The organism is Acuticoccus sediminis (assembly GCF_003258595.1).
In the GTDB taxonomy this organism is placed as follows: Bacteria; Pseudomonadota; Alphaproteobacteria; order Rhizobiales; family Amorphaceae; genus Acuticoccus; species Acuticoccus sediminis.
Genome location: NZ_QHHQ01000010.1, coordinates 111,742 through 169,412 on the forward strand (window position 1 = coordinate 111,742; position 57,671 = coordinate 169,412).

At 70.0% G+C, this 57,671-nt stretch carries 47 protein-coding genes and 1 other RNA gene (2 of these 48 only partly in view); 13 read left to right on the forward strand and 35 right to left on the reverse strand.

Going from position 1 to position 57,671, the window contains the following annotated elements:
• Positions 1-13, forward strand: partial view of an SDR family NAD(P)-dependent oxidoreductase gene (locus tag DLJ53_RS30705; RefSeq protein WP_111352144.1) — the 3' end only. 773 nt of this gene lie to the left of the window's left edge; the window shows 13 of its 786 coding nt (coding positions 774-786); its start codon lies off the left edge, out of view; the stop codon is at positions 11-13.
• Between the two features lie 126 nt (positions 14-139).
• Here DLJ53_RS30705 and DLJ53_RS30710 read toward each other — a convergent pair whose 3' ends face one another.
• Complete coding sequence (locus DLJ53_RS30710) at positions 140-1,699, reverse strand: acyl-CoA synthetase (protein WP_111352145.1); 1,560 nt, start codon at positions 1,697-1,699, stop codon at positions 140-142.
• Positions 1,700-1,951: 252 nt separating this feature from the next.
• Between DLJ53_RS30710 and DLJ53_RS30715 the strand changes: the two genes are divergently transcribed.
• From DLJ53_RS30715 to DLJ53_RS30735, 5 genes are all read left to right on the forward strand, one after another.
• Positions 1,952-2,743, forward strand: a complete 792-nt coding sequence (locus tag DLJ53_RS30715; RefSeq protein WP_111352146.1) for an ABC transporter ATP-binding protein — start codon at positions 1,952-1,954, stop codon at positions 2,741-2,743.
• A complete protein-coding gene (locus tag DLJ53_RS30720) occupies positions 2,740-3,450 on the forward strand; it encodes an ABC transporter ATP-binding protein (RefSeq protein ID WP_111352147.1) in 711 nt (236 codons plus the stop codon). Before DLJ53_RS30715 ends, DLJ53_RS30720 begins: the two co-directional genes overlap by 4 nt.
• Before the next feature lie 132 nt (positions 3,451-3,582).
• Positions 3,583-4,494: a branched-chain amino acid ABC transporter permease gene (locus DLJ53_RS30725; protein ID WP_111352148.1), complete on the forward strand. Its 912-nt coding sequence runs from the start codon at positions 3,583-3,585 to the stop codon at positions 4,492-4,494.
• A 3-nt stretch (positions 4,495-4,497) separates the two neighbouring features.
• The gene (locus DLJ53_RS30730; RefSeq protein ID WP_111352149.1) at positions 4,498-5,562 is read left to right on the forward strand and encodes a branched-chain amino acid ABC transporter permease; all 1,065 of its coding nucleotides are present in this window, start codon (positions 4,498-4,500) and stop codon (positions 5,560-5,562) included.
• Between the two features lie 14 nt (positions 5,563-5,576).
• Positions 5,577-6,785, forward strand: coding sequence for an ABC transporter substrate-binding protein (locus DLJ53_RS30735; protein WP_111352150.1), 1,209 nt, complete (start codon positions 5,577-5,579; stop codon positions 6,783-6,785).
• A 329-nt stretch (positions 6,786-7,114) separates the two neighbouring features.
• On the opposite strand, the gene ligA is transcribed toward DLJ53_RS30735, so the two are convergent.
• From ligA to DLJ53_RS30850, 23 genes are all read right to left on the reverse strand, one after another.
• On the reverse strand, positions 7,115-9,289 hold the full coding sequence (ligA, locus tag DLJ53_RS30740; RefSeq protein WP_111352202.1) for an NAD-dependent DNA ligase LigA: 2,175 nt from the start codon (positions 9,287-9,289) through the stop codon (positions 7,115-7,117).
• A 152-nt stretch (positions 9,290-9,441) separates the two neighbouring features.
• Positions 9,442-10,182 (reverse strand): DNA helicase, encoded by a 741-nt coding sequence (locus tag DLJ53_RS30745; RefSeq protein ID WP_111352151.1) that lies wholly within the window; start codon positions 10,180-10,182, stop codon positions 9,442-9,444.
• A gap of 204 nt (positions 10,183-10,386) precedes the next feature.
• Positions 10,387-12,039, reverse strand: a complete 1,653-nt coding sequence (gene recN, locus DLJ53_RS30750; RefSeq protein ID WP_111352152.1) for a DNA repair protein RecN — start codon at positions 12,037-12,039, stop codon at positions 10,387-10,389.
• Positions 12,040-12,093: 54 nt separating this feature from the next.
• Complete coding sequence (locus tag DLJ53_RS30755) at positions 12,094-12,915, reverse strand: outer membrane protein assembly factor BamD (RefSeq protein WP_111352153.1); 822 nt, start codon at positions 12,913-12,915, stop codon at positions 12,094-12,096.
• Between the two features lie 109 nt (positions 12,916-13,024).
• Complete coding sequence (gene lpxC / locus DLJ53_RS30760; RefSeq protein WP_111352154.1) at positions 13,025-13,876, reverse strand: UDP-3-O-acyl-N-acetylglucosamine deacetylase; 852 nt, start codon at positions 13,874-13,876, stop codon at positions 13,025-13,027.
• 88 nt (positions 13,877-13,964) lie between these two features.
• Positions 13,965-15,593 carry a cell division protein FtsZ gene (gene ftsZ / locus DLJ53_RS30765; protein ID WP_111352155.1) on the reverse strand — a complete coding sequence of 543 codons (1,629 nt, stop codon included), beginning with the start codon at positions 15,591-15,593 and terminating at the stop codon, positions 13,965-13,967.
• 126 nt (positions 15,594-15,719) lie between these two features.
• Positions 15,720-17,015, reverse strand: a complete 1,296-nt coding sequence (ftsA, locus tag DLJ53_RS30770) for a cell division protein FtsA (protein WP_111352203.1) — start codon at positions 17,013-17,015, stop codon at positions 15,720-15,722.
• 11 nt (positions 17,016-17,026) lie between these two features.
• Positions 17,027-17,914: a cell division protein FtsQ/DivIB gene (locus tag DLJ53_RS30775; protein ID WP_111352156.1), complete on the reverse strand. Its 888-nt coding sequence runs from the start codon at positions 17,912-17,914 to the stop codon at positions 17,027-17,029.
• Positions 17,902-18,813: a D-alanine--D-alanine ligase gene (locus DLJ53_RS30780; protein WP_111352157.1), complete on the reverse strand. Its 912-nt coding sequence runs from the start codon at positions 18,811-18,813 to the stop codon at positions 17,902-17,904. The genes DLJ53_RS30775 and DLJ53_RS30780 overlap by 13 nt, the downstream gene beginning before the upstream one ends.
• Positions 18,810-19,772 (reverse strand): UDP-N-acetylmuramate dehydrogenase, encoded by a 963-nt coding sequence (murB, locus tag DLJ53_RS30785; RefSeq protein ID WP_111352158.1) that lies wholly within the window; start codon positions 19,770-19,772, stop codon positions 18,810-18,812. Before murB ends, DLJ53_RS30780 begins: the two co-directional genes overlap by 4 nt.
• Positions 19,769-21,163: a UDP-N-acetylmuramate--L-alanine ligase gene (gene murC, locus DLJ53_RS30790; protein WP_111352204.1), complete on the reverse strand. Its 1,395-nt coding sequence runs from the start codon at positions 21,161-21,163 to the stop codon at positions 19,769-19,771. Before murC ends, murB begins: the two co-directional genes overlap by 4 nt.
• A gap of 8 nt (positions 21,164-21,171) precedes the next feature.
• The gene (gene murG / locus DLJ53_RS30795; RefSeq protein ID WP_111352159.1) at positions 21,172-22,251 is read right to left on the reverse strand and encodes an undecaprenyldiphospho-muramoylpentapeptide beta-N-acetylglucosaminyltransferase; all 1,080 of its coding nucleotides are present in this window, start codon (positions 22,249-22,251) and stop codon (positions 21,172-21,174) included.
• Positions 22,251-23,399, reverse strand: coding sequence for a putative lipid II flippase FtsW (gene ftsW / locus DLJ53_RS30800; RefSeq protein WP_111352160.1), 1,149 nt, complete (start codon positions 23,397-23,399; stop codon positions 22,251-22,253). The genes murG and ftsW overlap by 1 nt, the downstream gene beginning before the upstream one ends.
• Entirely contained in the window at positions 23,399-24,793 is a 1,395-nt protein-coding gene (murD, locus tag DLJ53_RS30805; RefSeq protein ID WP_111352161.1) for a UDP-N-acetylmuramoyl-L-alanine--D-glutamate ligase, read from the reverse strand. Before murD ends, ftsW begins: the two co-directional genes overlap by 1 nt.
• The gene (mraY, locus tag DLJ53_RS30810) at positions 24,790-25,875 is read right to left on the reverse strand and encodes a phospho-N-acetylmuramoyl-pentapeptide-transferase (protein ID WP_111352162.1); all 1,086 of its coding nucleotides are present in this window, start codon (positions 25,873-25,875) and stop codon (positions 24,790-24,792) included. The genes murD and mraY overlap by 4 nt, the downstream gene beginning before the upstream one ends.
• Positions 25,868-27,244 carry a UDP-N-acetylmuramoyl-tripeptide--D-alanyl-D-alanine ligase gene (locus DLJ53_RS30815; RefSeq protein WP_111352163.1) on the reverse strand — a complete coding sequence of 459 codons (1,377 nt, stop codon included), beginning with the start codon at positions 27,242-27,244 and terminating at the stop codon, positions 25,868-25,870. The genes mraY and DLJ53_RS30815 overlap by 8 nt, the downstream gene beginning before the upstream one ends.
• Positions 27,241-28,656, reverse strand: coding sequence for a UDP-N-acetylmuramoyl-L-alanyl-D-glutamate--2,6-diaminopimelate ligase (locus tag DLJ53_RS30820; RefSeq protein WP_111352205.1), 1,416 nt, complete (start codon positions 28,654-28,656; stop codon positions 27,241-27,243). Before DLJ53_RS30820 ends, DLJ53_RS30815 begins: the two co-directional genes overlap by 4 nt.
• A gap of 4 nt (positions 28,657-28,660) precedes the next feature.
• Positions 28,661-30,337, reverse strand: coding sequence for a peptidoglycan D,D-transpeptidase FtsI family protein (locus DLJ53_RS30825; protein ID WP_111352164.1), 1,677 nt, complete (start codon positions 30,335-30,337; stop codon positions 28,661-28,663).
• Positions 30,334-30,663 carry a cell division protein FtsL gene (ftsL, locus tag DLJ53_RS30830; RefSeq protein ID WP_111352165.1) on the reverse strand — a complete coding sequence of 110 codons (330 nt, stop codon included), beginning with the start codon at positions 30,661-30,663 and terminating at the stop codon, positions 30,334-30,336. Before ftsL ends, DLJ53_RS30825 begins: the two co-directional genes overlap by 4 nt.
• Complete coding sequence (gene rsmH / locus DLJ53_RS30835; protein WP_111352166.1) at positions 30,663-31,646, reverse strand: 16S rRNA (cytosine(1402)-N(4))-methyltransferase RsmH; 984 nt, start codon at positions 31,644-31,646, stop codon at positions 30,663-30,665. The genes ftsL and rsmH overlap by 1 nt, the downstream gene beginning before the upstream one ends.
• Entirely contained in the window at positions 31,643-32,176 is a 534-nt protein-coding gene (gene mraZ / locus DLJ53_RS30840) for a division/cell wall cluster transcriptional repressor MraZ (protein WP_111352167.1), read from the reverse strand. Before mraZ ends, rsmH begins: the two co-directional genes overlap by 4 nt.
• Positions 32,177-32,905: 729 nt before the next feature.
• Positions 32,906-33,283: RNase P RNA component class A (rnpB, locus tag DLJ53_RS30845), an RNA gene on the reverse strand.
• A gap of 375 nt (positions 33,284-33,658) precedes the next feature.
• A complete protein-coding gene (locus DLJ53_RS30850) occupies positions 33,659-34,837 on the reverse strand; it encodes a pyridoxal phosphate-dependent aminotransferase (protein ID WP_111352168.1) in 1,179 nt (392 codons plus the stop codon).
• A 320-nt stretch (positions 34,838-35,157) separates the two neighbouring features.
• On the opposite strand from DLJ53_RS30850, the gene DLJ53_RS30855 reads away from it, so the two are divergent.
• From DLJ53_RS30855 to DLJ53_RS30865, 3 genes are read left to right on the forward strand one after another with little or no spacing between them, the layout of a single operon-like run.
• Positions 35,158-36,216 (forward strand): hypothetical protein, encoded by a 1,059-nt coding sequence (locus DLJ53_RS30855; protein ID WP_111352169.1) that lies wholly within the window; start codon positions 35,158-35,160, stop codon positions 36,214-36,216.
• A 52-nt stretch (positions 36,217-36,268) separates the two neighbouring features.
• Positions 36,269-37,204, forward strand: a complete 936-nt coding sequence (locus tag DLJ53_RS30860; RefSeq protein WP_111352170.1) for a sulfite exporter TauE/SafE family protein — start codon at positions 36,269-36,271, stop codon at positions 37,202-37,204.
• Positions 37,201-37,947 carry a TIGR02186 family protein gene (locus DLJ53_RS30865; protein WP_111352171.1) on the forward strand — a complete coding sequence of 249 codons (747 nt, stop codon included), beginning with the start codon at positions 37,201-37,203 and terminating at the stop codon, positions 37,945-37,947. Before DLJ53_RS30860 ends, DLJ53_RS30865 begins: the two co-directional genes overlap by 4 nt.
• Positions 37,948-37,974: 27 nt before the next feature.
• Here the strand turns inward: DLJ53_RS30865 and DLJ53_RS30870 are convergent, their stop codons facing one another.
• From DLJ53_RS30870 to DLJ53_RS30895, 6 genes are all read right to left on the reverse strand, one after another.
• Entirely contained in the window at positions 37,975-39,117 is a 1,143-nt protein-coding gene (locus tag DLJ53_RS30870) for a glycerate kinase (RefSeq protein ID WP_111352172.1), read from the reverse strand.
• Positions 39,118-39,147: 30 nt separating this feature from the next.
• On the reverse strand, positions 39,148-39,531 hold the full coding sequence (locus DLJ53_RS30875) for a hypothetical protein (RefSeq protein ID WP_111352173.1): 384 nt from the start codon (positions 39,529-39,531) through the stop codon (positions 39,148-39,150).
• Between the two features lie 774 nt (positions 39,532-40,305).
• Complete coding sequence (gene dapB / locus DLJ53_RS30880) at positions 40,306-41,109, reverse strand: 4-hydroxy-tetrahydrodipicolinate reductase (protein ID WP_202913445.1); 804 nt, start codon at positions 41,107-41,109, stop codon at positions 40,306-40,308.
• On the reverse strand, positions 41,106-41,414 hold the full coding sequence (locus tag DLJ53_RS30885; protein ID WP_111352174.1) for a DUF1330 domain-containing protein: 309 nt from the start codon (positions 41,412-41,414) through the stop codon (positions 41,106-41,108). Before DLJ53_RS30885 ends, dapB begins: the two co-directional genes overlap by 4 nt.
• Positions 41,414-44,173: a DNA mismatch repair protein MutS gene (mutS, locus tag DLJ53_RS30890; RefSeq protein WP_111352207.1), complete on the reverse strand. Its 2,760-nt coding sequence runs from the start codon at positions 44,171-44,173 to the stop codon at positions 41,414-41,416. Before mutS ends, DLJ53_RS30885 begins: the two co-directional genes overlap by 1 nt.
• A 320-nt stretch (positions 44,174-44,493) precedes the next feature.
• Positions 44,494-46,215, reverse strand: a complete 1,722-nt coding sequence (locus DLJ53_RS30895) for a methyl-accepting chemotaxis protein (protein WP_162409720.1) — start codon at positions 46,213-46,215, stop codon at positions 44,494-44,496.
• A gap of 340 nt (positions 46,216-46,555) precedes the next feature.
• Here DLJ53_RS30895 and DLJ53_RS30900 point away from each other — a divergent pair, with 340 nt between their 5' ends.
• The 4 genes from DLJ53_RS30900 (at position 46,556) to DLJ53_RS30915 (ending at position 52,047) form a co-directional block, all read left to right on the forward strand.
• Complete coding sequence (locus tag DLJ53_RS30900) at positions 46,556-48,835, forward strand: NADP-dependent malic enzyme (RefSeq protein ID WP_111352176.1); 2,280 nt, start codon at positions 46,556-46,558, stop codon at positions 48,833-48,835.
• A gap of 30 nt (positions 48,836-48,865) precedes the next feature.
• Positions 48,866-49,849: an NAD-dependent epimerase/dehydratase family protein gene (locus DLJ53_RS30905; RefSeq protein WP_111352177.1), complete on the forward strand. Its 984-nt coding sequence runs from the start codon at positions 48,866-48,868 to the stop codon at positions 49,847-49,849.
• Positions 49,846-50,841: a glycosyltransferase family 2 protein gene (locus DLJ53_RS30910; protein ID WP_162409722.1), complete on the forward strand. Its 996-nt coding sequence runs from the start codon at positions 49,846-49,848 to the stop codon at positions 50,839-50,841. Before DLJ53_RS30905 ends, DLJ53_RS30910 begins: the two co-directional genes overlap by 4 nt.
• A gap of 81 nt (positions 50,842-50,922) precedes the next feature.
• Positions 50,923-52,047, forward strand: a complete 1,125-nt coding sequence (locus DLJ53_RS30915; RefSeq protein ID WP_202913447.1) for a Gfo/Idh/MocA family protein — start codon at positions 50,923-50,925, stop codon at positions 52,045-52,047.
• A 75-nt stretch (positions 52,048-52,122) separates the two neighbouring features.
• Here DLJ53_RS30915 and DLJ53_RS36570 read toward each other — a convergent pair whose 3' ends face one another.
• The 5 genes from DLJ53_RS36570 to DLJ53_RS30940 all read right to left on the reverse strand — a co-directional run.
• Positions 52,123-53,331 (reverse strand): GNAT family N-acetyltransferase, encoded by a 1,209-nt coding sequence (locus DLJ53_RS36570; RefSeq protein WP_162409724.1) that lies wholly within the window; start codon positions 53,329-53,331, stop codon positions 52,123-52,125.
• Positions 53,303-54,478, reverse strand: a complete 1,176-nt coding sequence (gene metK, locus DLJ53_RS30925) for a methionine adenosyltransferase (RefSeq protein ID WP_111352181.1) — start codon at positions 54,476-54,478, stop codon at positions 53,303-53,305. The genes DLJ53_RS36570 and metK overlap by 29 nt, the downstream gene beginning before the upstream one ends.
• Before the next feature lie 203 nt (positions 54,479-54,681).
• The gene (locus tag DLJ53_RS30930) at positions 54,682-55,107 is read right to left on the reverse strand and encodes a helix-turn-helix domain-containing protein (protein ID WP_111352208.1); all 426 of its coding nucleotides are present in this window, start codon (positions 55,105-55,107) and stop codon (positions 54,682-54,684) included.
• A gap of 200 nt (positions 55,108-55,307) precedes the next feature.
• Positions 55,308-56,792, reverse strand: a complete 1,485-nt coding sequence (gene lnt / locus DLJ53_RS30935) for an apolipoprotein N-acyltransferase (protein WP_162409726.1) — start codon at positions 56,790-56,792, stop codon at positions 55,308-55,310.
• A gap of 113 nt (positions 56,793-56,905) precedes the next feature.
• Positions 56,906-57,671, reverse strand: the 3' portion of a protein-coding gene (locus DLJ53_RS30940; protein WP_202913448.1) for a hemolysin family protein. The gene runs 38 nt beyond the window's last position; 766 of the gene's 804 nt are visible here — the last part of the coding sequence; the start codon falls outside the window, past its right edge — the gene reads right to left on this strand; the stop codon is at positions 56,906-56,908.

Genomic DNA, 57,671 nt, shown 5'->3' on the forward strand with positions numbered 1-57,671 from the left:
GTCGCCCCGCTAGGACCGGCGCGGCCTGCCCGTCCCCGGCCGGGCGTGGGCGAAGCGGCCGGCCCCGCGACGGCACCGGCGGAACGTCGACCGCTTGGGGGAGACCCGCCCGCCGCGCCGAGACCGCGAACCGTCCCGGTCAGGCGAGCGCGCCGGAGGGGGCGCGTGCCGCCGCCTTGTACTCCTCCTTGAGGATGCGCTTCATCAGCTTGCCGGTCGGCGTGCGGGGGAGCTGGTCGCGGAAGTCGATCGAGCGCGGCGCCTTGAGGGAGGAGATGCGGCTGCGCACGTAGGCGATCAGCTCGGCTTCCATGTCCGGCCCCGGGTGGGCGCCGTCCTGGAGCTGCACCACCGCTTTCACCGCCTCGCCTAGGTCCTCGTTGGGCACGCCGAAGACCGCGGCATCCGCCACCGCCGGATGGCAGATGAGGATGTCCTCGGTCTCCTGCGGATAGATGTTCACGCCGCCGGAGATGATCATGTAGTCGGCCCGGTCCGACAGGTAGAGGTAGCCCTCCTCGTCGACACTGCCGATGTCGCCCAGGGTGCCGCAGCCCGGCCGCAGGAAGGCCGCCTCCGTCTTGTCGGCGTCGCCCCGGTAGACGAAGTCGCGGCCGGAGTCGAAGTAGACCCGGCCGATCTGCCCCGGAGGGAGCTCGTGCCCGTCCCCGTCGGCGATGACGATGCTGCCGATCAGGCTGCGCCCGACGGTACCGGGGTGCTTCAGCCACGCCTCGCTGTCCACCACGGTGACGCCGTTCCCCTCGGTCCCGGCGTAGTACTCGAGGATGACCGGCCCCCACCAGGCGATCATTCGCTCCTTGATCTCCACCGGGCAGGGCGCCGCCGCGTGGATCGCGCAGCGCAGACTGGACACGTCCGCCGCCGCGCGCACCTCCTCGGGCAGCTTGAGGAGCCGGACGAACATGGTCGGGACGAGCTGCGTGTGCGTCACGCGGTGCTCCTCGACGAGGCGAAGGAACGCTTCCGGGTCGAACTTCTCCATCACGATGGTGGTGGCGCCGATGTTGGCGGCGGTCCGCGTGAAGCGGAGCGGCGCGGCATGGTAGAGCGGGGCGGGCGAGAGGTAGACCGACGCGGCCGTCATCCCGCCCATCGTCTCGCACAGCAGCGTCAGCAGCGGGTTCACCGTGTCGATCGGTCCGGGCTCGTGCTCGAGGACGATCCCCTTGGGGCGCCCGGTCGTGCCGGACGAATAGAGGAGGTCCGCCCCGCAGCACTCGTCCGCGATCGGCGTCTCCGGCTCGCGGTCGCAGAGCTCGCGCCAGGTCGGGGCTCCCGACGGGTCGTGCGCTCCGGCGATGACGATCGCAACTTCGGGCTGCAGGCGCTCTCTGAGACTCGGGACCAGGTTCGCGTACGCCTCGGACAGAAAGAGGATTTTCGCCCCGCAGTCGTTGACGATATAGCCGGCCTCGTCGGCGCCGAGGTGACGGCTGACGGCGGTGTAGAGGACACCTGAGCGGTGCGCCGCCCACATCACCTCGAAGAACTCGAGCCTGTTCTCCATCAGGATGGCGATGTTCCCGCCGGCGCCAACGCCCATCCGCCGCAACAGGTGAGCGCCCTGATTCGACCGTGATTCCAGTTGCTTGTAGGTCAGGCTCGCACCCGACCCCGCCATCAGATAGGCGACCTTGTCCGGCGTGGTGCGGGCGTGAAACGACGGGTGTTTCAAGGCCACCCCTCCCCTCGGCATCATGATTTTAATCAGAAAATTAACTCAACTTCCCGACCGCGCCAATCGGCCCGATATTAAATTAAACGCATAATGAATTTTTTTTGCGAACCCACGTTCCGCATATTGACAGGCTTACCGGAGCGTGTGGTTATGTCTGCCCTAAGGGGCCGGTTCCAAAGGGATCGGCCGACAAGAGATAGGCTCGCAAAGAGCCAGGACGTTCCGCGAGGGACTTGGGGGCCAGGGAGTATGGGGGACCGAGCGCCCGCTGACGGCGACCCGATCCTGCGTGTCGACGGCGTGACCGTCCGCTTCGGCGGCGTCGTCGCGCTCGACGGCGTCAGCTTCGACCTGAAGCGCGGCGAAGTCCTCGGCCTGATCGGCCCGAACGGGGCGGGCAAGACCACCCTCTTCAACTGCCTCTCGCGCCTCTACACCCCGAAGTCAGGTTCGATCACCTTCGAGGGGATCGACATTCTGGCCCATCCGGCGCACCGCATCGCCCGCTTCGGCATGGGCCGCACGTTCCAGAACGTCGCGGCCTTCTCCACCCTCTCGGTGTTCGACAACATCCGCATCGGCGCCCACTCGCGCGGCGTCTCCGATCCGCTGAGCGACGGGCTGCGCCTCCCCCGCTGCCGGCGCAACGAGGACGCCGTGTTCGAGGCCGCCAGCGACATCGTCGACATTCTCTCGCTGGGGAGCGTCGCCGACCTTCCGATCGCCGGCCTCCCGTTCGGCGTCCAGAAGCGTGTGGAGCTGGCGCGCGCGCTCGCCGCCAGGCCGACCCTGCTGCTGCTGGACGAGCCCGCGGCGGGGCTGAACCACGACGAGATCGGGGAGCTCGCCTCCCTCATCCGCCAGATCCGCGACGACCTCGGCATCACAGTGCTCCTGGTGGAGCATCACATGGGGCTCGTCATGTCGGTGTCGGACACGGTGGTGGTGCTGAACTTCGGCCGCAAGATCGCCGAGGGCGCGCCGGACGCGGTGCAGCAGAACCCGGCCGTGATCGAGGCCTACCTCGGTCACGCGGCATGACCGCCCTCCTCTCCGTCACCGGGCTCGAGGCCACGTACGGGCCGGTGAAGGCGCTCCACGGCATCGACTTCGAGGTGAAGGAGGGCGGCGTGACCGCGCTCCTCGGCGCCAACGGCGCGGGCAAGACGACGACGCTGCGCGCCATCTGCCGCATGGTGAAGACCCGCGGCGACATCCTGTTCGACGGCGCGTCGATCACCCGCAAGGCGACCGAGGACGTCGTGCGGCTGCGCATCGCCCACGTCCCCGAGGGGCGCGGCACGTTCACCACGCTCTCGGTCGAGGAGAACCTCCAGCTCGGCGCTATGACCCGCCCGGCGCCGGGGATCGCGGCCGACATCGAGCGCATCTACGCCTACTTCCCCCGCCTCAGGGAGCGGCGGGCGCAGCAGGCGGGTTCGCTCTCCGGCGGCGAGCAGCAGATGCTGGCGATCGGCCGCGCGCTGATGCTTCGCCCCCGCCTGATGCTGCTCGACGAGCCGTCCTTCGGCCTCGCCCCGCTCATCACGCAGGAGCTCTTCGCCATCCTCGCCACGGTCAAGCGGGAGGAGAACGTCTCCATGCTGGTGGTCGAGCAGAACGCGAACCTCGCGCTCGACATCGCCGACGAGGCCTACCTCTTCGAGACCGGCCGCGTAGTGATGTCCGGTCCCGCCGAGACCATCCGCCAGGACGAGGGGATCCGCCGTGCCTACCTCGGGTTCTAACCCTCCCCGGGCCTGCCCGAGGGGCCGGCGGCCCAAGGCGCGGCACGCCCCCCGCGCCCGGCGCCACACGCGGCAGTGCCGGCCCCGCCGCACGCCGCCGCGCCGGCCGCACGACAAGGATCGGGAGACCTGATGGACCTCTTCGTTGCCCAAGTCCTCGCCGGGATCGCCACGGGCGCGATCTACGCCTGCGTCGCGCTTGCGGTGGTGATGATCTATCAGGCGATCCACCACCTGAACTTCGGTCAGGGGGAGATGGCGATGTTCTCCACCTACATCGCCTGGCAGCTGATGCAGTGGTTCGGCGCCGAATCCGGCGGCACGCTCCTCAGCCTGCCGCTCTACATCCTCGCCTTCGTGCTGACGGTCGCGATCTCCATCGCCGGCGGCTTCCTCGTCGAGCGCACGGTCTTCGCGCCGATCCGAAACGCCCCCGTCCTCTCCCACGTCGCGGTGTTCGTGGCGCTGTTCCTCATCTTCAATTCGCTCGCCGGCGAGATCTGGCAGCACACCATCAAGCCGTTCCCGACCCCGTTCGGCAACGGGCCGCTGACCGAGGGCGGCCTCGTCTCGCGCCACGACGCGGGGATGGTCGCCGTGACACTCGTCGTCCTGCTCGCACTGGCGCTCTTCTTCCAGTTCACGCGGGCGGGGCTCGCCATGCGCGCCTCGGCGGCGAACCCGGTATCGGCACGGCTCGTCGGCATCCGCGTCGGCATGATGACGGCGCTCGGCTGGGGGATGGCGTCCGGCGTCGGCGCGATCGCCGGGATGCTCATCGCCCACAAGGTGTTCCTGGAGCCGAACATGATGCTCTCCATCCTGCTCTACGGCTTCGCCGGGGCGGTGCTCGGCGGGCTCACCTCGCCGGGCGGGGCGGTGCTGGGCGGCTTCCTCGTCGGCATCGTCGAGAACCTCGCGGGGACGTACATCCCCGTCGTCGGCGCGGAGCTTAAGCTGCCCATCGCGCTGGCGCTCATCGTGGTGGTTCTCGTCGTCAAGCCGACCGGCCTCTTCGGCCAGCGCCTCGTGCAGAGGGTCTGAGCGATGGACCAGACCACGTCCCGCCTCACACCCGAGACCGCGGCCGCCTCCACGTCCGCCACGCGCCGTGCCAGGGCACGCCGGCGCAGCCTCGGCGGGATGGCGGCGACCCTCGTCGTCCTCGCGGTCTTCGTCGCCCTGCCGTTCCTGCTCTCGAACTTCGGCGTCTCGACGCTGACGAAGGTGCTGATCTATTCGCTGGCGATCCTCGGCCTCAACCTCCTCACCGGGATCAACGGGCAGTTCTCGCTCGGCCACGGCGCCTTCTTCGCCATCGGCGCCTACACCACCGCCATCCTCATGGTCCACTTCGGCGTCCCCTACCCGCTGACGCTGCCGGTGGCGGCGGTGGTGACGTTCGCCATCGGCGTCGCCTTCGGGCTGCCGGCGCTTCGGCTGGAGAACATCTACCTGGCGCTCGCCACCTTCGCGCTCGCCGTCGCGACCCCGCAGATCCTGAAGCTCTCGCCCCTCGAGGCGTGGACCGGCGGCGTGCAGGGCCTGCAGTACTACGCGATGAAGCCGAAGGTGCCGCTCGGCCTGCCGCTCAGCGCCAACCAGTACATGTACTTCTTCGTGCTCCTCGTGTGCGTCCTCGTCTACTGGTTCGCGCACAACCTCGTGACGAGCCGCACCGGACGCGCCTTCATGGCGATCCGCGACAACCCGATCGCGGCGCGGTCGATGGGCGTCGACGTCTCCAGGTACAAGGCGACCTGCTTCGGGATCTCGGCGATGATCGCCGGGCTCGCGGGGAGCCTCACCGCCATCTACCTGCCGTTCGTGGCGCCCGACAGCTTCACCTTCACGCTCTCCATCGCGCTCTTCGTCGGCATGGTGGTGGGCGGCGTCGGCTGGCTGCCGGGGGCGATCTTCGGCGGGCTCTTCGTGGTCTACGCGCCCAACGTCGCCCAGGAGGTCGCCACCAAGGGCCTCGCCGGCGCCGTCTACGGGCTGATCCTCATCCTTCTCATCTACCTCGCCCCGCAGGGGATCGGCGGTCTCGTCCGCTCCTCGCTGCGGCGGCTCAGGCACCTCAACGACAAAGGCCCCGCGAGCGGGCACTGACTAGGGAGCGAACGATGATCCTGACCCCCACTCGTCGCGGCGTGCTCAAGGGCGGTGCCGCAATCGCTGCGTCCTCGATGCTGCCGCTGCCGGCCATCGCCAAGGGGCAGACGATCAAGATCGGCAACACGATGCCGTATTCGGGACCGGCCTCCGCATACGGGCAGATCGGCATGACCATCGGCCACTACATCGAGAAGCTGAACGCCGACGGCGGGGTGAAGGGCGTCAAGTTCGAGTGGGTCTCCTACGACGACGGCTACAGCCCGCCGAAGACCTTCGAGCAGACCCAGCGCCTGGTGGAGTCGGACGAGGTCCACTTCCTGATGTCGAGCCTCGGCACCCCGACGGTCTCGGCGATCAACGACTACACCAACGCGATGGAGATCCCGCTCCTCTTCGTCTCCTCCGGCGCCTCGAAGTGGGGCCACCCGGAGACGCACCCGTGGACGATGGGCTGGCAGCCGGACTACGTCTCGGAGGGCCGCATCTACGGCCGGTACGTGCTCAGCGAGGCGCCGGGCGGCAAGGTCGGCATCCTCTACCAGAACGACGACTACGGGAAGGACTACGTCAACGGCTTCAAGGAGGCCCTCGGCGACAAGGTCTCGATGATCGTCGCCGAGGAGCCCTACGAGGTCTCCGACCCGACGGTCGACAGCCAGATCATCAAGCTGAAGTCGGCCGGGGCGGACATCTTCCTCAACATCACGACACCGAAGTTCGCGGCGCAGGCGATCCGCAAGGTGGCCGAGCTCGGCTGGAAGCCGCTGCACCTCCTCAACAACGTCTCGCAGTCGGTCGGCGCCGTGCTGAAGCCGGCGGGCCTCGACAACTCGAAGGACATCGTCTCGGCCTCCTACGCGAAGGATCCCACCGATCCGGCGATGAAGGACGACGAGACGATGCTGGCGATGCACGCCTTCCTCGACCAGTACTACCCGGACGCCGACCGCGCCTCCTCCTTCACCGTGTTCGGGTACGGCCACGGCCTCACGCTGGAGCACCTCTTCAACCAGCTCGGCGACGACCTCTCGCGCGAGGCGATCATGAGCGCGGCGGCGAACCTCGACTTCAAGCTCGGCACGCTCCGCCCCGGCGTCACGATCAAGACGAGCGAGACGGATTTCTACCCGATCCAGAGCATGTGGCTGACGCGGTTCGACGGCAACTCGTGGGTGGCCTTCGGCGACGTCCTTTCCGGCGCCGCGCAGGGCTCCTGACCCCGCGCCACCCGGACCCGGGACCCGGCACACGCCGTCCCCGCCGCCATCGTCCGCACCGGCGACGCGACGGGCCGGTGCCGGGTCAAGATGCCGCCCGGAGCCACGCGCAGCGCCCCGCGCGAGCATGGCGAGGACGGCGTCTTGACGCGGTGCCGGGCCGTCCCAGCCTCGGACCAGCCATTCGGGTCAGTCAGCCGCCCCTTCGCGGCTGTCTGATCCGAACGGCTGCCCGCCGGCGAGGCGGGGGAGCGCGAGGGGGAACGCCCTCGCACCGCCGTGCCCGCTCGTCCGGGCGCCCGCGCCGTCGCTCTCCCAGCGCCGCCGGCCTACCCCTCGGCGACGTCCATCCACGCCGCCTCGTCCCAGACAGTGAGGCCGAGGTCCTGCGCCTTGGTGAGCTTCGACCCGGCGCCGGGCCCCGCGACCACGATGTCGGTCTTCTTCGAGATCGAGCCGACGACCCGGGCCCCGAGCGCCTCGGCGCGGGCCTTGGCCTCGTCGCGGGTCATCTGCTCGAGCGATCCGGTGAAGACGATGGACTTGCCGGCGATCGGCGAGTCCACGGCCTTCGCGACGTCGTCCTCGATGGTGAGCTGGGCCGCCAGGTCGTCGACGGCGGCGACGTTGCGGGGTTCCTCGAAGAACGCCTCGAGGGCGTCGACGACCACCTCGCCGATCCCGTCGATCACGGTCAGCTCGTCGCGCAGCTCGTCCGCGGCGAGGGCCTCCTTCGACACGTCCGGCAGGGCCAGCACCTCGGCCGCCGCGTCGGCGCTGCGCTTGCGCTTGCCGGCCGCGCGCAGGATCCGCCGGCGCTCGGCGCGGGCGTCGACGTCCATCGCGAGGCTGCCCATGGCGGCGCGGAAGGCTGCCCAGGACTGGAAGTGGCGGGCGAGGACGCGGGCCGAGACCTCGCCGACGCGGCGGATGCCGAGGGCGTAGATCATGCGGCGGAGCGGAATGGTGCGCCGGCTCTCGATGGAGTCGAAGAGGTTCCGGACGCTCGTCTCGCCATAACCCTCGCGGTCGATGATCCGCTCGCCCTCTTGCCGCCCGGCGTCGCGCGCCTCCAGCGTGAAGATGTCGGCGGGGGTGTCGATCAGCCCCTCGGAGTGGAAGGCGGCGATCTGCTTGGCGCCGAGGCCCTCGATGTCGAACGCGGCGCGGCTCACGAAGTGGCGCAGGCGTTCGTACTGCTGGGCGGGGCAGATGAGGCCGCCGGTGCAGCGGCGCACGACGCCCGGCTGGTTTGTCCCGGGGTTCGTCTCCTGCTCGACCTTCGAGCCGCAGACCGGGCAATGGTCGGGGAACACGTAGGGCGCCGCCCCCTCGGGCCGCTTGTCCTTCAGGACGCGCAGCACCTGGGGGATCACGTCGCCGGCGCGCTGGATCTCGACCGTGTCGCCGATGCGGGCGTCGAGCCGGGCGATCTCGTCGGCGTTGTGGAGGGTGGCGTTGCGCACGACGACGCCGCCGATGGTGATCGGCGCGAGCCGCGCGACGGGGGTCAGCGCGCCGGTGCGGCCGACCTGGATCTCGATGTCCTCCAGCGTGGTGACGGCGCGCTCGGCGGGGAACTTGTGGGCGACGGCCCAGCGTGGGCGCCGTTCCCGCTCGCCGAGGCGCCGCTGCAGGTCCAGCCGGTCGAGCTTGTAGACCATCCCGTCGATGTCATAGGGCAGCTCGGACCGGAGGGCGGCGACGTCGGCGTAGGCGGCCAGCATCTCGTCGAGGCCGTGGCAGATGCGCGTGAGCGGGTTCACCGGCATCCCGTAGGACTTCAGCGCCTCGATCATGCCGTGCTGGGTGTCAGCGGGAAGCGCGGAGACCTCGCCCCAGCCATAGGCGAAGAAGTCGAGCGGCCGGTCGGCGGTCTTGGCCGGGTCCACCTGACGCAGCGACCCGGCGGCGGCGTTGCGCGGGTTGGCGACGGGGTTCTTCCCGTCCTCGGCGAGGCGGGCGTTGAGGGCGTCGAACGCGTCGTGGGTCATATAGACCTCGCCGCGGATCTCGAAGATGTCCGGCGCGTCCTTCGGCAGCGTCTGCGGGATCGCAGCGACGTGGGCGACGTTGGCGGTGACGTTCTCGCCGGTGTGCCCGTCGCCGCGGGTGGCGGCGACGACGAGGCGACGCGCCTCGTAGCGCAGCGAGATGGAGAGGCCGTCGATCTTCGGTTCGGCGGTGGTGGCGGGCGTCTCGTCGGCGGGGAGCTTGAGGAAGCGGCGCACGCGGACGATGAACTCGGACACCTCCTCGTCGGTCAGCGCCTTGTTGAGGGAGAGCATGTCGACCGGATGCTCGACCGTCGCGAAGGCGCCGGACGGGGCGGCACCGATCCCGGCGGTGGAGCCGTCGGCAAGCTCCGGGTGCTCCGTCTCGAGGTCTTCCAGCTCGCGCCGCAGCGCGTCGTATTCGGCGTCCGAGACGGTGGGCGCGTCGTCCTGGAAGTAGCGCTTGTCGTGCTCGGCGATCTCCGCGGCGAGCGCCGCGTGCCGTTCCATCAGGGCCTTGTCCGCCACCCTCGCCTCCGTCCCGATCCAACGCGCAATGTGATGTAACGCGCGGTGGCGGCGTTGTCTCGCCGCGGACTGCCGCCGCGGCCACCGGCGCACAGCTTGGCGGCGGGTCGGCCCGCCGCCGCCGCGGACCGTCGCTACGGAGCGGTGGCCTCGAACAGCGCCCGGCCCGCATGGAGGAAGCACGTCTTGGTGAACCGCGCCGGGTCGAGGCGGTTGGGCAGGCGGATGTCGCCGAGATCCGGCAAGGGCTTGAGCGCCGGATCGTACGAGCGGTCGATCTGGGACAGGAACACCAGGATCACCCCCTCGGCGCGCGCGAACGCATCGAGTGCCTCGACCTGGGCGCCGAGTTCCGGATTGCTCCGCCGCTGGTCGAGGGCCTGCAGGTAGTCGACGACGGCCACGGTGCCGCGCGGCGCGCCGGACAGCTCACGCATGATGACGGCGGCGCTGATGTCGTCGGACGCGACGACGCGCACGCGCTCGCCGCCGTCCCCGCCGCTCTCCCCTGTGCCGTCCCCCGCACCGTCAGCGAGCGCGTGGAGATGGTCGCGGGTCTCCCTCTCGGTGAGCTCCAGCGTGAAGAAGACCGCGTGGCGCCCCTCCCGGACCGCATCGCGCAGGATCTCGAGGCCGAGCACGGTCTTGCCCTGGCGCGGGCGGGCGCCGAGCAGCATCAGGTCGCCCGCTTCCAGCCGGGCGAGGATCGTGCCGGCCGGCGAGGATCGCGCGGTCCTGGCGGCAAGCTCGCTCCAGGCGGCAAAGCCTTCGTCGCGGGCGACGAGGTCGAGGGCCCTGGCGAGGGCGATCCTGCGGTCGCGGGACATCAGCCGGGCGCGGCGCTTCAGGCGATGGATGGGGACGGACAGTTTCATGCAACGAACCTCCAACCCGAGCGGAACCCGCAACCCCTCCTTATGCGAACGCTCGAACGGATGGTTCGATGACCGTCTGCCCCGTATGTCGGATACTTCCCCGGATGGAGGGGGGAGGCGCGGGCCGAGCCTGACCGACCTCTACCCTCGCCCCCGCGCGGCGGCAAGGCGCGACCGCAGTCCGTTCACCGCCGGCCACGGCCGCTACGCCTCGATCAGCTTGGTGGCGGCGGCACGGGCCTCGTCGGTGACGGTCGCGCCGGCGAGCATGCGGGCGATCTCCTCGCGCCGCGCCGCGAGGTCGAGGATCCGCACGGCGGTCGCGGTCTGCGACCCGTTGGAGGACTTTGCGATCAGCAGGTGGTGGTCCGCCCGGGCCGCGACCTGCGGCGCATGGGTGATCGAGACCACCTGCAGATTGTCCGCGAGGCGCGCCATGCGAGAGCCGATGGCGTCGGACACGGCGCCGCCGACGCCGGTGTCGATCTCGTCGAAGATGAGGGTCGAGGCGGAGCCCTTGTCGGCGAGGCAGACCTTGAGCGCCAGGAGGAAGCGCGACAGCTCGCCGCCCGAGGCGACCTTCATGATCGGCCCTTCCGGCGAGCCGGGGTTGGTCTTCACGTGGAAGGCGATCTGGTCGAGCCCCTCGGGGCCGGGGTTCGCGGCCTCGCGGCGCACGATGAAGCGGGCCTTGTCGAGCTTCAGCGGCCCGAGCTCGGCGGCGACGGCGGCCTCCAGCGCCTCGGCGGCGACGGCCCGACGGTCGGAGAGCCCCTCGGCGGCGCTGCGGTAGGCCTTCTCCGCGGTGGTGACGGCCTGGGTGAGGATGTCGCTGCGCGCCTCCCCGGCGTCGAGGTCGGCGAGCTCGTCGGCCATGCGGCTCGCGAGGTCGGCGAGGTCGTCCACCGAGACCTTGTACTTGCGCGACGCGGCGCGAAGCGCGAACAGCCGCTCCTCCAGCTCGACCATCTGCTGCGGGTCGAAGTCGAGCGAGCGCTGCGCGTCGGCTATGGTGCTTCGCGCCTCCTCGAGAGCGTCGAGCGCCGCGGCGAGGGCGTCCATCACCGGGTTGAGCTGATCCTCGGCACCGGCCGCCTTGCGTTCGAGCTTGCGCAGAACGCCGGCGAGCGTCGGGATGGGCGACTTCGAGCCCTCCAGGGAGGACGCCGCCTCCTCGAGGTCGGTCGCGACCTTCTCGGCCGCGCCCATGGCCTGGCGGTGGGACGAGAGCCGCTCCTCCTCACCCGGCTCGGGGTCGAGCTTGCTGAGCTCGTCGACCGAGGCGCGCAGGAAGTCCGCCTCCTCGCGCGCCTTCTCGAGCGCGGCCTCGTGCTCGGCTAGGGCGGCCTCCGCATCCTTCAGCGTCTGCCACAGGACCGAGACGTGCGTCGCCTCGCCGGCGAGCCCGCCGAACGCGTCGAGCAGGCGGCGGTGGGAGGCGGGCGACATCAGCGCGCGGTCGGCGTGCTGGCCGTGCACCTCGACCAGCAGCGGCGCAAGGTCGCGCAGGAGGCCGACGCTCACCGGCTGGTCGTTGACGAAGGCGCGGGCCTTGCCGTCGCTGGACAGGACGCGGCGCACGTTGAGCGTATCGTCGCGCGGAATGCCCAGCTCGTCGAGGATGGCGCAGGCGGGATGGGTGGGCGCGATGGCGAAGCTCGCGGCGACTGAGCCGGAGGTCTCACCCGTGCGCACGAGCTTGCCGTCCGCCTTCGCCCCGAGGGCGAGCGCCAGCGCATCGAGGAGGATGGACTTGCCCGCGCCGGTCTCGCCGGTGAGGACGGTGAAGCCCGCCTCCAGATCGAGATCCAGCGCTTCGATCAGAACGATATTTCGAACGATCAGCCGTGAGAGCACGAGGGTCCTCTTGGCATGAACGCCGCCCGGTGCGGGCGAGCGGTCACCGCCGATTTAAAGAACGTTGAAGCCGTCGAATGCGCGGCTGATCCAGCTCGTCTTGTTCTCGTCCGGCGAGAAGCCGCCGTTCTGGAGAAGCGAATACGCGTCCTTGTACCAGCGGCTGTTCGGGAAGTTGTGGCCCAGCACGGCGGCCGCGGTCTGCGCCTCCTGCGTCACGCCGAGAGCATAGTAGGATTCGGTGAGGCGGAACAGCGCCTCCTCGATCTGGTCCGTCTGCTGGTATTTCTCGACCACCACGCGGAAGCGGTTGATCGCCGCGAGGTTCTCGTTCCGCTCAAGGTAGTAGCGGCCGATCTCCATCTCGTGTCCGGCGAGCTGGTTCTGCGCGGCGCGGTACTTGCGGCGGCCGTCGTCGGTGTATTCGGAGTCGGGATACTTGTCGATCAGGGTCTTGAACGCGTCGAGGGCCCGCTCGGTCCCCTCCTGGTCTCGCGTCACGTCCGGGATTTGCTTGTAGTAGGACATGGCGAGGATGTACTGCGCGTAGGCGGCGTCCTCGCTCCCCGGATGGAGGGCGATGTAGCGCTTGGCGGCGATCGCCGCGTCCGTGTAGCGGCCGCGCGAGTAGCTGGCGAAGGCCTGCATGACCTGCGCCTTGCGACCGAGCTCGGAATAGGGGTGGAGGCGCTCGACCTCCTCGAACTTGAGGGCGGCGGTCTGGTAGTCGCCCTCGTTCATGAGGACGAGGGCTTCGTTGTAGAGCTCGTCCGCAGGACGGTCCTCGAAGTCCAGCTCGGTGACGCGGTTACCGCACGCACCCAGGCCAACGACGAGGATCAGGGCCGCGAGCGGCCGTGCGAAACGCATCACCATCGTAGAACTCCACACCTCTACAGGCCACCTGATACCAACACCGGCCGGCGATGGCCAACATCCTCCCGCAAGCGCTCACAAGCGTGACCATCGTCCTGCGGCATCTGTTTCAATTTGGCAACAATTGAAAGTTTTCCGCTCGCGCGAACAGCTTGTCGAGCAGCGCATAGTTCAGCCGGTGGCCGCCCCGGTGACTGCGGTAGAGCCCCAGGATGGGCGCCTCCGCGAGGGCGAGGTCGCCCACCGCGTCCAGCAGCTTGTGCCGTGCGAACTCGTCGGCGAAGCGCAGCCCTTCCGGGTTCACCACCGTCGCGCCGTCCACCGCGACCGCGTTGTCGAGCGAGGCGCCGCGCCCGAACCCCCGGCGGCGCAGGCGCTTGATGTCCTTCAGCCGACCGAACGTGCGCGCTGGCGCGACCTCGGCGCCGTAGTCCCCCGCGGCGAAGTCGAACAGGGCCCGCTGCTCGCCGATCGCGGCGTCGGCAAAGTCGATCCCGACGTCGAAGCGGCGCGACGGGAACGGCAGGAGCGATGCGAAACCGCGCCCGATGCGCACGGAAACCGGTTGCAGCACCCTGACCGCCCGGCCCCCTTCGACCGGCTCCGACGCATCGGCGAGCGCGGCGAGGAACGGGGCGGCGCTGCCGTCGAGGATCGGCACCTCCGGCCCGTCGATCTCCACCTCGGCGGCCCAGATGCCGAGGGCGGACATCGCGCTCATGAAGTGTTCGACGGTCGCGACCGACGTCTCGTCGCTGCGGATCACGGTCTGGAGCTGCGTCGCGGCGACGTGGCGCCAGCTCGCGGTGACGGTGCCGCCGGTGTCCGTCCGGTGGAAGCGCACGCCGTCCTCACCGGGGTTCACGACGCACGCGACGTCAGCGCCCGTGTGGACGCCGACGCCGCGGAAGGTGACCGGCCGCACGAGGCGGCGGGCCGGAGGTGCATATTCGTCGACCATGCGCCCCTTCTATACGATCGCGCGGCCGGGCCAGAGACCCCGCCGCGCGGTTCACTCATGCGTCCTGCCGGCCTTGCGGCCGACGGGATCAGTTGGCCTGGCGGCGCAGGAAGGCCGGGATCTCGAGCTGGTCCTCGTCCGACGAACGCTGGGCGGGACGCTGGCGGGAGACGGGCTCCTCCTCACGGCGCTGGCGGCGGGCCTGGGCCTCGGGACGCTGGCGCATGCGGCGCTGCTGACGCGGCGCCTCCTCGACCTCGTCCTCGTAGGCGGGCTCGGGCGCCGGCAGGCGGGCGAGTTCCTGGCGCTGGGCGCGAACCTGCTGGCGGCGGCGCTGGGCGCGCGGCTCGACCGGCGCGAACTCGGCGTCCTCGTCATCTTCGCGGCGCGAGCGACCGATCAGGCCCCTCAGGATCCCCATCGGGCGGCGGCTGTCGCCCTCGTGGTACTCGGCCGCGGGCTCCTCGCGGGCGGCGCGGGCCGCCTGGCGCGGCTCAGGCGCGGCGAAGTCGTCCCTGTCGTCCAAAGGGACCTCAAGGTCCTCCTCGTCCTCGAGGACCTCGGCCTTGTCGATCGGCTCGAGGGCGGCCTCGAAGTCGTCGAGCTCGGCCGCCACCGCGGCGATCGCGACCTGGTTGTGGTCGGAGGCTGCGGCCGCGCCGGCCTCGGGCTTCGCACCGCGCACCGCGCGGCCGGCGAAGGAGAGGACGCGGGTGTCGAGCGGGTGGTCGTCTTCTTCCTCGCCCGGCTCCTGGTCGATGCCGGTCGCCACCACCGACACGCGGATGATGCCTTCCAGCGAGTCGTCGAAGGTCGCGCCGAAGATGATGTTGGCGTCGTCGTCCACTTCCTCGCGGATGCGGGTCGTCGCCTCGTCCACCTCGAAGAGGGTGAGGTCCTTGCCGCCGACGACGGAGACCAGAAGGCCGCGGGCGCCCTTCATGGAGGTCTCGTCGAGGAGCGGGTTGGAGATGGCGGCCTCGGCGGCCAGCATCGCGCGGTTGTCGCCCGACGCCTCGCCGGTGCCCATCATCGCCTTGCCCATGTTGCGCATGACGGAGCGCACGTCGGCGAAGTCGAGGTTGATGAGGCCTTCCTTCACCATCAGGTCGGTGATGCAGGCCACGCCCGAGTAGAGCACCTGGTCGGCCATCGCGAAGGCGTCCGCGAAGGTCGTCTGCGCGTTGGCGATGCGGAACAGGTTCTGGTTCGGGATGACGATCAGCGTATCGACGTGCTGCGCGAGTTCTTCAATTCCAGCTTCGGCGAGACGGGCACGGCGCATACCCTCGAACTGGAACGGTCGGGTGACCACGCCAACGGTCAGTATACCCTGGTCGCGCGCCACCCGCGCCACGACCGGAGCTGCACCCGTGCCCGTGCCACCGCCCATGCCGGCGGTGATGAACACCATGTGGGAACCGGACAGGTGGTCGGCGATCTCGTCGATCACCTCCTCCGCCGCGGCACGGCCGACGTCCGGCTGCGAACCGGCGCCGAGGCCCTCGGTCACCGCGATGCCCATCTGGATGACGCGCTCGGACTTGGACAGGTTCAGCGACTGGGCGTCGGTGTTCGCCACGACGAAGTCGCAGCCCGCAAGGCCAGCCTCGATCATGTTGTTGACGGCGTTGCACCCTGCCCCGCCGACGCCGAACACCATGATGCGTGGCTTCAGCTCGGTCAGGTCGGGCGTCTTCAGGTTAATGGACGACATTCATGTCTCCCGTAGTTCGTCCCATGCCCGCACAGGGCGCTTCGTTGTGCCGGCCGGAGGGCCGGATCGATCTCTCGTCGGCCCTTTCGAAGGGCCTTGTTGTTGGCGCGCCCGTGGCCGGGCGCGTCAGAAGCTCTCGCGCAGCCAGCGGCCGAGCCGGGCGATGGTGCCCGACGAGCGGCCCGACGCCTCGAACAAGGCGGCCGGCGCAAGCTGCGGATAGATGAGCAGTCCGATGACGGCGCTGAACGCCGCGCCCCGGGCCGCGATGGGCAGGCCCTTCACGCCGAGCGGACGCCCCATCCGCACCGGCCGGCCGAACACGTGCCGCGCGACGTCGGTGAGGCCCGTGAGCTGGCTCCCGCCACCGGTCATGACGATCCGCCGCCCGATGCGCCCGGAGAAGCCGGACCGCACCAGTCGATCGCGAACCATTTCCAGGATCTCGTCGACGCGGGGGCGAATGATCGCGTTGAGGGTCAGGCGGGGGATTTGGATCGGCGAGGTGCCGTCCTCCTCACCCACCGGATGGATGGTGAGCATGGCACGCTCGTCGATCCCGGAGGCGACGGCCGAGCCGTGCAGCGTCTTCAGCCGCTCCGCCTCTTCCAGGCGGATGGACAGACCCTGCGCAATGTCCATCGTGACGTGGTGCCCGCCGATCGCGACGGCATCGACGTGGACGAGGTTGCCGTCCGCGAAGATCGCGATGGTGGACGTCCCGCCGCCGATGTCGATGCAGACCGCGCCGAGTTCGCCCTCGTCGTCCACCAGGGAGGCGAGCGCCGAGGCGTAGGGGGTCGCAACCATCGCATCGACGTCGAGATGGCAGCGGTTGATCAGGAGGGCGAGGTTGTCCTGCGCCGACCGGTCCGAGGTGACCAGATTGACGTCCACGCCCAGCGTGTCGCCCACCATCCCGCGAGGGTCACGGATCCCGTCCTGTCCGTCGAGGGTGTAGCCGATGGGGAGGGCGTGCAAGGCGATGCGTCCGTCTGGAATTTGGTGGCGCCCCGAGGCGGCGAGCACCCTGCGGATGTCCGCCTCTCGAACCGCGCCCGTGTCGAGGTCCACCTTGGCGCCGAAGTTCTCGGACGAGAGGCGGCCCGCGGTCTGAGCGACGATAAGCGATTCGACAGTCAACCCAGCCATTTGCTCGGCGGAATCCACCGCTCTGCGAATAGCGTGCTCCGCTTTGTCCAAATCGACGATCGCGCCAGACTTAACACCACGCGATTGCTGGTATCCGTAACCGATAACTTCGATCGCATGCGTACGACCGGTGAGGAGATCTTCCTCCGGCGCCGGCTTCAACTTGGCGATGAGGCACGCGACCTTGGTCGACCCCACATCGAGGACGCACACGGTCGACCCGCGCCCGGCGGGCACGTGACAGCGGCTCTGATCGACGCGGCGCGGCATGTCGATGACGTTCATTGCGTCGCCTCCCGGATAGCCGCCGCGAGCGGGTCGTCGGCACGTTTTGCTTCGGCGATCGCGGCGGCCAGGAGGTCGGAGGGCTCCTCGAAGCCCTTCTCTTGCTCCGGCGCGATGTAGAGTTCGTTCGCATCCGTCGGATGCAGCTCGACGACGGTGCGGTCGGCGAGGCGCATGTCGACGATGACCGGCTCCATCGTGATCGAGCCATTCATCTCGAGGTCGGCGAGACGGTCGAGCGCGGCGGACGGGTTGTCCTCCGGCAGCATCACCGTGGCGCCGGTATCCAGCACGAGGTCCCAGCGCCGCTCGCCGACGCGGACGGCCGCACGGGTGCGGATCTGGAACAGCGGGTTGGCGTCGAGCAGCGCCACCGCCTCCTCCGCCTTGGTGTTCGCGGACTGCCCGGCGACCAGCGGCAGGTCGAGATAGCGCGGCTCGACCGAGTCGGAGAGGACCATGCCGTCGCGGGCGATGAGCTTCACGCCGCCCTCGGTCCGCCAGCGGGCGAACGGTTCGGCTTCCTCGATCTCGAGCTTGACCGTCCCCGGCAGGACCTTGCGCACGGTGGCGCGCTGCACCCACGGCAGCGCCTCGACACGCTTGCGCATATCCTCGGCGTTAACCGTGAACATGGTCGCGCCCGGCGCGAGGCTGGCGGTGGCGACGATCGAGCTGATAGATGTCTCGTGCTGGCCGCTGAGGGAAATGTCGCGCACCTCGAACCCGCTGACGCGGCCGACCGCGTCGATGGCGTGGCTCGGGTCCTGCGAATAGGCGAGGCCCGCGCCGCAGGAGCCGACCAGCACGGCAGCGGTCAGAACTCGCGTCGGCCACGGCCCCGTCATGCGGGGACGAGAAGCGCGCGGCGCTACCGCTGGCATGATGCGTCCTCCACCATTGCGGCCACGAGGGCCTCGAAGCTCATGCCCGCATGCGCGGCCATTTCCGGAACCAGGCTAGTTTCCGTCATTCCAGGCTGCGTATTGACTTCGAGGCACACGAGTTCGTCTTTGTCCGGATCATATCGGAAGTCCGCGCGAGAGACTCCGCGGCACCCCAAGGCTCGATGAGCCAACAGAGTGAACTTTTGTATATCCTGGTAAATATTTGGTTTAAGACGAGCCGGCAAAATGTGCTCGGATCCGCCAGGACTGTACTTGGCGTCGTAGCCGTAGAAGCTTTCGCTCTTCGGGACGATGTCAATGATGCCCCAGACCTTATCCCCAAAAACGCCGCACGTGAGCTCGCGCCCCGCGACGTAATGCTCGGCCATCACCTCGTCGCCGTAGACCCAGTCCGGCATGGTTAATTCCGCGGGCGGCCGGTTGGCGCCTTCCGGCACGATCAGGATCCCGAACGAGGACCCCTCGTTGACCGGCTTCACCACGTAGGGCGGCGCCATCACGTGCTGCTTCGCCGCCTCGAAGCGCGAGGTGACGATGTGCTCGGCCACCGGCACGCCCGCGCGCGCGATCACCGCCTTCGCGCGGTCCTTGTTGAGCGCCAGCGCCGAGGCGAGCACACCCGAGTGGGTGTAGGGAATCCTGTGGAATTCCAGGATGCCCTGGATCACGCCGTCCTCGCCCATCGGGCCGTGCAGCGCGTTGAAGGCGACGTCCGGCTTCAGCGCCAGGAGCTGCGCCACCACGTCCATGCCGACGTCGACGCGCGTCACCCTGAAGCCGCCCCGCTCCAGCGCGGCCGCGCAGGCTTCGCCCGACTTCAGGCTCACCGGACGCTCGGCGGACATTCCGCCCATCAGGACCGCAACGTGCGTCATGCCGCCTCTCCCGTGTCCGCACCCATGAACGCCGGGACCGCATCGCCCGCCGGCACGCCGATGCGCTTGATCTCCCACTCCAGCGCGATGCCCGTCGCCGCCAGCACACGGCCGCGCACGGTCTCGCCGAGCCGCTCCAGATCGTCCGCCGTCGCCTCGCCGAGGTTCAGCATGAAGTTGGCGTGCAGCTCGGACATCTGCGCCCCGCCGACGACGAGCCCGCGGCAGCCGGCCCGGTCGACGAGCTGCCAGGCCTTCTCGCCCGGCGGGTTCTTGAAGGTCGAGCCGCCGGTGCGCGACTTGATCGGCTGCGTCTCCTCGCGGCGGGAGGTGATTCCGTCCATCTCGGCGAGGATCGCGTCGCGGTCGCCGGGCGTGCCCTCGAAGGTCGCCTCGGTGAAGATGAAGTCGTCCGGCAGGCCGGAGTGACGGTACGAAAAGCCGAAGTCGGCGTTCGTCAGGACGTGGATCGTCCCGGCGCGGTCCACGGCGCGCGCCGCGATCAGCACGTCCTTCGTCTCCCCGCCATAGGCGCCGGCGTTCATGCGCAGCGCCCCGCCGAGCGCGCCCGGAATGCCGCGGAAGAACGCAAGGCCGGCGATCGACGCGTCCGCTGCCGCGCGCGCCAGCTTCACGTCCGGCAGCGCGGTACCGGCGGTGACGCGCATGCCGCTGACGTTGACCTCGCCGAAGGCCCGCCCGCCGAGCCGGATCACCACGCCCGGCACGCCGCCGTCCCGCACCAGGGTGTTGGAGGCGAGACCCAGGACGTGAACCGGCACGTCCTTCGGCAGCGCCTTCATGAACGCGGCGAGGTCGGCCTCGTCGGCCGGCGAGAAGAGGAGCTGCGCCGGGCCGCCGACGCGGAACCACGTGACGTCCGCAAGCGGCCGGTTCGGCTCCAGTCGCCCCCTGATACCGGCGCCCTCGAAGAGCGGGGTGAGGTCGGGAAACGTCACTCGGCGAGCTCCTTGGGGAGGCTCGCCGCCCACTGCGTGATGGAGCCGGCGCCGAGGCACACGACCATGTCGCCCGGCCGGGCGCGCTCGCGAATCACGCCGGCGAGCGCCTCGCGCGACTCGAGCGCCACGACGTCGCGGTGACCGCGCGCGGCGAGACCGGCCGCGAGGCCGTCCTTGTCCGCCCCCTCGATGGGTGATTCGCCCGCCGCGTAGACGTCGGCGACGACCACGACATCGGCATCGTTGAAGGCGACGCAGAAGTCGTCGAACAGCGACTTGAGGCGGGTATATCGGTGCGGCTGAACGACGGCGATGACCTTGCCGGACGCCGCCTCGCGCGCGGCGGCGAGGACGGCGCGGATCTCGACCGGGTGGTGGCCGTAGTCGTCGTAGATGGCGACCCCGTTCCACTCGCCGACGAAGGTGAAGCGCCTTTTCACGCCGCGGAAGTTCTCGAGCCCCTGACGAATCGCATCCGCGTCGATGCCGAGCCGGTCCGCGACCGCCACCGCGGCGGCCGCGTTGGCAACGTTGTGGATCCCCGGCATCGGCAGGGAGAGGCCCTCGATGAGGCCGACGCTGCCGGTGACGCGGTCGGTGATCCTGACGTCGAACACCGTGCGCGGGCCCGGGCGGACGTTCATGAAGCGCACGTCGGCCTGCGGATTGGCGCCGTAGGTGATGATGCGGCGGTCCTCGATGCGGCCGACCATCGCCTGTACTTCCGGGTGGTCGATGCACATCACCGCGAAGCCGTAGAACGGCACGTTCTCGACGAACTGGCGGAACGCGGCGCGCACGCCTTCGAAGTCGCCATAGTGGTCGAGGTGCTCGGGGTCGATGTTGGTGACGATGGCGATGTCGGCCGGCAGCTTGACGAAGGTGCCGTCGCTCTCGTCCGCCTCGGCGACCAGCCAGTCCCCCGCGCCGAGGCGCGCGTTGGTGCCGTAGGCGTTGATGATGCCGCCGTTGATGACGGTGGGGTCGAGCCCGCCCGCCTCGAGGAGCGTCGCCACGAGCGAGGTCGTCGTCGTCTTGCCGTGCGTGCCGCCGACGGCGATCGCCTGCTTCAGGCGCATCAGCTCGGCCAGCATCTCCGCACGGCGCACCACCGGCAGGAGCCGCGCCCGGGCGGCCATCAGCTCCGGATTGTCCCGCTTCACCGCCGAGGAGACGACGATCACCGTCGCCTCGCCGAGGTTCTCGGCGGCATGGCCGATGGCGACCGGAATCCCCTTCTCGCGCAGGCGCTGGACGTTGGCGCTCTCCGCGATGTCCGACCCCTGGACCTTGTAGCCGAGGTTGTGCAGCACCTCGGCGATCCCCGACATGCCGATGCCGCCGATGCCCACGAAATGGACCGGCCCGATGGCCGTGGTCATCTTCAGGGGGGCAATCATGCGTCGTCTCCTGCGGCGATGCGCTCGGCGAGGTCCGCGAGGCGCTCGGCCGCGTCCGGTCTGGCGAGGCCCTTGGCATGCTCGGCCATCAGCGCGAGGCGAACGGGATCGCCGATGAGGGTGTTGAGCTCCTTCGCCAGAACCTCAGGCGTGAGCGCCTTCTGGTCGAGCCGCCGGGCCCCGCCGAGCGCCTCGAGGGCGGCGGCGTTGTGGGCCTGGTCCTGGTCGAGCGCGCCCGGAAGCGGCACCAGCAAGCCCGGCCGCCCTATGATCGAAAGTTCGGCCACCGTCGAGGCGCCCGACCGCGCGATCACGAGGTGCGCCCCGGCGATGCGCTTCGGCAGGTCCTTGAAGAACGGCGCGATCTCGGCGGCGACGCCCAGCTCGCGATAGGCGGCGCGGACGCGCTCGACGTCCTCAGGCCTGGCCTGCTGCACGATCTGGAGCCGCGCGCGCATCTCCTTCGGGAGGATCGCGATCGACGGCGGCACCATGTCGGAGAAGGCCCGCGCGCCCTGGCTGCCACCGAAGACGAGAAGGTTGAAGTGCTCGGCCGGCGGCTCGTACGGCGCCACGGCCTTCAGGACGGCTTCGCGCACCGGGATGCCGACGTGCGTCGCGGCCTGCGCGGCGGGGAGCCCCTCCACCGTGGGAAAGCTCGTCGCGACGTGCGCATGGCGGGCGAGGCTCTTGTTGGCACGGCCGATGACGGCGTTCGCCTCGTGCACGATCGCCGGCACCTTGAGGAGGCGCGCAGCCGTCAGCGGCGGCAGCGTCGGATAGCCGCCGAAGCCGACCGCGACGTCCGGCTGGAAGCGGCGCATCGCCTGGAGCGAGCGGACGAGACCGGCCGCGTTGGCGACCGCCATCTTCGCCATCGCGACGGGGCTCTTGCCCGCCAGCGTGGCGGCCTCGATGAAGTGCACCTCGTCGGCCGGGAACGTCGCGACGAGGGTCGTGGCGCGGCGATCGGTGACGAGTTCGACCTCGTGACCGCGCCGCTCCAGCACGCTCGCCAGCGCTTCGGCCGGGAAGAGATGCCCCCCGGTCCCGCCTGCGGCCAGTAGCGCCCGCATCACGCGAACGCCTCGCTGAGGCGCCGCGTCTCGGTGAAGCGGACCCGGCCCGGGCGACGCCGCGACAGGGCGAGCGCGAAGCCCATGCCGATGGCGACCGCCACCAGCGACGAACCGCCGTAGGAGACGAACGGCAGGGTCATGCCCTTGGCCGGCATCAGGTGGAGGTTCACCGCCATGTTGATGAACGCCTGTCCGCCGAAGAGGATGATGAGGCCGGCGAGCGACAGGCGAACGAACTCGTCCTCCTCCCGCAGCGCGCGCGACAGGCCCTTCAGCACCACCGCCGCGAACAGCGTGACGATGACGAAGCACATGACGATGCCGAACTCCTCGGCCGTCACCGCGAAGACGAAGTCGGTGTGGCTGTCCGGCAGCGAGCGCTTGACGATGCCCTCGCCCGGCCCGACGCCGAACCAGCCGCCGCGCAGGAAGCTCTCGATGGAGCGGTCCACCTGGTAGTTGTCCGACGCGTCGGGGTTGAGGAACGCGTTCACGCGCGCGGTCACGTGCGGCAGGTAGAGGTAGGCCGACACGATGCCGCCGACGCCCGCGCCGCCGAGCGCGAACACCCAGCGCCACTGCAGTCCGGCGAGGAAGATCATCGCGCTCCAGGTGATGGAGATCAGCATCGCCTGGCCGAAGTCCGGCTGGGCGACCAGCGGCGCGATGACCACCGCCAGCAGGAAGACCGCGAGGAGCCGGCCCGGCAGGTCCGGCCGCCGCGCCCCCTCCGACAGCAGGAAGGCGGTGATCACCACGAAGGCCGGCTTGATGAACTCGGCCGGCTGCACCGTGAGGCCGCCGAACCCGATCCAGCGCCGCGCGCCCTTCACCTCGACGCCGATGAAGAGCGTCAGGATGATGAGGACCAGCGCGCCGGCGAAGAGGACGAGCGACGTCCGCCGCACCTGCCGCGGCGTGAAGAAGGACAGGAAGATCAGCGTGAAGACCGCCGGCACCGCGAAGATGAAGTGGCGCACCACGAAGTGGTAGGTGCCGTAGCCGTTGCGTTCGGCCACCGGCGGCGAGGCCGCGAAGGAGAGCATCAGCCCGAGCGCGATCAGCGCCAGGAGCGCGAACAGGAGCGTCTTGTCGATGGTCCACCACCAGCGGGCAAATTCGCTGGTTTCCGCTCGGCTCACCATCAGGCCGTCTCCTTCGACAGGCGGGCCCTCACGAGGTCCCGGAACACGTCGCCGCGGTGCTCGAACGAACGGAACTGATCGAACGAGGCCGACGCCGGCGACAACAACACGACACCGCCATCCGATTTTGCCGCGCGGGCCGCGACGTCGAGAGCCGTCTCCAGCGTGCGGCAGCGCACGGTGGGGACGTGATGGCGGAGCTGACGCTCGAAGAGCTCTGTGGACTGGCCGATGAGGTACGCGGCCGCGATCTTCGGCGCGAACGAGGTGAGGCTCTCGACACCGCCCTCCTTCGCGACGCCGCCGACGATCCAGTGGATCCTGTCGAAGGCGGCAAGGGCCTGCGCGGAGGAGACCGCGTTGGTCGCCTTGGAATCGTTGACGAAGATCACCGCCCCGTCGCGCCCGACCTCTTCCATCCGGTGCGCGAGGCCCGGGAAGGTGGCGAGGTGGCGGGCCGCCTCCTCCGGCGCGAAGCCAAGCGCCATCGCCATCGCCATCGCGGCGGCGGCGTTCTCGGCATTGTGGCGGCCGCGCAGCGAGGGAATCCCCTCCAGCGAGGCGACCTCGCGGGTCGCGCCGTTCCGGACGACGTAGAGGCTCGTGCCGATGGCGCCGACGCCCGACGGCGCCAGGCGCTGCAACTCGCTCTTGTGATCGAAGACGCCCACCCGGTGGACCGGCTTGCCGCCGGCGGCCAGCGTCTCGGCGATCCGCGCCGACGTCGGATCGTCGACGCCGATCACCGCCTGCCCGCTCGCCGCGACGAGGCGCGTCTTCACGTCCGCGTAGTGCTCGAAGGTGCCGTGCCGGTCGATGTGGTCGGGCGACAGGTTGAGGAGCGCGCCCACGTCCGGCGCGAGGCTGGGCGCCAGGTCGATCTGGTAGGAGGAGCACTCCACGACCGCCGTCCCCGCGACCGGGTCGAGGTCGAGGACCGGGCGGCCGATGTTGCCGCCGACCTGCGCCGCCTCGCCCATCGCCGACAGCAGATGGCCGAGCAGCGCGGTCGTCGTCGACTTGCCGTTGGTGCCGGTGATCGCCGCGAGCCTCAGGCCGGCAATCCGCGCCCGACGCTCGTTGTCGAACAACTCGATGTCGCCGATGACGGGGATGCCGGCACCGTGTGCCAGCTCGACCGACCAGTGCGGTTTCGGATGCGTCAGCGGGACGCCTGGGGCGAGCACCAGCGCTGCGAATTCGCCGAAGTCCGCGCCGCGCAGATCGCCGGTCGCAAGGCCGTCCTCGACTGCGGCGGCGACCTTCTCGGCCTTGTCGTCGAAGGCGAGGACGTCCGCCCCGCCTGCGGCGAGGGCGCGGGCCGTCGCCAGCCCGGACCCGCCCAGCCCGAAGACCGCGACGCGGCTGCCGTCGTATGCGCTGACCGGGATCATCGCAGCTTCAACGTGGAGAGGCCGATCAGCGCCAGGACGAAGGCGATGATCCAGAAGCGGATGACGACCTGCGGTTCTGTCCAGCCGAGCTGCTCGAAGTGGTGGTGGATGGGCGCCATCTTGAAGACGCGCTTGCCGGTCAGCTTGAACGACGCGACCTGGATGATCACCGAGACCGCCTCCAGCACGAAGAGGCCGCCGATGATGGCGAGCACGATCTCGTGCTTGGTGGCGACGGCGATGGCGCCGATCATGCCGCCCAGCGCCAGCGAGCCGGTGTCGCCCATGAAGATCGCAGCGGGCGGCGCGTTGAACCACAGGAAGCCGAGCCCCGCGCCGATCACCGCGCCCGCCACCACCGCGATCTCGCCGACGCCGACGACGTTGTGGATCTGCAGGTAGTCCGCGAAGACCGCGTTACCGGAGAGGTAGGCGATGACGCCGAAGGAGCCGGCGGCGATCATCACCGGCACGATGGCGAGGCCGTCGAGCCCGTCGGTGAGGTTCACCGCGTTGCCGGAGCCGACGATCACGAACGCCGCGAAGACGGGGAAGAACACGCCGAGGTTGAGGATGAGACCCTTGAAGAAGGGGAAGGTCAGCGCCGATTCCAGCGCCGGAGTCTCGAGGTACATCATGATCGTCGCGGCGCTGCCGGCGATCAGGAATTCGATGGCGAGACGCACCCGGCCGGAGAAGCCCTTGTGCGAGGCTTTCGAGACCTTGAGGTAGTCGTCGTAGAAGCCGATCGCGCCGAAGCCGAGGGTCACGTAGAGGATGACCCAGACATATTTGTTGGCAAGATCCGCCCACAGCACCGTCGAGATGACGAGGCCCATGAGGATCATGAGCCCGCCCATGGTCGGCGTGCCGCGCTTCGTCAGCAGGTGGCTCGCGGGCCCGTCCTCGCGGATAGGCTGGCCTTTTCCCTGCCGCAGGCGCAGCGTGCGGATCATCCGCGGGCCGAACAGGAAGGTGACGATAAGGCTCGTCACCAGCGCGCCGCCGGTCCGGAACGTGATGTACCGGAACACGTTCACCGGCGGGAACTGGTCGGAGAGATTGGAAAGAAGCTCAAACATCGGTCAGCCCGTAGCGTTCCTCGATCGCCTCGACGACAGCTCCGAGACCGATGGCCTTCGAGCCTTTCACGAGCACCGCATCGCCCGGTTCGACCTCCGGAAGCTGGCCGACCAGCTCCCCGGCGGTGGCGGCATGGACGCCGCGCAGTTCGAAGGGCAGTGCGTCACGCAAATGTTTTGTCATCTCTCCGACTGTGTGGACGATTCGGACGTCCGCATCGACCAGAAGTGGCGCCAGTCCACGGTGAAGGTCGTCCGCGGTCGGCCCGAGCTCGCGCATGTCGCCGAGGATGGCGATGCGCCGTTGCGCGGGGACGCGGCCGAGGGTGGCGATCGCCGCGCCCATCGAGGACGGGTTGGCGTTGAACCAGTCGTCGAGCAGCACCGCCTCGCCGCCGGCCGGGCGCAGGCGCACCCGCCTCCCCCGCCCCTGCGGCGCCGACCAGGCCTTCAGCGCGGCCGCCCCGGCCTCGATGTCCCAGCCAGCGACCGACAGCGCCGCGAGGACCGCGAGTGCGTTGTTGGCGACGTGCGGCGCGGGGTCCGACAGTTCGAAGTAGACGGTCTCGCCGAAGACGTCCGCGACGGCGTCGCCGCCCGCGTCCAGCGAGACCAGCGAGACGTCGCCGCCCTTGCCGAAGAGGACCACCTCGGCGCCGGCGGCGCGCGCGGCGGCCGCCATGCGCTCGGTGTGGTCGTTGTCGGCCGGGATGATCGCGACCCCGCCGTCCTCGAGGCCGGCGAAGATCTCGGCCTTGGCGTCGGCGATCGCCGCGACGCTGTCGAAGAACTCGAGGTGGACGGCGGCGACCTGGGTGATGATGGCGATCGTCGGCCGCACCATCCGGGTCAGCGGCGTGATCTCGCCGGCGTGGTTCATGCCGATCTCGAAGATCGCCGCGTCGACGTCCGCCGGCATCCGCGCAAGGGACAGCGGCACACCCCAGTGATTGTTGTAGGACGCGGCCGAGGCGTGCACCGGGCCGCCGCTCTCGAAGGCGAGGCGCAGCATCTCCTTGGTGCCGGTCTTGCCGACCGAGCCGGTGACGGCGACGACGGGCGTCCCGCCAGCGAGCCGGGCGCGTGCCGCGACGCCGACGCGACCGAGCGCCGCCAGCACGTCGTCGACGACGACCGCCCGCTCCGCCTCGCCGTGGGAGACGACGGCGGCGCAGGCACCTGCCTCCAGCGCTGCGGGGACGAACCTGTGGGCGTCCATCGACACGCCGACGATCGCGAAGAACGCGTCGCCCGGCTGCAGCGTGCGGGTGTCGATGGAGATGCCCGAAACGGGGGTGTCGCGCGGGACGCCGAGGAGGCGGCCCTGCGCGGCGTCGGCGAGTTCACCGAGGGTCCAGATCGCGGTCATAGGGCTGCGATCGCCGCCTTGACGGCTGAATGGTCGCTGAACGGGATGACCCGGTCACCGACGTACTGGCCCTCTTCGTGCCCCTTGCCCGCGACGACCAGCGCATCGCCCTCGCGCAGCATCGCGACGGCGGTGGCGATCGCCTCGCCGCGGTCGGCGATCTCGGTGGCATCCGGCGCCCCGGCGAGGACCGCCGCGCGGATCCGCGCGGGGTCCTCCGTCCGGGGATTGTCGTCGGTCACGATCACGACGTCGGCAATCGCCGCCGCCGCAGCGCCCATCAGGGGTCGCTTCCCGGGGTCACGGTCCCCGCCCGCCCCGACGACAATGACAAGCCGTCCCGGTACGTCAGATCTTAGCGCAGCCAGCGCCGCGGAGATGGCGTCAGGCTTGTGTGCGTAGTCGACGAAGACCGGCGCCCCGTGCGCGCGGCCGACGAGCTCGAGCCGCCCCGGCGCGCCCTTCAGCGACGCAAGCGCCGCGACAGCCTCGGCCGCCGGAACGCCGGAGACGATGGCGAGACCCGCCGCCACCAGTGCGTTGTCGATCTGGAAGTCGCCGATCAGCGGCAGGTCCACCTCGTGGCGTCCCTCGCCCTCGAGCACGAGACGCGCCCCGCCCGGGTGCCGCTCCGTTGAGACGAGCGTCAGCCCCGTCCCATGCCGGCCCACCGTGAATGCACCGGGCGCCGCCGCGAGGACGGCCCCGGCGCCCGGGGCGTCCGGGTTCACGACCGTCCGGGCCGCGTCGGGCTGCAGAGTCTCGAAGAGGCGCAGCTTGGCCTTCAGGTAGGCCTCGGGCGTCGCGTGATAGTCGAGGTGGTCGCGGCCGATGTTGGTGAATGCGGCGGCCGTCAGGCGCACGCCGTCGAGGCGGCGCTGGTCGATCCCGTGGCTCGACGCCTCGAGCGCGACGTGCGTCACGCCCGCCCCGGCGAGGTCGGCGAGCTCCTTCGCGAGCGCGACCGGGTCCGGCGTCGTGAGGCCGCCCGGAACGTCGACCGCGCCGCGGATCCCGATGGTGCCGATCGACACCGCCGTGTGTCCCGCCGCGGCGAAGATCTGGCGCGTGAACTCGGCGACCGACGTCTTGCCGGCCGTCCCCGTCACCGCGACGATCACCTCCGGCTGCGACCCGGCGAGGGCGGCGGCCATCAGCGCCAGGCGGCGGCGCGGGTCGGGGTCGCGCAGCACCGGGACAGCGACGTCGATCCCGGCATCCTCGGCGGCGAGGATCGCGACGGCTCCGGCGGCGACCGCGTCGGCGGCAAAGCGCGTGCCGTCGAACTTCGCGCCCTTCAGCGCGGCGAACAGCATCCCCGGCGCCACCTGGCGCGAGTCCGCCGTCACGCCGACGATGTCGAGCGACGGGTCGGCCCCCCTGAGATCCGGCGCGATGTCGCCGAGGCGCATCATCCTACTCCTGGTACGCGACCGTGATCGCCCGCTCGATGGCATCGTCACCCGGGAAGCGCGGCGCGACGTGCAGCATCGGGCCGACACGGGAGATGACGTTGGCCACCGTCGGCGCGGCGTTCCAGCCGGCGGTCGCATAGTGCTTGCCCGGCTCCGGCTTCGGCTCGTCGATCGTCACGAGGACCACATACTGCGGGTCGTCGATCGGGAACGCGGCGAGGAAGGAGTTGAGGCGCTTGTTCTTCGCGTAGCCGCCCTTCACCGCCTTCTCGGCCGTACCGGTCTTGCCGCCGACATTATACCCCGGAACGCGCGCGTTCTTGCCGGACCCTTCGACGCCGTTGAGGAGGAAGAGGTCGCGCATCTGCTTGGAGGCCTGCGGCGAGATCACCCGGCGGCCGATCTTCATCATCTCCGCCTCGGAGCGGGGGAAGAAGGTCGGCGGCGCGTAGATGCCGCCGTTGATCATCGCGGCGCCGGCGACGGCGGTGTGCATCGGCGTCACCGAGATGCCGTGGCCGAAGGAGACGGTCGCCTGGGTGATCCTGGGCCAGCTCGACGGCACCAGCGGCTGCGCCGCCTCCGGGAGTTCGGTGTCGATCCGGTCGAAGAAGCCGAAGGACTTCAGGTACTCCTTCTGGCGCTCGGCGCCGAGCGCCAGCGCGATGCGCGACGAACCGATGTTGGAGGAGTACTTGAAGACCTCGGAGGCCGTCAGCACGCGGTTCTCGCCGTGGAAGTCGCCGATCGCGTACTTGCCGATCTGCAGCTTGCCGCGGGCGTCGAGCAGGGAGTTCGGCGTGATCGTGCCGGAGTCGAGGCCCATGGCGAGGGTGAAGGTCTTGAAGACCGAGCCCATCTCGTAGACGCCCGCCATGGCGCGGTTCATGCGCACCTGCTCGAGCGCCTGCTCGGGCTGGTTCGGGTCGTAGTCCGGCAGCGACACCATGGAGACGACTTCCATGGTCTTCGCGTTGAGGATGATGCCGACCGCGGCGACCGCCTGGTAGCGCTCGATGGCACGCGAGAGCTCGTCGCGCACGGCGTGCTGCACGCGAAGGTCGACCGACAGGCGCACCGGCGCGAGGTCGCGCCCCTTGCGGGCGAGGCCCACCGACTGGAGCGCCGAGAGGCCGCCGGAGTCGATGGTCTTCTCGAGGCCCGCGATGCCGGCGTTGTCGATGTTGGTGTGGCCGACGATATGACCCACCGTCGAGCCGCCCGGATAGAAGCGGGTGGTCTCCGTCAGGAAGCCGATGCCGGGGATGCCGAGGTTGTGCACCGCCTCGCGCTTGCGGCCGGACACCTCGCGCTTCAGCCAGACGAAGCCGCGCTCGGTCGAGAGGTCCTTGCGCAGCTTCTCCGGGTCGAGCTCGGGCAGCTCCTGGGTGAGGAGATACACCGCCTCGTCGACGTCGGTGATGTTGCGCGGCTCGGCGTAGAGCGAGGCCGTGGCGAGGTCGGTCGCCAGAACCTCGCCGTTGCGGTCGACGATGTCCGGGCGCGCGGCCTGGACGTCATCCTGCGGCGAGGTGGCGTAGATCGAGGCGGCGACCGTCGGCGCGTTGGCAAGCGCGACGAGGCGGGCGCTGATGACGCCGAAGATCGCGACGCAGCCGGCGAGCAGCAGCGCGATGCGGCCGCGGCTTCCGTCGTTGCGAACCGATTTGCGCCTCATTTCTCGCCCTCCTTCCGATGTTGCCGAATGGCCGCGGCGACGTCGCGGACCGTTGCGATCTGGTGTCCGTCGATCGGCTGGAGACGCAGGACCGCGGCGTGCCGATCGACGAGGGCCTGCAACCGCTGCGGATTGTCGAGTGCGCCCCACTCGGCTCTAAGTTCGCTGATTCTTTGACGCTCCGCGGCAATCTTTCGATTGAGTTCACGGATTGCGAATGCGTCGCGCTCAGCCTCCTTTTTCATGACGAAGACGGCGGTGGCGCTGACGGTCGCAGTGGAGATCGCGAGGACCAGTGCGGCGAAGCGGATGGGACGCTTGATCATCAGATCCCTTTCAGCCGGACGTGGGGGACAAGGGCGGCGAGGTCGAGCGGCTGGGCCGGCGCGTCGGTGCGCGTAGCGGCCCTCAGCTTCGCCGAGCGGGCGCGCGGGTTCGCTGCCGCCTCCTCCTCGCTCGCGGCGAGCGCGCGCTTGGCGGAGGCGATGAAGGTCGCGGGCGGGGCGGAGACGACCGGCATGTGGCGCGAGCCGCCCGCCGCGCCCGAGCGCTCGGCGAGGAAGCGCTTCACGATGCGGTCCTCCAGCGAATGGAAGGCGACGACGACGAGCCGGCCGCCGGCGCGCAGGATCTGCTCGGCCGCGGCGAGACCGCGCGCGAGCTCGCCCAGCTCGTCGTTCACGGCGATGCGCAGCGCCTGGAAGGTGCGCGTCGCGGGATGGATGCCGGGGCCGGCCTTCAGCGCGCGCTCGCACACCGCGGCGAGCGCGGCTGTGGTCGTCAGCGGGCGCGCCGCGACGATGGCCCGCGCGACGCGGCCGGCATGGCGCTCCTCGCCGAAGGTGCGCAGGAGGTGGGCGAGGTCCGAGACGTCGGCGTGATTGCAGATGTCGGCCGCGGTCGGCCCGTCACCGCCCATGCGCATGTCGAGCGGGCCGTCGGAGCGGAAGGAGAAGCCCCGCTCGGCCTGGTCGAGCTGGTAGGACGAGACGCCGACATCGAGGACGACGCCGTCGACCGCGCCGATGCCGAGGCGGGCGACGTGCTCGTCCATGGCGCCGAACGTGCCCTCGACCATGGTGAACTTGGGATCGCCGAGCGCGCGGCCGCGGGCGACCGCCGCCGGGTCGCGGTCGATGCCGACGACGGACGCGCCGGCGGCGAGGATCGCCCGTGTGTAGCCGCCGCCGCCGAACGTGCCGTCGACGATGGTCTCGCCCGCCTTGGGGGCGAGTTCGGCGAGCACTTCGTTCAGCATGACGGGGATGTGGCCCGGCGCCTCGGGAGGGTGTCCCTCGCCGAGGGTCATTCGTCGCCACCGAGGGGGCCGGCGGGCCGCTGCCCCATCATCTCGGTGAGGCTGAGGCCGCCGCCACCGGCCCGGGCGCCGCTTCGGCGCCCGCCGGCCTGCCGCATGACTTCGAGCGCGCGCTGCTGGTTGGCCCTGCGTTGTTCTTCGTAGGCCACGGGATTCCAGATCTGAAACTTATAATTCAGACCCACGAACACCACTTCCTTATCGATACCCGCATGTTCACGGATCGTATCGGTAAAGACGACGCGGCCCTCGCCGTCGATCTTCAGCGTCTCGGAGGCGCCGTAGAAGGTCATGGCCAAGGCTTCGTGTTCTTCGGTCATGGGATCGAAGTCTGCCAGTCGCGATTCGAGGACGTTCAACAATTGAAAACCTCCCGCGTCGACTGTGGGAGCGTTGAAGGAGCGGAAGCAGTAGAGGCCCTCGAACCCGTCACGAGCCAAGACCGATCGAAAGGGCGCGGGGATAGATACGCGCCCCTTGGCGTCGAGCTTGTTCGTGTAATTCGAGACGAACCCGGCCACCCCAGCTCCCACGCTGGCGGCGTGTCACCGCCCGTCAGACTTGCCCGTACGCTCCGTCACGGGATGATTTGGGATATCATGGGCCCCCATGGGCGTCAACGAAACGATTTACCAAACCGGTTGCATTCGAACGACCTGGTTTAGGTGTTGCCGAAGCGCAACGGTCGCAAAGACCGCAGTGTAACTGCCCGGTTTTTGGCAAATTATGCGTTAAAGCGTTGGCTTGGCGGCGCCATTCGGCGGCCGAAACGGCCAGCCCAAACCGTCCCAACGAGCGGACGACAGCCGTCGCCCAGTGCGCCGCACGCCCCCTGCACTGCAACGCCGGCGCCGGAACCGGCCTCGCTGAAGGGCGCGATTCGCCCGGCGGTCCGGCGAATAGGCGGCCGGCACCCCGACCGGTCGCATCACGGGTGCGGAAACCCATGGCGTCCCACATTCGGATCCCACGCTGGCCCATGACCGGATCCCAAAGGATCCCAGGCCGGCCGCCCAGGCGATCCCACGCCCGCACGACGCCCCGCTTACCGGGGCCGGACGCCCGTCACCGTATCCGGAGAAGCGCCTGACAGCGCCGCGAGCGGTGCACGGTCGACGCGGGCCGCGCACACGAAGCGGCACGCCCGGCCGCCCCCGACGAAGGGCGGGCGCGCGGATTGGCATCCGGGCGACGACGCCCGAGGGCGCCTGCGCGGCGAGGCCCACGGGGGCCCATGCGGCGAGGGAGGGAATGCCAGTCGGTCTGTAAGCCGGGTTCTGTATGGCGAGGGCGAACCCCCGCGTGACGACCATTCATCTGGGACGTCCGTTGCCGAACGCCTCATGCGACCCACCCGGGTGGTTGAGGCCGGAAACGCGCCACCACCCCTATGCGGTCTTGCTCCCGGCGGGGTTTGCCGTGCCGGAGACGTTGCCGCCTCCGCGGTGGGCTCTTACCCCACCGTTTCACCCTTACCCCCGGGCACGCCCGGTGGCGGTCTGATTTCTGTGGCACTTTCCCTGGGGTCACCCCCGCCGGGTGTTACCCGGCGCCGTGTTTCCGTGGAGCCCGGACTTTCCTCCCCGACGGTCTTTCGACCTTGCCGGAGCGGCCGTCCGACCGACTGGCCGAGGGGATATGACAAGCCCGCCGCACAATGGCAATCGCCTGCGCGCGATCCACACCGGTCCGGACCCGATTTCGCCACCCGATCCGCCCGTCCCGCTCGCGCAGCAACGCGTCTCGCGGGCCCGGTTGTCTCACGCGGGGCGGACGATGCGGCGGAGACGTCGTCCCGGGGCGCCCAGCATAACGGGGCCCCAGAAAGGAAAATGGGGTCCGACCCGTGGCCGAACCCCTAGTTGAGGGAGGAGCGAGAACACTCTCGCACAAATCATGCCGGACGGGGATAACTGAGAAATCATTTTCGTGCGGCGCAGCAAGCTTCGCGCAAGCCTCGCCGCCAGATTCGCCCAGCTTCGGCCCAGTCCGGCGCCTTCGACTTAGCCTAAAGTCTCAAGATATTTGACGATTCCCTGCATCGCTTCGGTCAGGCTGTCCTTGCTGCGCAAAAAGCACACTCGGACATATCCTTCCCCGATATCCCCGAAGGCCGTGCCGGGGGCCGTGCCGACCGACGCCTCATCAATGAGGGCGAACGCTGCCTGCTGGGATGATTCGAGCCCCGCGACCTTGAAGAAGGCATAGAATGCCCCGTCCGGCGGCGCGAAGGTGACGCGGTTGCGACCCGACAGCGCCTCGGTGACGATGTCCCGCCCGATCCGCGCCCGCTCGATCATCGACTTCACGAACCACTCGCCCTCGGTCAGCGCGACGACGCCCGCGCGCTGCATGAAGACCGCGGTGCCGGAGGTCGAGTACTGGATGAGGTTCTCCAGCGTCTGCCTCAGCGCCAGCGGGGCGTGGATCCAGCCCATCCGCCAGCCCGTCATCGCCCAGTTCTTGGAGAAGGTGCCGACCCACAGGATGCGGTCGTCCGGCTCGGCGATGTCGAGGAAGGACGGCGCGCGCTCGGCCCCGGTCCAGATGAAGCGCGAGTAGATCTCGTCGGCGATGATCCAGAGCTCGTTGGCGCGGGCGAAGGCGAGGATCGCCTCCATCTCCTCCTGCGTCGCCGTCCACCCGGTCGGGTTGGCGGGCGAGTTGACGAAGATGGCGCGCGTCTTGGGCGTCATCGCCCGCTCGAGGTCTTCCACGGTGAGCACCCAGCGCCCGTCCGCCTCGCGCATCGGCACGGCGACGGGGTTGGCGCCGATCACCGTCGAGGCGCCGGTGGCGTTCGGCCAGGACGGGGACGGGATGAGGATCTCCTCGTCGTGGCCGACGGTCATCGCGACGCAGAGCTGGATCGCCTGCATGCCCGAGCCGGTCACGAAGAAGGTATCGGGATCGAACGGGCGGCCGAACTGGGTCTCGTAGTAGCCGGCGAGCGCTTCGCGCAGCTCGGGGATACCACGCGAGTGCGTGTAGAAGGTCTCGCCGTCGTAGAGCGCCTTGGCGGCGGCCTCGGCGATGAAGCGCGGGGTCGGCAGATCGCCCTCGCCGGCCCACAGCGGGATGATGCCCGGGCCCTTGGCGCGCCCGTAGTTGGCCGTCCTGATGATGCCCGAAATCGGCGTCCGCTGTGCCGCTGGCCGAACGGCCGCCAAAAGATCGCCCATGCGCGTTACTCCTAGTGATATCGCGAGGTGCCACGCAGCGCTGGAGCCGTCAAATGAGATTGTTCAGCAAATTTTCAGGCGAGACCCGCGAACGTTCATTGGCTCTCAAACAGTCTCGCGTAGAGAGCACGGGATGGCTCCGCTCGGCCCTTCGGGTGGCCGAGCGGCACCGTCATCGCTCCGGCGGCGGTCCGAAGCGGTAAACCATTGAATACGAGGTTTGAGTCCGTCCCCCCTCGCCCTCGAGGGAGAGTGTGTTAGGCTAGGGGCGAGGTGCTGTCCGGCAGCCTCGACCCCTGTTGACCAAAGACAGTCGAGCGATGCGCATTTTCCCCGCCGCCACGGTCTTGTCGATCGGCACAGTCGCCTTCCTGGCGCTGGCCGCCCCCCGACTCTACACCGGCTTCGAGGAGCGGGAAATTCGTCGCGAGCTTCAGGCCGCGACGCCGGGCGACACGCTGGACGGGAAGGTCCGCGCCGCCCTCGACGAGGACGACATCGCCGGCGCCGTCCAGTACGCCGAGATCGCGGCCGACCTCGGCAAGCCCATTTCCGCCGAGACTGCGACCGCGCTCGCCGACGCGCAGGGCACCATGGCGACGGTGCTGCGCAATGCCGGCGCCTTCGCCGGCGCCTACATCACCGGCCATGCCGACTCCGCCGCGGGCCTCGCCGGCGCCGTCGTCTCCGACCTCACCGTCGTCGGCGACGTGCGCGACATCATCTCCGAAGGCGGCAAGGCCGCGATGGGCGAGGACTACTCGGAGTTCCTGCTGGCGCTCGCCGCCGTCGGCATCGCCGTCGAGGGCGTGACGATCGCGTCCGGCGGCTCCTCGCTGGTGGTCAAGGCGGCGGTCTCGGTGCTGAAGGTCGCGAAGCGGACCGGCAACCTCACCGCCTCCTTCGCCAGCCGCCTCGTGCGCCTCGCCCGCGCCGCCGGGCGCAAGGCGGACGCCCCGGCCGCCGCCACCGGTCCGGTGGTCGTCGTCACCCGCCGCTCGGCCGACGACATCCCGCAGGCGGTCGCCCGGGCGGAGCTGAAGGCGACGCTCGGCGCGGTCGGCACCGTGGCGCGCAACGCCGGCCCGGCCGAAGCGGTCCGCCTGATGAAATACGTCAAGACCACCGACGACGCGCGCGAGCTCGCCAGCTTCACCAGCCGCTTCGGCCGCCACAGCCGTGCCGTCGCGGAGCTCACCGGCAAGTTCACGCTGCGCGCCTTCCGCGTTGCCATGCGGGGCCTGCGCCTCATAATCAGCTTCCTGTACAGTTTCGTGGCCTGGGTTGTCGGTCTTGTCGCCTTCCGCTTCGTCAAGGGCGTCCTTCGCGGGACACTCGCATTGTTCCGCGGTGCATTCGTCGCCGTCGCCTATCCCTGACGGCCCCCCGGACCTCCGGGGCCGTGCGCCGCACGAGCGAGGGTGATCGTCCGTGACACTCTATCTTCCGATCGCGGAGATGCCGGTCAGCATTCTGCTGGTGCTCGCCATGGGGGCGGCGGTCGGGCTGATCTCGGGCCTCTTCGGCGTCGGCGGCGGCTTCCTGATGACGCCGCTCCTCATCTTCTCCGGCATCCCGCCCGCCGTCGCCGTCGCCTCGGTCACGCCGCAGATCGTCGCGAGCTCCACCTCGGGCGCCCTCTCCTACTGGCGGCGCGGGCAGGTCGACTTCAAGCTCGCCTTCCTGCTGATCGCCGCCGGCTCGATAGGCGCGCTCGCGGGTGCCAAGCTCTTCGCCGCGCTCGGCAGCCTCGGCCAGCTCACCCTCGTGATCGCCATCAGCTACACGATCTTCCTCGGGGCCATCGGCGGGCTGATGGTGAACGAGAGCGTGCGGGCGATGCTGCGGGCGCGCGCCGCCCGCCGGCGCGGCGAGGCGTTGCAGCCGATGCGCCGCTCGGCGACCCGCGGCTGGATTCACCGCCTGCCGCTCAAGATCCGCTTCCGCCGCTCCAAGCTCTACATCTCGGTGCTGCCGGTGTTCGCGCTCGGCGCGTCGATCTCCTTCCTCGGCACGCTGCTAGGTATCGGCGGCGGCTTCATCATGGTGCCGGCGCTCATCTACCTCCTGAAGGTGCCGACCTCGGTCGTCGTGGGCACCTCGCTGGTGCAGATCGTCGGCGTGATGGCGATCGCCACCGTCAGCCACGCGCTGGCCTCCCAGTCGGTCGACATTATCCTCGCCTTCATCCTCATGCTGGGGGGCGTGATGGGGGCGCAGATCGGCGCCTCGATGGGACAGGCGCTGCGGGGCGAACACCTGCGCGCCCTCCTCGGACTCCTCGTACTCATCGTCGGGGTGCGCTTCGCGCTCAACCTCGTCCTGCCGCCCGAAACCCTCTTCTCCATCACGACGCTGGCCCCGTGAGCGGCATCGTGCGGTGGCTCGCCCTCGCCCTCTGCCTCGCCGCGTCGCCCACGCACGCCGAGACGCTGAGCGTCGCGCTGTCGCGCGACGAGATCGCCATCGGCTCGAGCTTCACCGGGACGCGCCTTTCGCTCTTCGGCGTGGTGGAGCGGGACGAGAACACCGTCGCGCGGCCCGGCGCCTACGAGGTCATCGTCGCGGTGCGGGGACCGGACAAGCAGGTCCTCGTGCAGGAGCGCATGCGCCGCTTCGGCATCTGGGTGAACGACGCGGGCGAGCTCTTCGACAAGATGCCGTCCTACTACGGCCTCTTCTCCACGCCCGGCGCCCGCGCCCTGATCGAGGACGACAACGGCGTCGCAAGGCGCCTGTCGCTGGCGATGCTCGGCGACGGTGACGGAGCGCGCGAGCGGCACCGCGCGGCGCTCGCCGAGCAGCACCGCGCGCACGGCCTCTACGTGGAGGAGCTCGACGGCGTCGAGAAGCTTAGCCGCACCTTCTTCCGCACCGAGATCCCGCTGCCGCCGCTGCTGGCGGACGGACCGTACCGGGTCTTCGTGTTCCTCTACGCGGGCGACACCTCGGTCGCCCAGACGGAGCTTCAGTTCAAGGTGCACAAGACCGGGTTCGAGCAGCGCGTCTACGAGTGGAGCCGCACGACGCCGCTGTTCTACGGCCTCGGCGCGGTGGCGCTGGCGCTCTTCACCGGATACGTCGGCGGGGTCGTCTTCCGCCGCGGCTGACCCCCGGGCCGCCGCGGCGAGGACCGGTCAGGCGAGACGCTGACCGGCCGCGACGCTGTCGAAGGCGGCGCGCGCGGTGGCCGCGAGCGAGGCCCTGGCGTGCTTCAGCGCCTCCTCCAGCGTGGCCGGGCCGCGGCCGATGGCGAAGGCGGCGGTGATCCCCTGCGCGGCGAGCTCGTCCGGCGAGACGGCGATGCGGCCGGCGAAGGCCAGCACCGGCTTGCCCATGGCCGACGCCGCCCGCGCGACCGCCACCGGACCCTTGCCCGAGAGCGACTGTCCGTCGAGCGAGCCCTCCCCGGTGACCACGAGGTCCGCCGCGTCGATCCGCTCGTTGAGGCGGTGATGCTCGAAGATCAGCGAGAAGCCGTCCACGGCGCTGGTCGGCGCCGCCGCGGAGAGGCCGACCATCATGCCGCCCGCCGCGCCGGCGAACGGCGTGTCGGCCAGCACGCCGCTGCCCCTCGCCGTCGCGAGGTGGCGGTCGAAGTGGGCGAGAGCGAGGTCGAAGGCGTCGATGTCGTCCACCGGGACGCCCTTCTGCGGGCCGAAGACGCGCGCGGCGCCGTTCTGGCCCACGAGCGGGTTGTCGACGTCGGCGGCGAGGATGATGCGCGCCTCGGCGAGACGCGGATCGAGGCCGGAGAGGTCCACCGTCTCAACCGTGCGCAGGGCGCGCCCGGCAGGCAGGACGACGGGCTCCTCGTCGGCGCCGAAGTAGCGGGCGCCGAGCGCTTCGAGCGCCCCTGCCCCGCCGTCCACCGTGATGGAGCCGCCGACCGCGACGATGATCTCGCGCGCGCCCGCGTCGAGCGCGGCGCGGATGAGGTCGCCGATGCCGGCGCTGGTGGCGCGGTCGGGATCGTAGCCGCCGGTGGCGGCCGCATGACCCGCCGCGCGGGCCATCTCGATGACGGCCCGTCCGGCGGCGCGGTCGAAGCCCCAGGGGGCGTCGATCGTTCCGTTGAACGGACCTTTCACCGGAGAGGTTCGCAACGCGAGAGAAGCGCCGGCGAGTGCGTCGAGCGTGCCCTCGCCTCCGTCGGCGATGGCAACGTCGGTGCCGTTGGCGTTGAGGGCGCTCGAGGCCAGCGCCTCGAGGATGGTGGCGTTCGCTTCGCGGGCCGTGAGGCTACCGCGAAACTTGTCGCAGGCGACGAGGATGTTCACGGGGTGGGTCGGTTCGTTCGTCCTGGCCCGTCAGACTGCCGGAGCGGGGTGAACGGGCATCTGCCAGCCCTGCGCGATGTCGTCCATGACGCGGGCGCGCTCACGGCCGGTCTCGGCCAGCAGGTGAACATGCACCTCCGTCGCGCCGGACTTTATGGCCCGCAAAAGAGCCTCGCCATGATACGCGAAGAGGTCGTCGCTCACGTTCTCGCAGGCGCCGACCATGAGAGGAGTGCAGGTCCCGTTCGGTTCGCGCCGGACCAGCACGAACGTGCCCGGCTCGTTGCAGCAGAACCCTTTGATGTCGAACACCGACGTGACGTACCAGGCGCTGCTCCAACCCTGCCACCAGAACAGGGGCACTGCCTCGGGTGACCGACCAGCCGTCTCCGAAGTGAATCCATTGATGAGCATGGAGCCTCCTTGCCAACTCTCGCGTTGCGCGAACTTGACACTGGGGACCTTACCGCATCGTGAAAGGACGAACGAACGTGGAACGTTACATCCCCCACTATACACAGACTGTGGAAAACTTATGGGGTTTCTTGCTAAACCGTCAACGAGAGGGCGCCAGAACCTGAAATCCACAACTAGCGGCCATTTCCGGATTTGGCAAGCGATGGATCCAGGCCTCTGGAATCCCTGGTTAATCCCACCTTACCCGACACATTCATGACATAGCCGGCTTGGAAAGCCCTCGCGCCCAAATGATTCGCGGCCCATCACTATTTCCCGGCCCCGTGACATTAAAATTTTTTCAGCTGACATCTCTCAAAGGGTGCCACCTCCCGCTTCGACAGATCACGCATCCGTCAACCCGTGCGGGCAGAATAAACTTTGTGGATAAATCGTTAAGAAGGGAACCTAAAGGTCGGTCATCAACGGCTGCACCCATTGGTCACGATTATGGCTGGTTGTGACGCGGAATTTCCGAGACGCGATCCCAAATAATTTCAACAAGGCTTCCTTATTTTGCCGCATAAGTAATAACGCCTTATGCAGGCAGCCGAATTCGCGCCGCACGTCGGAACGGCGGTTCGCAGGGCGCCCCATGCGCGACGCCATTGCGTCGAATGTCAGGAAAGTCGTCCGAATGGGTTCCGGGCCCGTCGCGCCCGGCAGGCGCCGCCGTCCGATCGGCCCGAAGGGCGGCGAACGGGCGGCCGCCGGGGCGGCCCGCCCGGTGTGTCAGCCCTCGTTGAGGCCGAGCACGTCGCGCATGGAGTAGAGGCCGGCCGGCTGCTTCACCGCCCAGAGCGCCGCCGCGACGGCACCGTGCGCGAAGACCCCCCGGTCCTCCGCGATGTGGCTCAGCACCACCCGCTCGGAATCGAGAGCGAGGATCACGTCATGCTCGCCGATCACCGAACCGCCGCGCAGCGTCGCGAAGCCGATCGTCCCCGCCTCGCGCGGTCCGGTATGCCCCTCGCGGGACATGACGGACTGGGACTTGAGGTCGATGCCCCTCCCCCGCGCGGCCGCGTCGCCGAGGAGGAGCGCCGTGCCGGACGGCGCGTCCACCTTGCGGCGGTGGTGCATCTCCAGCACCTCGATGTCGGCCTGCGGGAGCGCGGCGGCGGCCCGCTCCACCAGCACCGACAGGAGGTTCACGCCGAGCGACATGTTGCCGGACTTCACGATCGGGATGTGCCTGCTCGCGGCGTGGATCACCGTCTCGTCCGCCTCGGTGAAGCCGGTCGTGCCGATGACGTGCGCCGTGCCGAGGCCGGCGAGGCTGCTGGACAGCTCCGCCGAGGCGCCCGGGGACGTGAAGTCGAGGACCGCGTCGCAGTCGCCGAACACGGTCGGGTCCACGGACACGATGACGCCGGACTCGCCGACGCCCGCGATGACACCCGCGTCCTTGCCGGCTTCGCCCGCGCCACGCCGCTCGGTCGCCGCGGCGAGGGTCGTCCCCTCGGTCTCGACCACCGCGCGGACCAGCGCCCGCCCCATCCGGCCAGCGACGCCGGCTACACCGATCTTGATCATTGTCCCGGCTGGGGCCCTTCGTACCCCTCGATGATGACCTGTTCGCTGACCGAGCAGCGCTGCCGCACCTCGAGCGCCTTCTGGTAGCCCTCGGAATAGAAGCAGTCGACCGCCGCCTGATACGACGGGAACTCGATCACGACGTTGCGCTGGCGTGCCTCGCCGACGACCGCCTCGAACGGGCCGCCGCGGACCAGGAACTTCCCGCCGTACTCGGCGATCGGCGCCGCGTTCAGCGCGACATATTCCTTGTAACCCTCGAGATCGTGCACGTCGACGCGTGCCATCCAGTAACCCTTGGCCATCAATCCCCCTCCGTTTCTGCGCGCCGTGCGGCCTTGAGAGCGTACAGTGCATCGAGCGCTTCACGCGGGGATAGGGCGTCAGGGTCGATCTCGTCCAGCGTTTCCAGCGTGGCGGACCGCGAAGGCCCACCGGACGCGGCGTTTTCCGCCGGTTCCGCGCCCGCCGCGAACAGCGGCAGGTCGGCGGCGAGGGCGGCCCGCGCGGCGCCGCGGTCGGACTCCTCCAGCCGGGCGAGCACGTCGCGCGCGCGGCGCACCACCGTCGCCGGAAGCCCCGCGAGCCGCGCCACCTGCACGCCGTAGGAGCGGTCCGCCGCGCCCGCCTCGACCTGATGCAGGAAGACGATGTCGCCGCGGAACTCCTTGACGCGCATGGTCGCGTTGCCGATCCGCGAGCGCCGCTCCGACAGGGTCGTGATCTCGTGATAGTGCGTCGCGAAGAGCGTGCGGCAGCCGACCTCGTTCAGCCTCTCCAGCGCCGCCCAGGCGATGGAAAGCCCGTCGAAGGTCGCCGTCCCGCGGCCGATCTCGTCGAGAATGACCAGCGCGCCCGGCCCCGCCTGGTTCAGGATCGCGGCGAGCTCGACCATCTCCACCATGAAGGTGGAGCGCCCGGCGGCCAGGTCGTCGGACGCGCCGATGCGCGAGAACAGCCGGTCGACGATGCCGATCCGCGCGCGCTTGGCCGGCACGAACGAGCCGGCCTGGGCGAGCACCGCGATCAGCGCGTTCTGGCGCAGATAGGTCGACTTGCCGCCCATGTTGGGGCCGGTGAGGATCACCGCGCGGGCGAGCCCGTCGTCGTCCGGCGGCGAGAGCACGCAGTCGTTCGGCACGAAGCGGGAGCGGTCGCCGAGGGCGGCCTCGACCACCGGGTGGCGGCCCGCGTCGATCTCGAACGCGAGACCGTCCTCGATCGTCGGCCGGACCCAGCGCGAGACGGCGGCCCGCTCGGCGAGCGCCGAGGCGACGTCCATCTCCGCCATCTGACGCGCCACCTCCGACAGCCACGGCCGGGCCTCGACGATCGCGGCGACCAGGTCGGCGAAGATCGCCTGCTCGGCGGTGCGCGCGTCCTCGGACGCGGCGAGGATGCGGGACTCGAGGTCCCGCAGCGTGTTCGTGGTGAAGCGGACCGCCGACGCGAGGCTCTGGCGGTGCGAGAAGGTCTCGTGGGAGTGCAGCGTGTCGGCGTGGCCGGCGGGCACCTCGATGAACCAGCCGAGCACCGCGTTGTGCTTGATCTTCAGCGAGCGGACGCCGGTCTCTTTCTGGTAGTCCGCCTGGAGGCCGGCGACGAACCGGCGGCTCTCGTCGCGCAGGGTGCGCGCCTCGTCGAGCGCGGCGTCGACGCCGTGGGCAATGTACCCGTCCGGCTGGTTGCCGCTCGCGGCGCGCTCGTCGAGCGTCGCGGCAAGGCGCTCGCCGAGCGCCCCCGGCGCGGCCGTCAGCACCGCAGCCGCGGCCTCGATCAGCGCCGGCCGTTCCGACGGCAGCGCGGCTGCGGCGTCAGACGCGGCGTGGAGCGCACGGCAGACCGCGAGCGCGTCGCGGGGCTGGCCCCGCCCGGCGGCGAGGCGGCCGGCGGCGCGCAGCAGGTCCGGCACGGCCTTCAGCGCGGAACGCACGGCGCTGCGGGCGACCGGGTCCGCCTCGAACGCGGCGACGGAGTCGTGCCGGTCGGAGATCTCCTCACGCACCAGCGACGGGCTCGACAGGCGGTCGGACAGGAGTTGCGCGCCGATGCCGGAGACCGTGCAGTCGATCGCCGACAGGAGCGTCGGCCCGTCGGGCCGCGAGGGGCGAGTCAGCTCCAGGCTCGCCCGGGTGGCGGCGTCGATCGCCATGACGCGGTCGGGCGCGTCCTTGCGCGGCGGGTCGAGCGGCGGCGCGTTCGCGAGCTGGGTCTCGGCGAGGTAGTTGACGAGCGCCAGGCCCGCCGCCGCCTCGGCGTCGGAGAAGGTGCCGAACGCGGCGAGGTCGGCGACGCCGAAGTTCGCCGCGAGCCGGGCCGGCGCACCGGCGGCGCGGAACTCGGACGGCACGCGCCGGGCGACCGTCACCCGGACCGGCATCGGCGGCAGATCGGCGCCTTCCGGCGCGATCAGCTCCACCGGGTCGAGCCGCGCGATCTCGGCGGCGAACGTCTCGGGCGTCGCGGCGGTCAGGATGAAGCGGCCGGCGGCGACGTCGGCGGCGGCGATGCCGACCTCGGTCTTGCCCGGTGCGACGGCGACCAGCAGGGAGGCGCGGTCGGGCGCCAGCAGCCGCTCCTCGGTGATGGTGCCGGGCGTGACGATGCGCACCACCGCCCGCGCCACGACGGACTTGGCGCCGCGCTTCTTGGCCTCGGCGGGATCCTCGGTCTGCTCGGCGATCACGACGCGGAAGTTCTGCGCGATCAGGCGCGCGAGGTACTCCTCGGCCGCGTGGACCGGGACGCCGGCCATCTTGATCGGCTCGCCGAGGTGGGTGCCGCGGGTGGTGCAGTGGATGGAGAGCGCCTTGGCGGCAACCTCGGCGTCCTCGAAGAACAGCTCGTAGAAGTCGCCCATCCGATAGAAGAGCAGCCCCTCCGGGTTCTGGGCCTTGATGGTGAGGTACTGGGCCATCATCGGCGTCGCGCCGGCGGCGATGACGGCTTCGACGTCGTCCGGATCCGGCTTCGGCCCCGAGCCGCGGGGCCGGGAGCCGGTCAGCTCACCGATGTCGGAGGCCGATGCGAGACGCCCGGCGTTCTCATCCGCATCGCGGCTCATCGCCTCCATCCGTCCCCCCTCACCTCGACCGTCGAGTGGGCGGGGATCGTGCCCCGGCGGTGCAGGCGGGAACAAGGGGCGCGGCGCCCTCTCCACAGGCACGCGGAGAAACCCACAGGAACGGCGGCCCGGGACCCTCCGCAGATCGGCGAGACGGCTGCGACGCGGCGCTCCGGCCGGAGCGCCGCGTCGTCATTGTCATCTCCCGGCCCCACACGGGGAGGTCGCCGGTGAGACAGGGGCGGCGGCTGCCGGACGCGAGCGCCGTGCGCGGCGCGGTCCCGCTGGCGGGGGCTCCGCCGGCGGGCGCCCGCCGACTGTCAGGCCGAGGCGCGCACGTCCGCCTCGCTCGACGCCCGCAGGCCCCTGATGAACTCGGAGATCGTGGACTTGAGGCCGGAGCTGCCGGTGTCGATGCCCGTGGTCGTCTTTAGGACGACCTCGGCGGCGTCGTTGGTGGTCTCGGCGCGGGTGCGCACGCGGCCCATGTTGGTGCTGACCGCGTCGGTGGAGCGGGCGGCCTGGGCGATGCTCTCGGTCACCTCGCGGATCGCCACCCCCTGCTCCTCCAGCGCCGCCGCCATCGCGGTCGTGTTGGCCGACACCTCGCCGATCACGGCGACGATGGAATCGATGGTGGAGACCGAGGCCGTCGCGGCGCTGTGCATCGCCTCGATGTGGCGCTCGATCTCGGAGGTCGCCTTCGCCGTCTGCTCGGCGAGCGCCTTCACCTCCTGGGCGACGACGGTGAAGCCCTTGCCGCTCTCGCCGGCACGCGCCGCCTCGATGGTGGCGTTGAGGGCGAGGAGGTTGGTCTTCTCGGCGATGTCGTTGATGAGCTTCGTCGCCTCGGAGATGTCGGAGCTCGTCTTGGCGAGGACGCGCAGCGTCTCGGCGGCCTTTTCCGCCTCGGTGACGGCGGATCGGGCGCGGCCCGCGGCGGCGTCCACCTGCTCGCCGATCTCGGACGAGCTGGCGCTCAGCTCCTCGGCCGCGGCGGCGACGGTCTGGACGCTGGCGTTGCCGTCCTGGCAGGCGGAGAGGATGTCGGAGGCGTCGTCGGTCATCTCCTTGGCGAGTGCGCGCAGGCTCTCGGCCTGGGCGGTCATCTTGCCGACGTCGCCGCGCATCGAGTCGACCACGTTGGCGACCTTCGCGTCGAGGTCGTCGGCGGTGCGGCGCACGGCGGCGGCCCGCTCGGCCTTCATCTTCGCCTCGGCCTCGGCCTGCGCCCGCTGCAGCTCCTCACGCTCCATGACCATGGTGCGCAGCCGGCCGACGGACCGGGCGATGGAGCCGATCGCGTCGGCCCGCCCGGCATACTCGCTCTCCGGCACCATCTCGCCGTTCGCGAGACTGTCGACCCGGCTGGCGAGGTCGCGGGCCGGGCCGGAGAGGTCGCGCGCGGTAAGCCAGTTGACGAAGAGGACGATGATGGACGCACCGACGGTGAAGGCGATGCACAGCCACTGCAGGCTGGCGAACTGCGCATCCACACGGGCGAGGTAGATGCCGGTGCCGACGAACGTGTCCCATCCCGGCACCGGGAGGGCGTAGGAGATCTTCTTGATCGGCTCGGTCCCGCCCTTCGGGACGTTGAAGTACTCGTACGTTCCCCCGCCCGCCTTGGCGATCTCGATCAGCGCCGCGTTGATCCGCGCCGAATCGGGATTGGACGGATCGAGGCCGTTGTCGCCGACCGTCTCCGGCTTTGCGCCGTGGGCGACGCGGATGCCGTCGTACCGCGTGGCGAAGACGTACTCCTTGCCGTTGGAGTAGAGCATGTTGTTGACGAGCTGGCCCCACTGCGCGAGCGCCTCGTCCTGGGTCATCTCCCCTCGGGCGACGGCGTCCTGGTAGGTCTTGGCAGACCCCGCCGCGGTCTCGGCGATGGACCGGGCCTTGGCGATCTCGCGCTGAATCGCCTCCTCCTTCGCCTGCGGCAGCACGAGGAACATCAGCGCCACGAGCGTGAACACGTTGATCGCTCCGAGCAGCCACAATTTTCCGGCAATCGAGAAGCGGCGATAGAGATTGAGCATGACAAGTGGGTCCCCTCTTCCGTCGTCCGAGCCATAGCGGGACTGGATTGCGCGCAGCTTGCGCGGACCGGCGGCCGGGCCGCACTTTCGCGGCTCGCCGTGCCGCCGGGACGCCGAGCGGGCCCCGGACCGAACGCGGCGGGGCATGGCCCGACGGGTCGGCCCGACGGGATGGCGGAGGACTTCCCTTGCGCGCTCCGAACCCGGGAGCGTCCGGGCTCAGATCAGCATTCTTCAAATATGCGTCTCTGCAGACACCAGATTGTGCGGCGCAAGATGGACGAAGGTGCACCTAACAGCGTACGTGTCTGAGCAAAAGTCGCTTTTGGGGAGTGCGCACGTGGATGCAGCAGAGCGCGGCCGGCGGGGACGGCCAGCGATTACCGATCAGGAGGCGCTGACCTTCCATAGCCGCGGACGACCCGGCAAGCTGGAAGTGACGCCCACCAAGCCGATGGCGACGCAGCGCGACCTGTCGCTCGCCTACTCCCCGGGCGTCGCCGTCCCGGTGCGCGCGATCGCCGAGGATCCGGACCGCGCGTTCGACTACACCACCCGCGGCAACGTCGTCGCCGTCATCTCGAACGGCTCGGCGATCCTCGGGCTCGGCAACCTCGGCGCCCTCGCGTCCAAGCCGGTGATGGAGGGCAAGGCCGTCCTCTTCAAGCGCTTCGCGGACATCGACGGCATCGACATCGAGGTCGACACGCAGGACGTCGAGTCCTTCATCAACTCGGTGAAGTACCTCGGCCCCTCCTTCGGCGGCATCAACCTCGAGGACATCAAGGCCCCGGACTGCTTCATCATCGAGAGCCAGCTGAAAGAGCTCATGGACATCCCGGTGTTCCATGACGACCAGCACGGCACCGCGATCATCGCCGCCGCCGGCCTCATCAATTCCGCCTACCTCACCGGGCGCAAGCTCGAGGACCTGCGCATCGTCTGCAACGGCGCGGGCGCGGCGGGCATCGCCTGCGTCGAGCTGGTGAAGTCGATGGGCGTGCCGGCGGACAACGTCCTCCTTTGCGACACCAAGGGCGTCATCTACGTCGGCCGCGAAGAGGGCATGAACCAGTGGAAGTCCGCCCACGCCGCGCGGACCGACCGGCGCACCCTCGCCGAGGCGATGGACGGGGCCGACGTCTTCCTCGGCGTGTCGGTGAAGGGCGCGGTGACGCGCGACATGGTCGCCTCGATGGCGCCGAACCCGATCATCTTCGCGATGGCCAACCCCGACCCGGAGGTCACGCCCGAGGAGGTCGCCGACATCCGCGACGACGCGATCGTCGCCACCGGCCGCTCGGACTACCCGAACCAGGTCAACAACGTCCTCGGCTTCCCCTACATCTTCCGCGGCGCGCTCGACGTGCGGGCGACCGCCATCAACGAGGACATGAAGGTCGCCGCCGCCGAGGCGCTCGCCGCCCTGGCGCGCGAGGACGTGCCGGACGACGTGGCCGCCGCCTACCAGGGCAACCGCCCGCGCTTCGGCCGCGAGTACATCATCCCGGTGCCGTTCGACCCGCGGCTCATCTCGGTGGTGCCGCCGGCGGTGGCGAAGGCGGCGATGGCGAGCGGCGTCGCCCGTCGCCCGATCGTCGACATCGAGCGCTACGCCGAGGAGCTGTCGGCGCGGCGCGACCCCGTCGCCGGCTCGCTGTCGCGCATCTACGCCAAGGTGCGCCAGCAGCCCCGCCGCGTGGTGTTCGCCGAAGGCGAGGAGGAGGCGGTGATCCGCGCCGCATCCTCGTTCGTCAGCCAGGAACTTGGCACCGCGGTGCTGATCGGCCGCGAGGAGACGGTGCGCGAGCAGGCCTTCCAGGCCGGCATCGAGCTGCGCCCGGGCCTCGAGATCGCCAACGCGCGGCTCTCCAAGCGCAACACCGAGTACGTGCAGTTCCTGTACGCCAAGCTGCAGCGCAAGGGGCACCTGATCCGCGACTGCCAGCGGATGATCAACCAGGACCGCAACTTCTTCGGCGCCTGCATGGTGGCGCTCGGCGACGCGGACGCGATGGTGACGGGCGTGACCCGCAACTACGCGGTCGCGCTCGACGCGATGCGCCTCGCCATCGACGCCAAGCCGGGCCACAAGATCATCGGCGTCTCGCTGGTGCTGGCGCGCGGGCGCTCGGTGATCGTCGCCGACACGGCCGTCAACGAGGAGCCGTCGGCGGAGGATCTCGCCGACATCGCGGTCGAGACCGCCCGCGTGGCGCGCCGCCTCGGCTACGAGCCGCGCATCGCGATGCTGGCGTCCGCCAACTTCGGCAATCCGCCGGGCGAGCATGCCCTGCGCGTCGAGGAGGCGGTGCGCATCCTTGCCAAGCGCCGGGTGGACTTCGAGGTCGACGGCGAGATGGCGGCGGACGTCGCCCTCAACCCGCAGTTGATGCAGGCCTACCCGTTCTGCCGCCTGTCGGGTCCGGCGAACGTCCTGTTGATGCCGACCCTCGACAGCGCGTCGATCGCGACCAAGATGCTGCAGGAGCTCGGCGGCTCTACGGTGCTCGGCCCGATCCTTGTCGGCATGGACAAGCCGGTCCAGATCGTCCCGATGGGCGCGCGTGACACGGACATCGTCAACATGGCCGCGATCGCAAGCTTCGGCGTGAACTGAGGCACCTCGGACGGGGTGAGGCGTTAAGGCTTGACTGAGGTCGTACTCGTCACCGGCGCGGCCGGGTTCATCGGCCGCGCACTGGTGCGGGCCTTCGCGGCGGAGGGGCATCGCGTCCTCGCCGCGATCCACCGCACGCCCCTCCCCGACGAACTCGTCGCCGACCCGGCGGTGACGCCGGTCGCGATCAACCTGATCGACCGGGAGCCGCGCGTCGTCCCCAAGGGCGGCGCGGAGGCGCCGGCGCCCACGGTCGTCGTCCACGCCGCCTACGGCGCGGCGAGCGGACCGTCCGGCGACGTCCCGCCGGTCCTCGCCGCGGCCGACGCGCTCGGCGTGCGGCGGGTCGTCTACTTCAGCTCAATCGCCTACTACGGCGCCCGAACCGGCGAGGTGACCGAGACGACCCCGCCGGAGGGCGAGGCCGGCGCCTACGGGCGGCAGAAGCAGGCCGGCGAGGCCGCGCTGGCGGCCTGGGCGGCAACGCCGGGGCGCTCCGGCGTCGCGCTGCGGCCGGGCGCGGTCTACGGCCCGGACAGCACGTTCTGGACGGTCAAGCTGCTCCGGCGGATCGCCTCGGGCAACTGGGGGCGGTTCGGATCGCTCGGCAGCGGCCCCTGCCCGCTCGTCCACGTCACCGAGGTCGCGAGCGCGACCGTCGCCGCAGCCGGCGCGCCGGACGGCTTCCAGGCCTTCAACATCGTCGCCGACGACAGCCTGACCTGGAACGACTACTTCACCCGCCTCGCGGACGCCGCCGGGCTGCCGCTGCGCGACCTCTCCCCCACCGAGGCGAGGCTGCGCGTCGCCGCCTCGATCCCGGCGAAGGTCTGGCGCAAGCTCGGCGGGCCGGGCTTCGAGGCGCTCGCCCTCGCCCCGACCGCCGGCGAGCTCGCCACCTTCGCCCGCCCGGCGCACTACGTCTCGACCGCCGCGCGCGAGACGCTCGGCTGGACGCCGGACCGTGACGTCGACGCCGCCATCGCCGAGGCCGTCCGGGAGACGCGCTGGTGAGCGAGAGCGCCGCGCCCAAGCCGCTCACCATCGACATCGTCATCTGCACCTTTCACCGCGAGGCGCTGCTCAGGCGGCTCCTCGACTCGCTGGAGGCGATGGATCCGGCCCCGGCAACCACGTTCCGCGTCATCGTCGCCGACAACTCCGACGAGGCGTCCGCCCGGGCGGCCGTACAGGAGGCGGCGGCCACCCTCACCTTCGACGTCGTCTACCTCGAAGCGCATCCGCCCAACATCTCGGTGGCGCGCAATGCCGCCGTCGCGCGGGCGACCGCCCCCTTCGTCGCCTTCCTCGACGACGACCAGGAGGTGACGCCGGGCTGGCTCGCCACGGTCGCGGCGGCGCTCCGCCGGCACCGCCACGACGTCTATTTCGGCCCGTTCGAGCCGGTGTTCGCGGCCCCCGACAACGCCGGACTCGTGGCCCGGCAGATGTTCACGCGGGCCTCGACGCTGCCCGACGGGGCGGAGGTCGCGCCGGGCCGCGCGGCGCGGCTTCGCCAGGGCTTCGTCCTCGCCACCTCCAACACCGTCTTCCGCCGCGAGACGATGCTGGCCGAGGACGCGCCATTCGACTTCTACCTCGGTGCCAACGGCGGCGAGGACCTTCTGCTGATGGCGCGCATGCACCGCGCCGGCCGCCGCTTCGGCTGGATGTCCGGCGCGAAGGTCTTCGACGACATCCCCGCGAGCCGCTGCGAGATCGGCTACCTCGCCCGGCGCGCGGTGGCGGGCGGGCAGTCGTTCGCCATCGTCACGATCCTCACCAGCCCCCGCCCACGGCTGACGGCGCTCACCGTGCCGCTGGTGGCCATCGCCCAGCTCGCGGCCGGGCTCCTGCCCTACGCGAAGGCGCTCGTCGCGGGCGACCTCGACGAGCGGCAGGCGCAGCGCATCGCGATGGCCGGCCGCTGGGGCAAGCTCACCTATCGATCCCGCCGCCTGCCGCTCTATCGTTGGGAAGACGCCAGCCGCCGTTCGCCCGCCTGACCGCCGTTCCGGCCCCGCCGCTCTCGCCAGGCCATGCGCCGGCGGGCAGACGGGGGCCTCCAAGCCGCCGAGAGTGTTGCCTTGCCCAATGTCGCCATCATCGGCTGCGGTTTCGTCGCCGACCTCTACATGCGCTCCCTCTCGCTCTATCCGGAGGTGACGGTCGTCGGCGCCTTCGACATCCGGGGAGAGCGGCTCAAGGCGTTCACCGACCACTGGAAGATCCCCCTCTTCCCGTCCCGCGAGGCGCTCTTCGAGGCGCTCCCGGCGGATGGCCTCGTCCTGAACCTGACGAACCCGACCGCCCACTTCGAGGTGAGCCGGGCCGCCCTCGAGGCCGGCCGCCACGTCTACAGCGAGAAGCCGCTGGCGATGACGATGGAGGACGCGCACGCCCTCGCCGCGCTTGCGCGGTCGCGCGGGCTCCGCATCGGCGCCGCCCCCTGCAACCAGCTTGGGGAAAGCGCGCAGCTTCTGGCCGCGGCGGTGCGCGAGAACGTCGCCGGCCCCGTCCGCCTCGCCTACGCGGAGATGGACGACGGCTTCATCCGCCAGGCCCCGACCGACAGGTGGCTCAGCGAGAGCGGCGCCCCCTGGCCGGCCGCCGACGAGTACGCCACCGGCTGCACCCTGGAGCACGCGGGCTATCACCTCGGCTGGATGATGCAGGCGTTCGGCTCGGTCCGGACGGTAGTCGCCGCCTCGGCCCGCCTCGCCGGGAGCGAGGGCGAGGCGCCGGACTTCGCCGCCGGGCTCCTGGCATTCGAGAGCGGCGTGATCGCGCGCCTCACCTGCTCGATCCTCGCGCCGCACAACCACGAGATCATGCTGGTGGGCGAGCGGGGCGTGCTGAAACAGGAGAAGGCGTGGGCGAACGGGGCGCCGGTGCGCTTCCACAAGCGCGTCACCGTGCGGCGGCGGATCCTCGAGCTGCCCGTCGGCCGGCGGCTGAGCTTCTCCGGCGAGACGCACCGCAAGCAGGGCCGCTGGGGCGCGGCGAGCATGAACTTCGCCCTCGGCCCGGTCGAGCTCCTCGAGGCGATTGCGAGCGGCCGCCCGGCGCGCATGTCGCCCGAGCTCGCCCTCCATGTGACCGAAGTGACGCTGGCGCTGCAGAACGCCGGCCTGACGCAGGGCGCGCAGACGATGGCGACCCGGATCGGCTCCATCGAGCCGATGCCCTTCGCCGCCCGCCTCAAGACCTAGCCTGGAGCCCGGCGAGGGAGTCGGAGCGCCGGGCGGGGAAAGCCCGCCCGGATCGAACCGAACCGGGCGAGCGCGTCAGCGGCGGACGAGTGTGAGGTAGCGAGGGACACGGCCCTCGCGGTAGGCCTTCGCCTCGTAGCGCGTGCCGGGCCAGTCCTGCCACGGCTCGGCAAGGTCCGCCTCGAGCGTGAACTCGGGATGGGTGGCGACGTGCGCCCGCGTCCAGTCCACGTAGTGCGGAATGTCCGAGGCGAAGCGGACCACACCGCCGGAGCGCACGGTCCGGGCCAGACGGTCGAGCCCGTCCGCCGAGATGAACCGGCGCTTCCAGTGGCGCTGCTTGTGCCACGGATCGGGGTAGAGGACGTCCACCCGGTCGAGCGAGGCGTCCGGCAGCCAGTCCAGCACCTGTCGCGCGTCGCCCATGTAGAGGCGCACGTTGGCGAGGCCCTCGGCCTGGATGGCGGCGGCCGTGCGCATCATCCCGGTCTCGAACGGCTCGACGCCGATGAGGCCGATGCCGGGCGTCGTCCGGGCGTGATGCAGGAGATGCTCGCCACCGCCGAAGCCGACTTCCAGCCGCACCGGGCGGTCCCCGAAGAGCGCCGCCAGATCGGCGGGCCGCGCGAGGTCCAGCGCGAGGCTGTCGTAGGCCGCATCGACCTTGTGCCCGTGGACGCGGCGGCGGCCGTAGAGGCCCTCCACCGGCGCCTTCTGCACCCGGCCGATCAGCGTTTTCTCGAAGTGGATGCGCTCGAACGTCGACATGCCGCTGCGCCGCGCCTCGCGGAAGCCGAGCTGGCGATAGAACTCGTGGTTCCGGGGAACGCGGGCGGTCGTGTAGAGCGTCAGCATGCGCGCGCCCGACCGGCGGGCATGCCGCTCGATCCGGCGCATCATCGCCTGACCGACGCCGCGGCCCGAGAAGGCCTTGGCGACGGCGACGACCTCGACGTCGATCACCCCGTCCCCCTCCGCATGCGCGACGAGGACGCCGCCCGGCTCCCCGCCGATGCTGGCGATGAGCACGGTGCGGGTGGCGATGGCGTCCGCGACGTCGAGCGACAGCGGCTCGGGGGGGCGACCGATGACGGCCTCCCGCCCCTCGAACGCGTCGACGATGATCGCGCGAACGGTCGCGCGATCACTCGGCTCGGCAGTGCGGATGTCGATGTCGGCCGATGGGGGCCGGGCGTCCGGAGACGCTGCCGGCCCGCCGGGGCCCCGCGCATGGTCTGCGAGGCCGAGCGCCATGTCAGGCGTTGCCGCGAAGAGCCTCGACAAGGTCGGTCCGCTCCCAGGAGAACCCGCCATCGGCTTCCGGCTCGCGGCCGAAGTGACCGTACGCGGCCGAACGGGCGTAGATCGGGCGGTTGAGCTGCAGCGTCTCACGGATGCCGCGGGGCGACAGGTCCATGGACTTCGCGATCGACCGCTCGATGGCTTCGTCGGTGAGGCCGTTCTTGGTGGTGCCGTGGGTGTCGACGTAGATCGACAGCGGCTGCGACACGCCGATGGCGTAGGCCAGCTGGATCGTGCAGCGGTCGGCCATGTCGGCGGCCACCACGTTCTTGGCGAGGTAGCGCGCGGCGTAGGCCGCCGAGCGGTCCACCTTCGTCGGATCCTTGCCGGAGAACGCGCCGCCGCCGTGCGGGGCCGCACCGCCGTAGGTGTCGACGATGATCTTCCGGCCCGTCAGGCCGCAGTCGCCGTCCGGCCCGCCGATGACGAACTTGCCGGTCGGGTTGATGTACCAGATCGTGTCGTCGGTCAGCCACTCGGTCGGCATCACCTCGCGGATGTACGGCTCGACGATGCCGCGCACGTCCTCGGAGGTGAGGTCCTCGTCGAGGTGCTGGGTCGAGAGGACGATCGAGGAGCAGGCCACGGGCTTGCCGTTCTCGAACTTCAGCGTGACCTGGCTCTTGGCGTCCGGGCCGAGCTTGGGCTCGGTGCCGTCGTGACGAACTTCGGCGAGACGCTTGAGGATCTGGTGGGAGTAGTAGATCGCCGCCGGCATGAGGACCGGCGTGTCGTTGCAGGCATAGCCGAACATGATGCCCTGATCGCCCGCGCCTTCGTCCTTGTTGCCGGAGGCGTCGACGCCCTGGGCAATGTGAGCGGACTGGGCGTGCAGGTGAACGGCCACGTCCGCCGTCTTCCAGTGGAAGCCGTCCTGCTCGTAGCCGATATCGCGGATCGCGTTGCGCGCGACTTCCTCGATCTTTTCAGGCGTAATGGAGTCCGGACCGCGGGTTTCGCCGGCGATGACAACGCGATTGGTGGTCGCGAGGGTCTCACATGCGACGCGCGCCTCGGGCATTTCTCCGAGGAAGAGATCGACGACCGCGTCGCTGATCCGATCGCACACCTTGTCGGGGTGCCCTTCCGAGACGGACTCACTCGAGAACAAGTAGGATTGCCGCGCCAATTGAGTATCTTTCCGGGTTTTGGGGCTCCGCCGCCCTGGGGACACACGCGCTGGCGAAAAACGCACAACGCACCGCTCCGCGAAAGGGGTCCATCGCGGGCGGCGCAACCATCAATCAGATCGCCATGTCTACGTCAACAGAGCGATGTAATTTCAACCCATTGAGCAGGTTGCATAACAGACGTGACTGAACCCTCAGTGGGTTACGGACGTTGTCCGTCAGCCAGAGTCTCCACAAGATCGATGATCCGGCGACGAATTCGCGCGTCCGAAATCCGGCTGAACGCCCGTGCCAGGGCGTGTGCTTCGCCACTCGGAACCTGTGGTAAGTCGAACGAGGCCGTCATATCCTCGGCGAAACCGTATTCCATATTCCGGTCCGGCTCGGGAGCATTGTCCTTCGCGTCTTCGAAGAAGTAGGCGACGGGGACGGAAAGAATTCGGGCGATCTCCTGGAGCCGGCTTGCGCCGATCCGGTTCGCACCCTTCTCGTATTTCTGGACTTGCTGGAAGGTCACACCAAGCTGGTCGCCCAGCTTTTCTTGCGTCATTCCGACCATCGTTCGGCGCAACTTCAGACGACTACCGACGTGAATATCGATCGGATTCGGCTGTTTGCGCGGCGCCATGACCTCAACCCGTTTCATATTCCCCTCAAACACGATGCGCTCCAACACAGTATCGAAGCGTTGCCGACCCGAAGGTCGCCTCGGGTTGCGGGAGACGAACAACCTTTACCCTACCTGGTTGCGTCGCCTCAAGTTAAAAGTGTTATCCGTGAAGTGCGGCGGGCTTGTCCCGTCCACACATTTATACGAATTGCCTTATGTCAGCCCGCGAACCGCCGTCTCGACGCAACCCACGCGAGTAGTAGGGCGACGATCAGGAAGAACGGCCCGTTACCCACACGCGAGTACAGCGTCGAGACACTTTCACTTAGCGAAATGTCACGAAAAGCCAACTGGTTTAGCAAAATTTCATTCATTACGCGTCCGTAGGGATCGATCAGGCCCGACAGGCCCGTATTCGCGACACGGACGGTGGGAAGCCCGGACTCGATCGCGCGCAGCCTGACAAGACGCAAGTGTTGGTACGGCCCCGGCGTGTCCCCGAACCAGGCATCATTTGTCAGGTTGACGATCCACTTCGGTCGATTACCACCCGACGGTTGCGCGAAAATCGCCTCGTAGCAAATAAGCGGACGAGCGTCGGGCAGACCCGGGACCTGCAAGATATCGCGGGGGTCCCCGGAGGCGAACTCGCTCGACCCTGCCGCGAGCGCATCCAGCCCCAGCCAGGACAACACGCCCGAAAAGGGCAAATACTCTCCGAACGGGACCAGGTGCGCCTTGTCGTACCGGTCGATACGTTCGCCGTCTTCGTTGATGACAAATATGCTATTGGTGGCGCGCTCGCCCGCGTCCGTGCGCTCCAGCTCCACCGCGCCGGTGATCAGCGTGCGGCCCGGCCCGAGCGCCCGCGCCAGGTCGTATTGTTCCAGGCTGGGCGTGCGGTAGATGAACGGCAGCGCCGTCTCCGGCCATACCACGACCGGCGGACGGGTCCCGTCCTCGCCCGGCTCCGCGGTGAGGTCGAGCAGCCTTGTCCAAATGTCCGCCCGGCTCGACGCCCGCCACTTTTCGTTCTGCGGAATGGACGGTTGCACGATGCGTACTCGCGCGCCGTCGAGCGGTTGTGCCTCCTGGGTGAGGCGGTTCGCGCCATAGGCGGCAATGACGGCCGTCAGCGCGAGAACGGCGCCCGACACACGCCACTCCCGCGCGAGGAGGAGCGCCGGCAGGCAGCCCAGCAGCACCGCGAACGGCGCCAGCCCGGCGACCCCCACCAGCGCGGCAGGCTGGACCAGCGGCAGCCAGGACGAGATCTGCGCCGCCGGGATGTTCCACGGAAAGCCGGTGAAGGCGAAGCCGCGGAGCCACTCCGTCAGCGCCAGCGCGGCGCACAATGCAACCGTCCGGCGCGCGAACCCCCGGGGCGCGAAGCCGGCGAGCGCAACCGCGAGGGCATGGAACGGCGCGAGGAGGAGCGGCAGGCCGACGACGGCAAGCGGCAGCAGCGCGCCGAACTTCTCCGCGTCGACGAGGAAGGCCTCGCCGATCCACCAGAGGCCGGCGAGGTGGAAGCCGAACCCGAACGCCGCGCCGAGCGCCGCGCGGTGCCAGATGCGCCGCCGGGCGCACGCGTCCCCCGCCGCCGCGAGAAGGGCGAGCCCGGAGTAGGCGGCGAGCGCCGGGAGGATGTCGAACGGAGGGAGGGTCAGCGCCAGGACGGCGCCGCAGAGGACGGCGGCCACGACCCGCGCCGAGGCCCACCGAAAGAGACGCGGGACGGAGGTGCCAGCGCCCTCCTCCCGGGACGGCGCGGCGGGACCGGGCCCGCGACGCGCCTTGTCGAGCGGCCGCAAGATCAGGCCGCGTCGTGCGAGCGCTCTTCCAGCGCTTCCTGGTGGATCGTGACCTTGACCCGCACGATACGTCGCAGATCCGCTTCCAGCACCTCGAACTCCACGCCTGGCAGGTCATCGGACGTGACGATCTCGCCGCGCACAGGCACCCGGCCGAGAAGGGCGAACACGACCCCGCCCAGGGTGTCGACGTCCTCGAACATGTCGTTCTCGGGGAAGGTGACGCCGGCCTCCTGCTGGAAGTCGTCGATGTCGACGCGCGCGTCGGCGATCCACGCCCCGTCGTCGGTACGCGTCAGCGTCGGCTCGTCGGGCCAGTCGTACTCGTCCTCGATGTCGCCGACGACAGTCTCGATCAGGTCCTCGAGCGAGACGAGGCCGTCCGTCCCGCCGTACTCGTCGACAACGAGGGCGAGCTGGGTGCGGTTGGCCTGCATGCGCACCATGAGGTCCATGGCCGGCATCGACGGCGGCACGAAGAGGATCGGCCGGATGATGTTCATCTTCGACAGCGGTCGCGAGAGATCGACGCTGCCGAGGCGGATGGCATCCTCGTCCATCGCCTCCTGCGCGACGCGGATCATCACGTCCTTGGCGTGCACGAAGCCGACCGGGTCGTCGAGCGTCTCGCGATAGACCGGCAGACGGGAATGCCCCGCCTCGCGGAAGGTCTTCATGAGGTCGCCGAGGGTGATCGTCTCGGGCACGGAGTCGATGTCGGCGCGCGGGATCATCACGTCGAGGATCCGGACGTCGCGCAGCGACAGG

What these genes read in the sequence shown, in the direction of transcription:
- DLJ53_RS30715 (WP_111352146.1), top strand. Translation starts at nt 1,952, where the DNA reads ATGGGGGACCGAGCGCCCGCTGACGGCGACCCGATCCTGCGTGTCGAC.
- DLJ53_RS30720 (WP_111352147.1), top strand. Translation starts at nt 2,740, where the DNA reads ATGACCGCCCTCCTCTCCGTCACCGGGCTCGAGGCCACGTACGGGCCG.
- DLJ53_RS30725 (WP_111352148.1), top strand. Translation starts at nt 3,583, where the DNA reads ATGGACCTCTTCGTTGCCCAAGTCCTCGCCGGGATCGCCACGGGCGCG.
- DLJ53_RS30730 (WP_111352149.1), top strand. Translation starts at nt 4,498, where the DNA reads ATGGACCAGACCACGTCCCGCCTCACACCCGAGACCGCGGCCGCCTCC.
- DLJ53_RS30735 (WP_111352150.1), top strand. Translation starts at nt 5,577, where the DNA reads ATGATCCTGACCCCCACTCGTCGCGGCGTGCTCAAGGGCGGTGCCGCA.
- ligA (WP_111352202.1), bottom strand. Translation starts at nt 9,289, where the DNA reads ATGGAACGGCACGCGGCGCTCGCCGCGGAGATCGCCGAGCACGACAAG.
- DLJ53_RS30745 (WP_111352151.1), bottom strand. Translation starts at nt 10,182, where the DNA reads ATGAAACTGTCCGTCCCCATCCATCGCCTGAAGCGCCGCGCCCGGCTG.
- DLJ53_RS30755 (WP_111352153.1), bottom strand. Translation starts at nt 12,915, where the DNA reads ATGGTGATGCGTTTCGCACGGCCGCTCGCGGCCCTGATCCTCGTCGTT.
- lpxC (WP_111352154.1), bottom strand. Translation starts at nt 13,876, where the DNA reads ATGGTCGACGAATATGCACCTCCGGCCCGCCGCCTCGTGCGGCCGGTC.
- ftsZ (WP_111352155.1), bottom strand. Translation starts at nt 15,593, where the DNA reads ATGTCGTCCATTAACCTGAAGACGCCCGACCTGACCGAGCTGAAGCCA.
- ftsA (WP_111352203.1), bottom strand. Translation starts at nt 17,015, where the DNA reads ATGCCGCGCCGCGTCGATCAGAGCCGCTGTCACGTGCCCGCCGGGCGC.
- DLJ53_RS30775 (WP_111352156.1), bottom strand. Translation starts at nt 17,914, where the DNA reads ATGCCAGCGGTAGCGCCGCGCGCTTCTCGTCCCCGCATGACGGGGCCG.
- DLJ53_RS30780 (WP_111352157.1), bottom strand. Translation starts at nt 18,813, where the DNA reads ATGACGCACGTTGCGGTCCTGATGGGCGGAATGTCCGCCGAGCGTCCG.
- murG (WP_111352159.1), bottom strand. Translation starts at nt 22,251, where the DNA reads ATGCGGGCGCTACTGGCCGCAGGCGGGACCGGGGGGCATCTCTTCCCG.
- ftsW (WP_111352160.1), bottom strand. Translation starts at nt 23,399, where the DNA reads ATGGTGAGCCGAGCGGAAACCAGCGAATTTGCCCGCTGGTGGTGGACC.
- murD (WP_111352161.1), bottom strand. Translation starts at nt 24,793, where the DNA reads ATGATCCCGGTCAGCGCATACGACGGCAGCCGCGTCGCGGTCTTCGGG.
- mraY (WP_111352162.1), bottom strand. Translation starts at nt 25,875, where the DNA reads ATGTTTGAGCTTCTTTCCAATCTCTCCGACCAGTTCCCGCCGGTGAAC.
- DLJ53_RS30815 (WP_111352163.1), bottom strand. Translation starts at nt 27,244, where the DNA reads ATGACCGCGATCTGGACCCTCGGTGAACTCGCCGACGCCGCGCAGGGC.
- DLJ53_RS30820 (WP_111352205.1), bottom strand. Translation starts at nt 28,656, where the DNA reads ATGCGCCTCGGCGACATCGCGCCGGATCTCAGGGGGGCCGACCCGTCG.
- DLJ53_RS30825 (WP_111352164.1), bottom strand. Translation starts at nt 30,337, where the DNA reads ATGAGGCGCAAATCGGTTCGCAACGACGGAAGCCGCGGCCGCATCGCG.
- ftsL (WP_111352165.1), bottom strand. Translation starts at nt 30,663, where the DNA reads ATGATCAAGCGTCCCATCCGCTTCGCCGCACTGGTCCTCGCGATCTCC.
- rsmH (WP_111352166.1), bottom strand. Translation starts at nt 31,646, where the DNA reads ATGACCCTCGGCGAGGGACACCCTCCCGAGGCGCCGGGCCACATCCCC.
- DLJ53_RS30850 (WP_111352168.1), bottom strand. Translation starts at nt 34,837, where the DNA reads ATGGGCGATCTTTTGGCGGCCGTTCGGCCAGCGGCACAGCGGACGCCG.
- DLJ53_RS30855 (WP_111352169.1), top strand. Translation starts at nt 35,158, where the DNA reads ATGCGCATTTTCCCCGCCGCCACGGTCTTGTCGATCGGCACAGTCGCC.
- DLJ53_RS30875 (WP_111352173.1), bottom strand. Translation starts at nt 39,531, where the DNA reads ATGCTCATCAATGGATTCACTTCGGAGACGGCTGGTCGGTCACCCGAG.
- dapB (WP_202913445.1), bottom strand. Translation starts at nt 41,109, where the DNA reads ATGATCAAGATCGGTGTAGCCGGCGTCGCTGGCCGGATGGGGCGGGCG.
- DLJ53_RS30885 (WP_111352174.1), bottom strand. Translation starts at nt 41,414, where the DNA reads ATGGCCAAGGGTTACTGGATGGCACGCGTCGACGTGCACGATCTCGAG.
- mutS (WP_111352207.1), bottom strand. Translation starts at nt 44,173, where the DNA reads ATGAGCCGCGATGCGGATGAGAACGCCGGGCGTCTCGCATCGGCCTCC.
- DLJ53_RS30895 (WP_162409720.1), bottom strand. Translation starts at nt 46,215, where the DNA reads ATGCTCAATCTCTATCGCCGCTTCTCGATTGCCGGAAAATTGTGGCTG.
- DLJ53_RS30930 (WP_111352208.1), bottom strand. Translation starts at nt 55,107, where the DNA reads ATGGCGCCGCGCAAACAGCCGAATCCGATCGATATTCACGTCGGTAGT.